Annotated in this window: 54 protein-coding genes (2 of these 54 cut by a window edge); 11 read left to right on the forward strand and 43 right to left on the reverse strand. The window is 58.6% G+C overall.

Features of this window, described 5'->3' with window-relative positions:
• From AACO21_RS07665 to motA, 21 genes are all read right to left on the reverse strand, one after another.
• Positions 1 to 211, reverse strand: partial view of an RNA polymerase sigma factor FliA gene (locus AACO21_RS07665; protein ID WP_346191925.1) — the start only. Its footprint begins 542 nt before the window's first position; 211 of the gene's 753 nt are visible here — the first part of the coding sequence; the start codon lies at positions 209 to 211; the stop codon falls past the left edge of the window.
• Entirely contained in the window at positions 211 to 1,098 is an 888-nt protein-coding gene (locus tag AACO21_RS07670; RefSeq protein WP_346191926.1) for a MinD/ParA family protein, read from the reverse strand. Before AACO21_RS07670 ends, AACO21_RS07665 begins: the two co-directional genes overlap by 1 nt.
• Positions 1,091 to 2,575 carry a flagellar biosynthesis protein FlhF gene (gene flhF / locus AACO21_RS07675; protein WP_346191927.1) on the reverse strand — a complete coding sequence of 495 codons (1,485 nt, stop codon included), beginning with the start codon at positions 2,573 to 2,575 and terminating at the stop codon, positions 1,091 to 1,093. The genes AACO21_RS07670 and flhF overlap by 8 nt, the downstream gene beginning before the upstream one ends.
• The gene (gene flhA, locus AACO21_RS07680; RefSeq protein ID WP_346191928.1) at positions 2,572 to 4,662 is read right to left on the reverse strand and encodes a flagellar biosynthesis protein FlhA; all 2,091 of its coding nucleotides are present in this window, start codon (positions 4,660 to 4,662) and stop codon (positions 2,572 to 2,574) included. The genes flhF and flhA overlap by 4 nt, the downstream gene beginning before the upstream one ends.
• The gene (flhB, locus tag AACO21_RS07685) at positions 4,662 to 5,795 is read right to left on the reverse strand and encodes a flagellar biosynthesis protein FlhB (RefSeq protein WP_346191929.1); all 1,134 of its coding nucleotides are present in this window, start codon (positions 5,793 to 5,795) and stop codon (positions 4,662 to 4,664) included. Before flhB ends, flhA begins: the two co-directional genes overlap by 1 nt.
• Before the next feature lie 179 nt (positions 5,796 to 5,974).
• Positions 5,975 to 7,846: a chemotaxis protein CheA gene (locus AACO21_RS07690; RefSeq protein WP_346191930.1), complete on the reverse strand. Its 1,872-nt coding sequence runs from the start codon at positions 7,844 to 7,846 to the stop codon at positions 5,975 to 5,977.
• Between the two features lie 10 nt (positions 7,847 to 7,856).
• Positions 7,857 to 8,693, reverse strand: a complete 837-nt coding sequence (gene cheZ / locus AACO21_RS07695; RefSeq protein ID WP_346191931.1) for a protein phosphatase CheZ — start codon at positions 8,691 to 8,693, stop codon at positions 7,857 to 7,859.
• A gap of 10 nt (positions 8,694 to 8,703) precedes the next feature.
• Positions 8,704 to 9,099: a chemotaxis response regulator CheY gene (gene cheY / locus AACO21_RS07700; protein ID WP_346191932.1), complete on the reverse strand. Its 396-nt coding sequence runs from the start codon at positions 9,097 to 9,099 to the stop codon at positions 8,704 to 8,706.
• A gap of 28 nt (positions 9,100 to 9,127) precedes the next feature.
• Positions 9,128 to 10,066, reverse strand: coding sequence for a chemotaxis protein (locus tag AACO21_RS07705; RefSeq protein WP_346191933.1), 939 nt, complete (start codon positions 10,064 to 10,066; stop codon positions 9,128 to 9,130).
• Positions 10,067 to 10,086: 20 nt separating this feature from the next.
• The gene (locus tag AACO21_RS07710) at positions 10,087 to 11,061 is read right to left on the reverse strand and encodes a chemotaxis protein (RefSeq protein ID WP_346191934.1); all 975 of its coding nucleotides are present in this window, start codon (positions 11,059 to 11,061) and stop codon (positions 10,087 to 10,089) included.
• 87 nt (positions 11,062 to 11,148) lie between these two features.
• The gene (locus tag AACO21_RS07715; RefSeq protein WP_346191935.1) at positions 11,149 to 11,454 is read right to left on the reverse strand and encodes an STAS domain-containing protein; all 306 of its coding nucleotides are present in this window, start codon (positions 11,452 to 11,454) and stop codon (positions 11,149 to 11,151) included.
• Positions 11,455 to 11,519: 65 nt separating this feature from the next.
• Entirely contained in the window at positions 11,520 to 12,581 is a 1,062-nt protein-coding gene (locus AACO21_RS07720) for a chemotaxis response regulator protein-glutamate methylesterase (protein WP_346191936.1), read from the reverse strand.
• A gap of 45 nt (positions 12,582 to 12,626) precedes the next feature.
• On the reverse strand, positions 12,627 to 13,232 hold the full coding sequence (gene cheD / locus AACO21_RS07725; RefSeq protein WP_346191937.1) for a chemoreceptor glutamine deamidase CheD: 606 nt from the start codon (positions 13,230 to 13,232) through the stop codon (positions 12,627 to 12,629).
• A gap of 18 nt (positions 13,233 to 13,250) precedes the next feature.
• Entirely contained in the window at positions 13,251 to 14,069 is an 819-nt protein-coding gene (locus AACO21_RS07730; protein WP_346192109.1) for a CheR family methyltransferase, read from the reverse strand.
• 79 nt (positions 14,070 to 14,148) lie between these two features.
• Positions 14,149 to 16,497 carry a methyl-accepting chemotaxis protein gene (locus AACO21_RS07735; RefSeq protein ID WP_346191938.1) on the reverse strand — a complete coding sequence of 783 codons (2,349 nt, stop codon included), beginning with the start codon at positions 16,495 to 16,497 and terminating at the stop codon, positions 14,149 to 14,151.
• 77 nt (positions 16,498 to 16,574) lie between these two features.
• Entirely contained in the window at positions 16,575 to 17,075 is a 501-nt protein-coding gene (locus AACO21_RS07740; protein ID WP_346191939.1) for a chemotaxis protein CheW, read from the reverse strand.
• 21 nt (positions 17,076 to 17,096) lie between these two features.
• Positions 17,097 to 19,427, reverse strand: coding sequence for a chemotaxis protein CheW (locus tag AACO21_RS07745; protein WP_346191940.1), 2,331 nt, complete (start codon positions 19,425 to 19,427; stop codon positions 17,097 to 17,099).
• 65 nt (positions 19,428 to 19,492) lie between these two features.
• Positions 19,493 to 19,858, reverse strand: coding sequence for a response regulator (locus tag AACO21_RS07750; RefSeq protein WP_346191941.1), 366 nt, complete (start codon positions 19,856 to 19,858; stop codon positions 19,493 to 19,495).
• Positions 19,859 to 19,876: 18 nt separating this feature from the next.
• Positions 19,877 to 21,100 carry a methyl-accepting chemotaxis protein gene (locus tag AACO21_RS07755; protein WP_346191942.1) on the reverse strand — a complete coding sequence of 408 codons (1,224 nt, stop codon included), beginning with the start codon at positions 21,098 to 21,100 and terminating at the stop codon, positions 19,877 to 19,879.
• 30 nt (positions 21,101 to 21,130) lie between these two features.
• Positions 21,131 to 22,072, reverse strand: a complete 942-nt coding sequence (gene motB / locus AACO21_RS07760; protein ID WP_346191943.1) for a flagellar motor protein MotB — start codon at positions 22,070 to 22,072, stop codon at positions 21,131 to 21,133.
• A 31-nt stretch (positions 22,073 to 22,103) separates the two neighbouring features.
• Entirely contained in the window at positions 22,104 to 22,961 is an 858-nt protein-coding gene (gene motA, locus AACO21_RS07765) for a flagellar motor stator protein MotA (RefSeq protein ID WP_346191944.1), read from the reverse strand.
• A 186-nt stretch (positions 22,962 to 23,147) separates the two neighbouring features.
• On the opposite strand from motA, the gene AACO21_RS07770 reads away from it, so the two are divergent.
• Complete coding sequence (locus tag AACO21_RS07770) at positions 23,148 to 23,693, forward strand: NUDIX hydrolase (RefSeq protein ID WP_346191945.1); 546 nt, start codon at positions 23,148 to 23,150, stop codon at positions 23,691 to 23,693.
• A gap of 9 nt (positions 23,694 to 23,702) precedes the next feature.
• Here the strand turns inward: AACO21_RS07770 and AACO21_RS07775 are convergent, their stop codons facing one another.
• The 11 genes from AACO21_RS07775 to AACO21_RS07825 all read right to left on the reverse strand — a co-directional run bounded on the left by AACO21_RS07775 (position 23,703) and on the right by AACO21_RS07825 (position 33,513).
• Complete coding sequence (locus AACO21_RS07775) at positions 23,703 to 24,254, reverse strand: hypothetical protein (RefSeq protein WP_346191946.1); 552 nt, start codon at positions 24,252 to 24,254, stop codon at positions 23,703 to 23,705.
• A 55-nt stretch (positions 24,255 to 24,309) separates the two neighbouring features.
• Positions 24,310 to 24,441, reverse strand: a complete 132-nt coding sequence (locus AACO21_RS07780) for a DUF3149 domain-containing protein (protein WP_346191947.1) — start codon at positions 24,439 to 24,441, stop codon at positions 24,310 to 24,312.
• A 49-nt stretch (positions 24,442 to 24,490) separates the two neighbouring features.
• Entirely contained in the window at positions 24,491 to 25,006 is a 516-nt protein-coding gene (locus AACO21_RS07785; protein WP_346191948.1) for a FixH family protein, read from the reverse strand.
• Between the two features lie 13 nt (positions 25,007 to 25,019).
• On the reverse strand, positions 25,020 to 26,420 hold the full coding sequence (ccoG, locus tag AACO21_RS07790; RefSeq protein WP_346191949.1) for a cytochrome c oxidase accessory protein CcoG: 1,401 nt from the start codon (positions 26,418 to 26,420) through the stop codon (positions 25,020 to 25,022).
• A 160-nt stretch (positions 26,421 to 26,580) separates the two neighbouring features.
• The gene (ccoP, locus tag AACO21_RS07795; protein ID WP_346191950.1) at positions 26,581 to 27,480 is read right to left on the reverse strand and encodes a cytochrome-c oxidase, cbb3-type subunit III; all 900 of its coding nucleotides are present in this window, start codon (positions 27,478 to 27,480) and stop codon (positions 26,581 to 26,583) included.
• Between the two features lie 15 nt (positions 27,481 to 27,495).
• A complete protein-coding gene (locus tag AACO21_RS07800) occupies positions 27,496 to 27,672 on the reverse strand; it encodes a cbb3-type cytochrome c oxidase subunit 3 (protein ID WP_346191951.1) in 177 nt (58 codons plus the stop codon).
• Between the two features lie 5 nt (positions 27,673 to 27,677).
• Positions 27,678 to 28,310 carry a cytochrome-c oxidase, cbb3-type subunit II gene (gene ccoO / locus AACO21_RS07805; protein ID WP_346192110.1) on the reverse strand — a complete coding sequence of 211 codons (633 nt, stop codon included), beginning with the start codon at positions 28,308 to 28,310 and terminating at the stop codon, positions 27,678 to 27,680.
• Positions 28,311 to 28,329: 19 nt separating this feature from the next.
• Positions 28,330 to 29,757: a cytochrome-c oxidase, cbb3-type subunit I gene (gene ccoN / locus AACO21_RS07810; RefSeq protein WP_346191952.1), complete on the reverse strand. Its 1,428-nt coding sequence runs from the start codon at positions 29,755 to 29,757 to the stop codon at positions 28,330 to 28,332.
• Between the two features lie 305 nt (positions 29,758 to 30,062).
• Positions 30,063 to 30,254 carry a cbb3-type cytochrome oxidase assembly protein CcoS gene (gene ccoS / locus AACO21_RS07815; RefSeq protein WP_346191953.1) on the reverse strand — a complete coding sequence of 64 codons (192 nt, stop codon included), beginning with the start codon at positions 30,252 to 30,254 and terminating at the stop codon, positions 30,063 to 30,065.
• On the reverse strand, positions 30,254 to 32,686 hold the full coding sequence (locus AACO21_RS07820; protein WP_346191954.1) for a heavy metal translocating P-type ATPase: 2,433 nt from the start codon (positions 32,684 to 32,686) through the stop codon (positions 30,254 to 30,256). The genes ccoS and AACO21_RS07820 overlap by 1 nt, the downstream gene beginning before the upstream one ends.
• Positions 32,687 to 32,745: 59 nt before the next feature.
• The gene (locus tag AACO21_RS07825; RefSeq protein WP_346191955.1) at positions 32,746 to 33,513 is read right to left on the reverse strand and encodes a 3-hydroxyacyl-CoA dehydrogenase; all 768 of its coding nucleotides are present in this window, start codon (positions 33,511 to 33,513) and stop codon (positions 32,746 to 32,748) included.
• Positions 33,514 to 33,736: 223 nt separating this feature from the next.
• On the opposite strand from AACO21_RS07825, the gene AACO21_RS07830 reads away from it, so the two are divergent.
• From AACO21_RS07830 to AACO21_RS07845, 4 genes are read left to right on the forward strand one after another with little or no spacing between them, the layout of a single operon-like run.
• Positions 33,737 to 34,336 (forward strand): FecR family protein, encoded by a 600-nt coding sequence (locus AACO21_RS07830; RefSeq protein ID WP_346191956.1) that lies wholly within the window; start codon positions 33,737 to 33,739, stop codon positions 34,334 to 34,336.
• A gap of 13 nt (positions 34,337 to 34,349) precedes the next feature.
• Positions 34,350 to 37,292: an EAL domain-containing protein gene (locus AACO21_RS07835; protein ID WP_346191957.1), complete on the forward strand. Its 2,943-nt coding sequence runs from the start codon at positions 34,350 to 34,352 to the stop codon at positions 37,290 to 37,292.
• Between the two features lie 2 nt (positions 37,293 to 37,294).
• Positions 37,295 to 38,857: a ShlB/FhaC/HecB family hemolysin secretion/activation protein gene (locus AACO21_RS07840; RefSeq protein WP_346191958.1), complete on the forward strand. Its 1,563-nt coding sequence runs from the start codon at positions 37,295 to 37,297 to the stop codon at positions 38,855 to 38,857.
• Between the two features lie 2 nt (positions 38,858 to 38,859).
• Entirely contained in the window at positions 38,860 to 40,758 is a 1,899-nt protein-coding gene (locus tag AACO21_RS07845) for a caspase family protein (RefSeq protein WP_346191959.1), read from the forward strand.
• Between the two features lie 258 nt (positions 40,759 to 41,016).
• Here the strand turns inward: AACO21_RS07845 and AACO21_RS07850 are convergent, their stop codons facing one another.
• Positions 41,017 to 42,219 carry an ammonium transporter gene (locus tag AACO21_RS07850; RefSeq protein ID WP_346191960.1) on the reverse strand — a complete coding sequence of 401 codons (1,203 nt, stop codon included), beginning with the start codon at positions 42,217 to 42,219 and terminating at the stop codon, positions 41,017 to 41,019.
• Between the two features lie 156 nt (positions 42,220 to 42,375).
• On the reverse strand, positions 42,376 to 43,635 hold the full coding sequence (locus tag AACO21_RS07855; RefSeq protein WP_346191961.1) for a murein transglycosylase A: 1,260 nt from the start codon (positions 43,633 to 43,635) through the stop codon (positions 42,376 to 42,378).
• 48 nt (positions 43,636 to 43,683) lie between these two features.
• On the opposite strand from AACO21_RS07855, the gene AACO21_RS07860 reads away from it, so the two are divergent.
• On the forward strand, positions 43,684 to 44,574 hold the full coding sequence (locus tag AACO21_RS07860; protein WP_346191962.1) for an ATP-binding protein: 891 nt from the start codon (positions 43,684 to 43,686) through the stop codon (positions 44,572 to 44,574).
• Positions 44,571 to 45,518, forward strand: coding sequence for a Nudix family hydrolase (locus AACO21_RS07865; protein WP_346191963.1), 948 nt, complete (start codon positions 44,571 to 44,573; stop codon positions 45,516 to 45,518). The genes AACO21_RS07860 and AACO21_RS07865 overlap by 4 nt, the downstream gene beginning before the upstream one ends.
• A 111-nt stretch (positions 45,519 to 45,629) precedes the next feature.
• On the opposite strand, the gene AACO21_RS07870 is transcribed toward AACO21_RS07865, so the two are convergent.
• The 5 genes from AACO21_RS07870 to AACO21_RS07890 are packed head-to-tail and all read right to left on the reverse strand — an operon-like array spanning position 45,630 to position 49,401.
• Positions 45,630 to 45,836, reverse strand: coding sequence for a DNA gyrase inhibitor YacG (locus tag AACO21_RS07870; RefSeq protein WP_346191964.1), 207 nt, complete (start codon positions 45,834 to 45,836; stop codon positions 45,630 to 45,632).
• A gap of 2 nt (positions 45,837 to 45,838) precedes the next feature.
• Positions 45,839 to 46,597 carry a cell division protein ZapD gene (zapD, locus tag AACO21_RS07875; RefSeq protein ID WP_346191965.1) on the reverse strand — a complete coding sequence of 253 codons (759 nt, stop codon included), beginning with the start codon at positions 46,595 to 46,597 and terminating at the stop codon, positions 45,839 to 45,841.
• Between the two features lie 60 nt (positions 46,598 to 46,657).
• Positions 46,658 to 47,281, reverse strand: coding sequence for a dephospho-CoA kinase (gene coaE, locus AACO21_RS07880; RefSeq protein ID WP_346191966.1), 624 nt, complete (start codon positions 47,279 to 47,281; stop codon positions 46,658 to 46,660).
• Positions 47,278 to 48,030 carry an SPOR domain-containing protein gene (locus tag AACO21_RS07885; protein ID WP_346191967.1) on the reverse strand — a complete coding sequence of 251 codons (753 nt, stop codon included), beginning with the start codon at positions 48,028 to 48,030 and terminating at the stop codon, positions 47,278 to 47,280. Before AACO21_RS07885 ends, coaE begins: the two co-directional genes overlap by 4 nt.
• A 6-nt stretch (positions 48,031 to 48,036) precedes the next feature.
• Complete coding sequence (locus AACO21_RS07890) at positions 48,037 to 49,401, reverse strand: TrpB-like pyridoxal phosphate-dependent enzyme (RefSeq protein WP_346191968.1); 1,365 nt, start codon at positions 49,399 to 49,401, stop codon at positions 48,037 to 48,039.
• Positions 49,402 to 49,541: 140 nt separating this feature from the next.
• On the opposite strand from AACO21_RS07890, the gene AACO21_RS07895 reads away from it, so the two are divergent.
• Both AACO21_RS07895 and AACO21_RS07900 read left to right on the forward strand, forming a co-directional pair.
• Positions 49,542 to 50,087 carry a DOMON-like domain-containing protein gene (locus tag AACO21_RS07895; protein ID WP_346191969.1) on the forward strand — a complete coding sequence of 182 codons (546 nt, stop codon included), beginning with the start codon at positions 49,542 to 49,544 and terminating at the stop codon, positions 50,085 to 50,087.
• 12 nt (positions 50,088 to 50,099) lie between these two features.
• The gene (locus AACO21_RS07900) at positions 50,100 to 51,323 is read left to right on the forward strand and encodes a DUF1343 domain-containing protein (protein WP_346191970.1); all 1,224 of its coding nucleotides are present in this window, start codon (positions 50,100 to 50,102) and stop codon (positions 51,321 to 51,323) included.
• Positions 51,324 to 51,334: 11 nt separating this feature from the next.
• On the opposite strand, the gene AACO21_RS07905 is transcribed toward AACO21_RS07900, so the two are convergent.
• The 4 genes from AACO21_RS07905 to ftsY are packed head-to-tail and all read right to left on the reverse strand — an operon-like array spanning position 51,335 to position 55,491.
• On the reverse strand, positions 51,335 to 52,933 hold the full coding sequence (locus AACO21_RS07905; RefSeq protein WP_346191971.1) for an NAD(P)-binding protein: 1,599 nt from the start codon (positions 52,931 to 52,933) through the stop codon (positions 51,335 to 51,337).
• Entirely contained in the window at positions 52,926 to 53,822 is an 897-nt protein-coding gene (gene ftsX, locus AACO21_RS07910) for a permease-like cell division protein FtsX (RefSeq protein ID WP_346191972.1), read from the reverse strand. Before ftsX ends, AACO21_RS07905 begins: the two co-directional genes overlap by 8 nt.
• A complete protein-coding gene (locus AACO21_RS07915; RefSeq protein ID WP_346191973.1) occupies positions 53,822 to 54,472 on the reverse strand; it encodes an ATP-binding cassette domain-containing protein in 651 nt (216 codons plus the stop codon). Before AACO21_RS07915 ends, ftsX begins: the two co-directional genes overlap by 1 nt.
• The gene (ftsY, locus tag AACO21_RS07920; RefSeq protein WP_346191974.1) at positions 54,469 to 55,491 is read right to left on the reverse strand and encodes a signal recognition particle-docking protein FtsY; all 1,023 of its coding nucleotides are present in this window, start codon (positions 55,489 to 55,491) and stop codon (positions 54,469 to 54,471) included. Before ftsY ends, AACO21_RS07915 begins: the two co-directional genes overlap by 4 nt.
• A 146-nt stretch (positions 55,492 to 55,637) precedes the next feature.
• Between ftsY and AACO21_RS07925 the strand changes: the two genes are divergently transcribed.
• Together AACO21_RS07925 and AACO21_RS07930 are read left to right on the forward strand one after the other, a co-directional pair.
• A complete protein-coding gene (locus AACO21_RS07925) occupies positions 55,638 to 56,996 on the forward strand; it encodes a pitrilysin family protein (RefSeq protein ID WP_346191975.1) in 1,359 nt (452 codons plus the stop codon).
• 11 nt (positions 56,997 to 57,007) lie between these two features.
• On the forward strand, positions 57,008 to 57,671 hold the 5' portion of the coding sequence (locus AACO21_RS07930) for a pitrilysin family protein (protein WP_346191976.1). Its footprint extends 650 nt past the window's final position; the window shows 664 of its 1,314 coding nt (coding positions 1-664); it begins with the start codon at positions 57,008 to 57,010; the stop codon falls past the right edge of the window.

The following is a 57,671-nucleotide window of genomic DNA, read 5'->3' on the forward strand; positions in this document are numbered from 1 at the left end:
GTTGAGATGCATAGGTCTCGAACTTGGCGCCGAACCCCTCTTCGAAACGATCAATTGCATCGAGCAAACCCAATACACCGTTCTGAACCAGATCCTCAAACTGGACGCTGGCCGGCAGTCGGGCCATCAAATGGTATGCGATGCGTTTAACCAGCGGGATGAAGCGCTGGACGAGTTGTTCACGGTCGGGCTGACCTGCCGCGTTGTACATTAGGCACGCAGTAAATTTGGAGTTATTCGTTGGCTCAAGTGTAGCAGTTGCTGGACGAATTGTTCGAGGCCAGCCCCTTCTCCTCCACCGTGAATCCAGCATGGCAAATCGGCTGCAACATCGCGGATTGCTGCGGCAGCAGGACTACCCGGCGCGTGAGCAAGCAGCGGCCGCCCCAGTTGAGAGGCTTGGCGCAATGCTTCATCGAGCACGACCGCCCCGGCAAATTCCAGCTGAGCGACCCCTCGCTGCGCACATACTCTGGCAATGTTGTCGTAGATCATGCGTCCCTCATGCAAGGAACGTACCTTATTTACCAAAATACGGAAATGACGTCGGGCATACGCATGACTGACTTTTTTGATCATTGCGTAAGCCTCGGTAATCGATGCGCTACTGCCCGAGAGCACAACCACGGTATCTTGGGAAACGAGCCCGAACGGCGAAAAGCCCTGCGGATGAGCCATGCTCGCATCGACGAGAATCAGGTCCATGGCTGGGCTCAGGCCCGCCATCGACTCCAGCAAAGCCTGTCGTTGCGACGCAGACAAACACCCGAGCTTGCTGGCAGCCCTTGCCGCCGGCAAAACACGCAGCCCATGCATGGGCTGGAGAATCACCTCGGCGAGCGAAGCGCGCCCCTCCAGCAAATCGAGCAAATCAAAACGCGGCATGAGTCCGAACGCCGAAGCGATATCATCGCGCGAGGAATTTTCGTCGATGATCATCACTTCGCGACCAAGGCGCGCCACAGCCACGCCGAGATTGGCCACGGTAACGCTGCGCCCCACACCTTCGCAGCCCGCCACAAACGTGACCACCTGCAAGGGCGGACCAGCGAACAGGCGGCGCAATCCGGCCGCCTGGTCGTAGTAAAAATCAGCCACGATGCCCGCCTGCGGCCACCATCCCGGCCGACGCCATCATCATGGCCGGCTCGGCGCCATCGAAACGATGCGCGGAGGTTTCCGGGGTCTCGCGGAAGGCACGGTGAACCAGGTAGGATCGATTCGGCAGATGCAAATCTTCGGGGACACGCTGACCATTCGAAACATAGTGCAGGCGCAGACGATGGCGCATGATGACATCGAGGGCCGTGGCCAGACTGGCCGCCTCATCGATCTTGGTCAGGACGCAACCGACAAGACCATGGCCGGAATACGCCTCGACCACATCATCCAGCGTATCGCCCCGCGAGGTTGCCGAGAGCAGCAGCAAGCGCTGGACGTCACACCCTTCGAGCATGTCTGTCAATTCGGGCACCAGCTTATCGCGCTGACTCATCCCCATCGTATCGACCAGCACCATGTGCTTGTGCTGCAGTTCGCGCAGCGTCTGACGCAGCTCCGCCGCATCCTTCACCAAATAAACCGACACGCCCAGAATGCGCCCGTAAATACGCAATTGCTCATGGGCGCCGATTCGGTAGCCATCGGTCGTCACCAGCGCCACTTTGCTGGGACCATGGCGGAGCACGCAGCGTGCCGCCAGTTTGGCCGTGGTGGTCGTCTTACCGACCCCTGTTGGCCCAACCAAGGCATAGACCCCACCCCGGTCGACGATATCGTCCTCGCCGCCGATCGTCAGCAAGCTGCGATCGACCGCACCCTTGACCCAAGCCATGGCCTGCACATCACCCATTTCCTGCGGCAGATCTTCCAGCACTTCGCGCGAGAAGCGCGGCGAAAACCCAGAGTCGAGCATTTGACGCATGACTTCCGTTTTCACCGGATGCTGGCGAGCCGTTTCACCCCAGGCAATCCCGGCCAGATGCTGCTCAACGATCCGACGCAGGGAGCGGATTTCATCCATGACCTCCTGCGGAATGACTTCTGCCTCCCCCCGGCGGTTGACCGTCGGCGCCATCGATGGCGGCATTTGCACAGAGGGCGGGGCAGACTGGGGCATGACAGGACGCGGCGGAACAGCGGTCGCCTCCTGCGGCGGCATCGGCGCTGCCGTACGACTCGACTCCAAATTGCGCAAGGCGCCGGTTCTTGGAATCCCCGCATTGACCGTCCCTGGCTGTCGCGTTACCTGACGCGGAGCCGGCGACGGGGCTGCAGGCGGCGCCTGGTCAAAGGTCGCGACACGCGCCCGGGCCGAATTCAAGGTCACACGATAGTCATCTTCCAGCGACGGCGCGACACCGCGCGCAGTCGTCGGGCGGTGGTGGACAACAGCCGGCTCCGGGGCGACCTGGGTCGGGACGATCATCGCCATATCACGGGCCGCGACGGCCATGATTTCAACCCCCCCCGGAATTCCCCGGTTCGACAGAATGATGGCGTCGTTCCCGAGGGTTTCCTTCACTTTCTTCAAGGCATCGCGAGCATTGGCGGCAATAAATTTTCTTACGTTCATGTCTTACCTCCGATGATCGAGGTCACCTTGATGATTCTGTTTTCCGGTACTTCGTTGTGCGACAAGACTTTGAGCTGGGGAACGGTCCGGCGCAAGAAGCGGGACAATAGCAGACGCAGGCTCCCCGGCACCAGCAAAACCGCCGGCAAACCCAAAGATTCCTGGCGCTGGGCCGCGGCAGCGGTTTCGCGCATCAAGGTATCGGCCAGACCCGGTTCAAAACTCGTATTTTCCCCCGTGCCCGAAACAGCCTGGCTGAGCAGGCGCTCCAGCGTCGGATCCAGGGACATCACCTGCATTTCGGCATTCCCCGGGAAAAGCTGCTGCACAATGGCGCGACCCAGTGCAGTACGCACCTGAACGGTCAAATCATCCGGATTCTGAGTACGCAGCGCGTGCTCACCAATCGTTTCAATAATGGTCCGCATATCGCGGATATGAACCCCCTCGTCAAGCAGGCTCTGCAGCACTTTCTGCAAGGTGCCCACTGGCACGACCTTCGGCACGAGGTCTTCGACCAGTTTGGGCATCTCCTTGCCCAGATGATCGACGAGTTGCTGCACCTCCTGACGGCCAAGCAATTCAGCCGCATGGGTGAGGATCAAATGATTCAAATGCGTGGCCACCACCGTCGATGCATCCACGACCGTGTAGCCATAGGCCTGCGCCTGCTCCCGCAACGAGGCATCCACCCAGACCGCTGGCAACCCGAAGGCCGGATCGGTCGTCGCCGTTCCCTGCACCGTACCCGCCACACGGCCAGGGTTAATCGCCAGAAACTGCCCGGTGAACGCTTCCCCTTGGCCCACCTCCACCCCTTTCAGCAGGATGCGGTAGGTGTTGGGCTTGAGTTCCAGGTTGTCCCGGATATGAACAGGGGAAACGAGAAAACCGATCTCCTGTGCAAACTTCTTCCGAATTCCGCGGATACGCCGCAGCAATTCACCATCCTGAGACTTGTCGACCAGCGGAATCAGTCGATAACCGACTTCCAAGCCCAAGACATCCAGGGGGGCCACATCATTCCAGGAGGCATCCTGAGACTCTTGCACAGGCGGCGGCGCCACGGGCACGGGGGTCTTCTCCGCTTTCTGCTGACGCTGATGCATCGTCCACGCGAGCCAACCCAGCGTGGACGCCAGGACCAGGAAGACCAGATTCGGCATCCCCGGAATCAGGCCAAGAAAACCGACAATTGCCCCGGTGAGCGCGATCACTTTCCAGTTGTCGAACATCTGCCCGACCACCTGCTGCCCCACATCCCGGTCATCAGAAACCCGGGTCACCACCATACCGGCCGCAATCGAGATAATCAGCCCGGGAATCTGGGCAACTAGGCCATCCCCGATAGTCAGCAGGGTGTAGTTCTTCGCCGCCAACCCAATTTCCATATTGTGCTGGGCCACCCCCACGATCAGGCCGCCCACGATGTTGATCAGCATGATCACGATCCCGGCGATCGCATCCCCGCGCACAAACTTCGAGGCACCGTCCATGGAACCAAAGAACTCTGCCTCACGGGCGATATCAGAACGACGACGGCGCGCGTCCTCTTCCCCGATCAGGCCGGCATTCAAATCCGCGTCAATCGCCATCTGCTTGCCTGGCATGGCATCCAGCGTGAACCGCGCCGACACTTCAGCCACACGCCCTGCGCCTTTCGTGATGACCGCAAAGTTGATCACAACCAAAATCAGAAAGACGACAATACCGACGGTGAAATTACCCCCGACCAGAAAGTGGCCAAACGCCTCAATCACCTTGCCCGCCGCATCGGGACCGGTATGGCCCTGCAGCATCACAATTCGGGTAGACGCCACGTTCAGCGACAGACGCAATAAGGTCGTGACGAGCAATACGGTCGGGAAAACCGAGAAATCGAGGGTTTTTTGGGTGTTGACCGCAACCAGCAACACCAAAATCGAGATCGCGATATTGAACGTGAAGAGCACATCCAGGACGAACGCCGGCAGCGGCAACACCATCATGGCCAGGATCATGAGGATGAGCACGGGCGCTGCGAGTTGCGTGATATTCAGACGGCCAAACAAGTTCTGCATGAGCGAAAGAGAAGAGGAGGTTGCCATTACGCCGCCTCCGGTACCAATTCAGGAGGAACCGGCAAGTCTACAGGTGGCATGGGATAGGTGCCACCCACTTGGCGCCAAGCCGCCAACTGATACACATAAGCAAGAACCTCCGCAACTGCGTTATACAGGGCGGAGGGGATTTCCTGGTCAATACTCGCGTGTTTATAGAGCGCTCGCGCTAAAGGCGGTGCCTCGAGCAACGGCACCGCATGCTCCGCACCGGTTGCCTTGATTTTCTGCGCCACCTCACCCACCCCTTTAGCCACCACTTTGGGTGCCCCCATGCCACTCTTGTAGCTGAGCGCGACTGCAAAGTGCGTCGGGTTGGTCACGATCACATCCGCCTGCGGAACAGCCGACATCATCCGGCGACGGGCGGCCTGCATCTGAAGGCTGCGGATGCGCCCCTTGACCTGCGGATCACCCATCATTTCCTTCATTTCCTGCTTGACCTCTTCCTTGCTCATCTTGAGACGATCAAAGTACTGCCACAACTGGAAAGGAACGTCTGCCGCCACCACCAAGATCAGGGTCACAACCAGCACCAAAAACGAATACGTGACCAACTCACCAGCATGCGCCAACCCGACTTCCAAAGACTGCGCCAACAAGCCCACCAACTCGTCACGCTCGCGCCAGATCAGGATGGCAGCCACCCCCCCAACCAAAATGGCCTTCAGCACAGCCTTCAGCAATTCCATCAGGCTGTTCCAGGAAAACAAACGACCAAAACCCGTCACCGGATTAATCCGATTCAGGTCAGGAACAATGGTCTTCGGTGCAAACACCCAAGCATTCAGAAAAAAGGGAGGCAGAACTGCAGCCAGCATCAGCAGGAAAAACAACGGAGAAAAAGTCAGAATCGCATCCGCCGAGATATCGGCCAGGCGCGGCAACATCAAGCCAGACTCACGCACCAAGGCCGGCTCAATGGAAAACGCCTTACGCGCAATGGCCAGGGCACGCTGCATGAACCACCCGCCCATCATCCAAAATGAGGCTGCCGCCACCAGCAAAATAAGGAAAGTGCCCAATTCACGAGAATGCGGCACCTGTCCCTGCTCACGGGCTTGCTCGATTCGCCTACCTGTAGGCTCTTCTGTTTTCTCGAGGTCGCTCTCTTCAGCCATGACCGCACTTCGGTATTAGTGCGGTCATTATAAAAAAAAACCAAAAAAATTAAATAGGTACACCACTTTTTTTAGAAGGTTCACGAGATGACAGAAACAAGCCCATGACAAATCAGTAAACCAAAAAAACAAAGAGGGGGCCGAAGCCCCCTCTTTGTATCGTTCACGAAACTGGCAAATCAGGCGAAATCAAGTGCCCGCAAGCCGGTCCCCGTGTCCACATGCTGACCCAGATCAGCCAAGAGCTCTTTCATATCCAGGATCAAGACGATCTGCCCGTTGGACAAGGTCGTCACACCTGCCACGCCGCGCGGACGGAAGTCTTCAAGAGACTTAATCACGGCATCATCACGACCAGCAAAACTATCCACCCCAAGGATGAAGCTCCGCTCAGCAGTCTGCATGAAAACACCATACTCGGGATATTTCTCCAAGGGCCATCCGAGGAGTCGAGCCAAGCTGATGACAGGCAATACATCGCCACGCACCACCAGTGTCTCCTTACCACCGACCTCCTGAATACGCCCCTGTTCGATCGGCAAGATTTCACGAACCAGAGACAGCGGCAATGCAAACGGCTGCTCGCCCAACAAGACCAGCAAGACCGGCAAAATCGCCAGGGTCAGTGGCAGGGAGATGATGAATACAGAGCCCTTGCCCTGCTCGGAGCGAATTTCGATCGAACCGTTGAGTTTCTGGATATTGGTCTTAACCACATCCATCCCTACGCCACGCCCCGAGACATCGGATATCTGAGACTTGGTAGAGAAGCCCGGCAGGAAAATCAGGTTCAAGCTCTGGCGCTCATCCAGCGTGTTGGCCTCTTCTTCAGAAATCAGGCCCTTCTCAACAGCCTTGGCACGGATACGCTCCGCACTCATACCACGGCCATCATCGGCAATGATGAGTACGATGTGATCGCCTTCTTGGCGCGCTTCCAGACGAACCAAACTCTTCGGCGCCTTACCGGCGGCCTGACGCTCCGCGGGCATTTCAACCCCATGGTCGACGGCGTTGCGGATCAGGTGAATCAACGGATCCGCCAAATCCTCAATCATGGTCTTATCGACCTCGGTCTCCTCACCGGCCAGAACGAGTTCGACATCCTTCCCTAACTGACGCGCCAAATCCCGCGCAATACGCGGATACTTCTGGAAAAGTCGCCCAATCGGCTGCATCCGGGTCTTCATCACCGAATTTTGCAGATCAGAGACCAAGAGATCGAGTTGGCTTACCGCCTGATCCAAGGCATGCAATGTCTCGGAGTCGTTTTTCCCCGCCAGGATATCGGCGCGCAAGCTCGTCAAGCGGTTTTTCGTCAGCCCGATTTCGCCGGACAAATTCAGCACCTGATCCAGGCGTGCCGTATCGACACGAATGGTATTTTCACGCGCACGATCATCCGTACGGCGGGCCGCGCCCGAAGACTGAACTGCCGGACGGTCTGTCGCACGCCGACCAAAAGGAGAGGGAGCCGCCGCCGCTGTAGCAGCAGGCACAGCCTCCGCGACAGGCGCGACATCCGCCTTGGCAATCACTTCGCCCTCAGCAGGCTGAACCCCGGTAACAGCAGCATGCAACGCGCCCCAATCGGGCTCGCCGGTGCCTGACGCAGGAACAGGCTCCGCCACAGGCGCCGCCGTTGCCGCAGCAGGCATTTCACCCGACAATGCCCCCTGGAGCGCCGCCAAAACGCCCGCATCGGCCGGTTGGGGCTGGACCATTTGGGCCAACTCACCAAACATATCGCGCACCCCTTTGGTGGCTGCCATGATGACATCCATCAACTCCGGGGTCAGTTCCAACTCGCCGTTACGCAGCCGATCAAACAGGTTTTCGGTCAAATGACACAAGGTGACAAGTTCGGTCGCATTCAGGAAACCTGCGCCTCCCTTCACCGTATGAAAGCCGCGGAAAATGTCATTCAGCAGCCCACGGTCATCCGGCATCTTCTCGAGATCGACCAGTTTGTTATCCACATCAGACAACAAATCATGTGCTTCCTGCAGAAAATCCTGCAGGAGGTCTTCCATACCAGCAAAATCGCTCATATCGATCTCCTTAGAACCCGAGGCTCTCAAGCAGGTCATCCACCTGACCTTGATTGACCACGACGTCGGTGCGCCCCTCGGCATTGACGACTGGGCCATTCATCAGGCTTTTGACCTCATCGGTCTGACGCTGAGGCGGCACCACCTCCAGCAATACCGCCATCAAGCCTGACTCCAGTTCCTGCGCCAGCGCAACGATCTTCTTGATGACTTGCCCGGTCAGGTCTTGAAAATCCTGCGCCATCATGATCTCAGTCAGCTGGGCATGAGTGGCCGCCGTCTTTTCTGGCAATTGCGTCCCGAGGAAAGAGCGTGTATCCACGGCCAGTTGTCTGAAATCCTGAGTGGTTAACTGATTCGCAAATGCAGCGTCCCAGCGTTTTGCCAGAGCCTGACCGTTGTTTGCGATATCGTCGACAATCGGCGACGCCACATCGGTCGCATTGAGAACCTTACATGCAGCCTGTTCCGTCAAATTGGCCACATAGGCCAAGCGATCCTTGGCGTCAGGCAAGACACTCACGGCCTGTTCAATAACCTTGTCATAACCAAGCTGCCCAAGGGTATCGTGCAAGGTGCGGGCCATATGGCCGATCCTGTTGAACACAGCCTCCTGCTGCGTCCACTCGCCCTGCTCCTCCGGCACATCCTGAACGGCGGCGCTCCCAGACTCCTGAATAACGGGCGCGGCAGCCGCCGAGACACTATCAAAAAGCGCTTGCAAATCATCACTATCCGACCCCGTATCCACGACAGGTTTGGCAGCGACAGGCGCCGGTTTGCTTACATCGGCCGCAATCGAATCAAAAAGGGCTTCGAGGTCCGAGGAATCATTGGTGGCGGTCATCTGAACCTCCTCAAGCAACGCCCATTTTTTCGAAAATCTTGTTTAACTTCTCGGAGAGTGTGCCTGCCGTAAACGGCTTGACGATATAGCCACTTGCACCAGCCTGGGCCGCTGCAATAATGTTTTCCTTCTTGGCCTCTGCCGTAATCATCAAAACAGGCAAGTGCTTCAAGTTCGGCGTCGCGCGGATCGTCTGTAACAGGGTGAGACCGTCCATATTGGGCATATTCCAATCAGTCACAACAAACTCGAAGCCCCCGCCCTGAAGCTTCTGAAGGGCGATTGCGCCATCCTCCGCTTCATCCACGTTCGTAAATCCCAACTCTTTCAGAAGATTACGGACAATTCGACGCATCGTGGAAAAATCGTCCACGACCAAAAACCGCATTTTCGGATCGGCAGCCATGCAATAAATACTCCAGAAAACTTGCCTGTTATCGTTCGATCAGGGGGCGCAGCGTATCCGCCAAGGCCTCTGCATCAAATTTTGCTACGTAAGCATCCACGCCAACGGTTTTACCCATTGCACGATTCGCTTCGGAGGACAACGAAGAATGCATCACCACGGGGACGCCATCAAAGCGCGGATCGGACTTGATGTTCTTGGTCAGCACATAGCCATCCATCTCAGGCATTTCAGCATCCACCAAGATCAAGCGTATCTCGTCGCGGATGTTGCGCCCGCTTTGCAAGGCATGCGCCGCAATTCCTTGCAAGCGCGTCCATGCTTCCATACCGTTGGTCGCATGTTTGTGACGCACACCCAACTTATCCAGCACCTCTGAAATCTTCCGTCGGGCCACGATGGAGTCATCGACAAAAAAGACGCTCGTATCGGGGTCGACCCGGGCCGGAGGAATATCGATGATCATGACTTCGCCAAAAGCGTTGGCGAGTATCTGCTCGACATCCAGAATGGACACCAAGCCCCCCCCCTCAAGTTCGATGACAGCCGTGATCAAACCTTGATTGGCAGAGAGGACGCTCTCGGGTGCTTTCACGCGCTCCCAGTCAACGCGAATAATGCGATCCACTTCGTGCACCAGAAAGCCCAGAGTACGCTTCGAATATTCTGCAACCATCATGGTTTTGCCAAGCCCGGGGACGCCGCCTTCCAGTTGAAGGAAAGGCGCCAGAGACAAAACGGGAATCACGTTTCCGCGAAGGGAAATCAGCCCTTCCACCCCACGCGGCATATTCGGCGTTTTGGTGATACGCGGCGTCCGCCCGACTTCACGCACCTTGAATACGTTAATCCCAAAAATTTCACGCGTTCCAAGGGTAAAGAGCAGAATCTCCATTTTATTGGAGCCGGCCAAGCGCGTTCTTGCATCCACGCTCTCAAGCAAATTTTTGTGTTCGACGAGTTCCATCACATATCCCCCCTGAACAATCAACCTACCTGAGCCAAGGCTGCAACTTCAGGCACCCCGAGACGACGTTTCAGGGTTTCAGAAAGACGCTGAGGCTCAAACTTCGGGACATATTCATCGACCCCAACGGACTCACCCAGCTTTTGGTTCGACATGCCGGACAGGGACGAATGCATGACAATGGGCACACCCGCAAACCTCGGATCCGACTTGATTTTCTTAGTCAGGATATAGCCATCCATCTCCGGCATTTCGATATCTGTCAGGACCAAATTGACGAAATGGGAGGCAGGCTTCCCCACCGAAGCCGCATAAGCGGCAATCTTTTCCATTTCGTCCCACATTTGACGCCCATTTACAGCAGAAACCCCCTTCACCCCCATGACGGCCAAGGTCTTTTCAATCTGCTTCCGCGCAACGCTGGAATCATCGCAATAAAACACCGTCAGATCAGGACGGTCCAGCGGCACCACACTGCGGTACATAATTTCCTGATCGATGGAGGTCGTTTCGGACAGAATTTTCTCGACGTCCATCATCATGACAAGCCGAGCGTCCTCCAGTTCGGTCACAGCCGTAACCAAGCCCCCCGTCTGAGCCAGCAGCATTTCAGGAGGAACACGCATTTTTGACCAGTCGAGACGCAGAATGGTATCAACACCCTCGACCAGGAAACCTTGGGTATGACCGTTGTACTCCGTCACAATCATGATTTCGCGCGGCGTATCGGCGGAAATCCCCGAGTACTTCGCCAGGTCAATAACGGGCACCAAGGCACCGCGCAAGCTGACCATACCTTCAACGGAGGAAGGCATATCAGGTGCGGCAGTAATTTTAGGCGTTCGCATCACTTCGCGAACTTTGAAAACGTTAATCCCGTAGGTTTCCCGGCGACCAGTACGCTGGTCCACGCCCAAGAAGAACAAGAGGATTTCAAGCTTGTTCGTTCCGGCCAACTTGGTCCGAGCATCAATATTTCTTAGTAGTTCTGACATGACATCCCCCCCGCACCCAGTGCGCCGGTCTTCTCTGAGTCTAGCAAGTCAGTTGAACGGACAACCGACAGCTTAAAGCTTACAGCTTTAGCAAATTTGGAACAATTTTCCGAAATTAGCAATATCCAGCACTTGCTTTACATTACCACGAACACCCGAAAGACTGATTTCTTTACCGACGCCACCCATTTTGTCGCGCAACATCAACAACATACCGAGTGCCGAACTATCCAGATAGTCCACGTTCGTAAAATCGACGACCACTGATTTGATCCCTGCTTCGGCCATCAGGGGCTCGTAGGCACCACGAAACTCACGATGCGTGTTGAAATCAAAACGGCCGGCCAACGTGATCAAGGCCTTGGCACCATCTTTCGTGACTGTAGCTTGCATGGGAATTCCTGATTGATAACTGAGCTTGTTGATTAGTGTAATACTTTAACTAGAAGGGGCAATAGCTAGCGTGTCGCCGCCTGCAGGACTTTCCGGGCCAAATCATCGAGTGGCGCTTGCTCTTCCACCCCCCCGATCAGAAAAGCTTCACGCGGCATGCCGTACACCACACATGTCGCCTCGTCCTGTCCAAATGTGCGCGCCCCAGCTTGCCGCATGCGCAACAAGCCTTGGGCGCCATCTTTGCCCATTCCGGTCAACAACACACCGATTGCATTCTTTCCAACGCAGCTGGCCGCGGAGTCGAACAACACATCCACGGCGGGGCGATGGCGGTTCACCGGGGGCGTTTGCAGTAACTCAGTCATAAATCCGGAAGCCCCCTTGCGAATCTGCATGTGCGAGTGGCCCGGCGCGATGTACACAGTCCCCGGCTCAACGCGCTCACCACCTTTGGATTCCAAGACTTTGGGCGCACACAATCCATCCAGACGGCGGGCAAAGGACGCGGTAAACGCCTCTGGCATATGCTGAACGATCAAGATCGGCGGGCAATCTGCAGGAATCCCGCAAAGAAACTCCTTGATTGCTTCGGTGCCCCCTGTAGACGCGCCAACAAATATGATTTTCCCGGACATAGCTCCTGACACCCTTCCAACCGAAGCGGGTTTTACCTGCACAAGCGAATCACTCCCACCTGGTTGCACCACAGGCTGCCGACGAATACGGGCACCACCTGCTGCTCTCAATTTTTCGATCAACTCTTCTGCATAATCTTCCATCGTCCGCCCCCCGACAGCCTGGGGCTTACCGATGAAGTCGACAGCACCGATTTCCAGCGCCTTGAGCGTCGTTTCCGAACCGGCCTGAGTGTAGGCAGAGACCATGACCACAGGCATCGGCCGCAATCGCATCAGGCGCGACAGAAACTCGATGCCGTCCATTTTGGGCATCTGCACATCCAGCGTTAACACGTCCGGATTCAAAACCTTGATCATCTCCCGGGCAGTCGGAGCGTCCGGTGCAGCCCCAACCACTTCAAGATCGGGTGCCAGCGACACCATTTCGGTCAACAAACTCCGCATCAGGGCAGAGTCATCGACAATCAGCACTTTGATTTTCTTCATTCTACGTACTCAGCCTCTGCGTGAATGTATCTTGCCCAGACAGCATCAAACGAAGAGCTCAACATCCCCTTCAACCTTGTCCACGCTAAGCCGATCCTTGTATGCCCGCTCACGACTGAACAAGGTGTCGTTGTGCACACGATGAAGCTTCTTGACCAAGACACGCCCCGAATCAGGAAAATAGTAAACTTTTCTCGGGTATGAATCGAGCAAGTCTTTTGCCACAACAGGTATTTTTTCTGTTTTCAGGTAATCCAGCACGAATTCGGCATTCCTCACCCCAACATTACTGCTCGAAAGGCTGGACAGGACGGCTCCGCCGCCAAAAACCTTGGCTTCCATGCGGTTACGTCGCGCGCCCATTTTCAACAAATGGTTGATCAACACTTCCATCGCATAGGTTCCGTAGCGCGCCGACGTACCAACCGTGTCACGCCCGCCCTCATCCGGCAGCATGAAATGGTTCATCCCCCCGATTCCAGAGTCCACGTCGCGAATACAGGCCGCCACACACGAGCCCAGAACCGTTACCAGCAACATGCCGCGATCGGATACGCAGTACTCTCCAGGCAGGATCTTCGCTGCCTCTGCCTGAAAATTCCGGTCATAGTAACGATTGGTTGCCAGGTGTTCGTCAAATGCGTGCTGCACTCATTATCCTCTCGCGACTCAGCGTGCTTTAGCCAAGGCATAGACTGTTTTGCCGAGGGACTTGAAGAGATCTGCAGCATGCAAAAAGCTCTCCGAGTGCCCGGCAAACATCAACCCATCCGGCTGCATCATGGGCGCAAAACGCGACAAAATCTTGTACTGCGTCGGTTTGTCAAAATAAATCATGACATTCCGGCAAAAGATGATGTCCAGAGGCCCTTTGACCGGCCAATTGGGTTCCAGCAAGTTAATACGCTGAAAGTCGATCATCCGCTTTAATTCAGGACGCACGGATACATACCCTTCCTGGGCACCGGTGCCGCGCAAAAAGAAACGACGCAGGCGCTCTGGAGAGAGTTTTTCTACGCGCTCAATTGGATACACCCCTTTGCGAGCAGTCTCAAGCACGTTGGTATCGAGATCTGAGGCAATGATCGAAACATTCGACACATTCGCGCCCAACGCTTCCTGAACGGTAATCGCGATTGAATACGGCTCTTCACCGGTCGAAGCAGCCGAACACCAAACACGAATCGGACGCGTCGTCCCGATTTTTTTCAGATGCTCGGCAAAAATCGGGAAATGATGGGGTTCTCTAAAAAATGAGGTCAGATTGGTCGTGAGCGAATTCACGAAACGCTCCCACTCATCCCCCCCATTCTTTTCCAAGGCATCCAGGTATTCCGCAAAGCTGCCTTTGCCCGTTGCCCGGAGACGTCGAGCCAAGCGGGAATAGACCATATCCTGTTTTACTGGCGACAGCGAAATGCCCGCATGCTGATAGATCAGCTTACGCACACGTTCGAAATCAGTGCTGGAAAACGAAAACTCGCGTATGCCCCCCTCTGACCTAGCGGGCGTACTCGGGGGGCGAGGGGCGACGGTCGACGCCCTGGGTTTGCCAAAATCGCTCATATCAGAACTCTTCCCACTCATCGTCCATGGCAGCAGGCAAAGCTGGCTTCTTGGCGGGGCTGCGCTTCAATTGTGGGCTCGCCGCTTCAGCGAAACCTCTCCCCGAAACAGCATGCTTCAGAACGGGGATATCTCCGCCATTCATTTTGAAAACAGCAACCACCGAAGTCAGATTATGCGCCTGCTCTTCCAGGCTTTCCGCAGCAGCTGCGGCCTCTTCCACCAAGGCAGCATTCTGCTGCGTCACCTCATCCATCTGACTCACTGCCAGGCTGACTTGTTCAATACCGGAACTTTGTTCACGGCTGGCATCCGAAATATCCCCCATGATCTTCGCCACCCGCTTGATGCTGGTGACGACTTCTTCCATGGTGTGCCCGGCCTGATCCACCAGGCGATTGCCGGTCTCGACCTTTTCGACGGAGTCGGAAATCAGGCCCTTGATTTCCTTGGCGGCAGCAGCACTCCGCTGCGCCAGATTGCGCACTTCGGTTGCGACGACGGCAAAACCACGCCCCTGCTCGCCGGCACGCGCAGCTTCAACCGCTGCATTCAAGGCCAGGATATTGGTCTGGAAGGCAATCCCATCAATCACACCGATAATGTCGGCAATACGGCTGCTCGACTGGTGAATGGCGCTCATGGTGTTCACGACTTGACCAACCACATTCCCACCCTTTTCAGCGACCTGCTGGGCCGCAGCAGCCAGATCATTCGCTTGACGGGCATTATCCGCATTCTGCTTCACCGTACTGGTGAGCTCTTCCATACTGGATGCGGTTTCCTCCAAACTGCTGGCCTGCTCTTCCGTACGGCTAGAGAGATCCTGGTTACCCGCTGCAATTTCCTTCGCCGCAGTATTGATGGCATCCGTCGCACCCCGGATTTGCTCAACAATCTCACACAAGCGGGTCACAGTCGTATTGGCATCATCCTTCAACTGGCCGAACGTTCCCTCGTAGTCAGCACTGATCGTCTTGGTCAGATCCCCCTCGGCAACGGCAGCCAACACCGTCACCACATCATCCAGACCCCGCTGCGCGGTATCCAGAAGGCAATTCAAATCCGTTGCCAAACGCAGGAAGAAGTCCTTCTTGCCATCCATCGCGACGCGATGGGTAAAGTCCCCGCGAGCGGCAGCCGCCACAATGCTGGCAACCTCTTCTTCAACCGCCACTTCAGCCGTACGATCCAACCACTCCACGGCATAACCCAAACGGACACCACGGTCGTTCAAGACAGGGGTCACGGCCAAAGAGAAGGTACGCCCCCCCACCTTGATTGCTGCCCGGTGGGTACCGGTCAAGCGCTGCAACATGCCGCGCTGATGTGACGGATTTTTATGGAAGATGTCGATATTCGCGCCCATCAGGGTCGCTGCCGAGAAATTCGGCAGATCCTTCTTCAGATCCGGCTCGGCAATCCGGAACATCTCATGGATTGCGCGGTTCATGTAGATGATGTTGAGGCCATCATCGGCAATCATGACGTTGGTCGCGACATTATCCAGGCCGATCTTGATCCGGAGATTTTCTTCTGCAACGCGATTGGCCTCCGCCACATCGCATCCCAACTTGATCTGCATGGACTGCATTGCCTGCAGCACCTTGCCGATTTCATCGTCACGATTGAAGTCAAACTTGTTGTAATACTGGCCCGCAGCGATCTTGCGGAAAGTGTCCGTCACCACTGACATCGGACGGGTAATGGCGCCAGCCACCCCCCGCAGGAGCACGAAACCAAGCAAGGCCATCACCACCGCTGCCAACAGGGCAAATTGGCCCAGCATCTCGCCGCCCAGTGCCAAGGCGATGAAGCCGACGGCCATCAGCAGGCCAATCCAGTTCAGTTTGGCGGAAATGGACGTATCGCGCAAAGACGCACCCATGCCCTCACCGCCGGCAACCAGGGCACCACGGACCACCTGCAGATTACCCTGACGCTTCTCGCGGAACTGCCGGTAGGCCGCATCCACCTGCGCGATCACCGCAGGATCGGCCTTGCGGCGTACGGACATGTAGCCCGTTACCTGACCGTTTTCCCAAATCGGTGTCGCATTCGCCTCAACCCAGTAGTAATCCCCGTTTTTGCAGCGATTCTTGACATATCCGGTCCAGGGGCGATTTTGCTTGAGGGTTTTCCAGAGATCATCAAACGCCTCAACCGGCATGTCCGGATGCCGGACGATGTTGTGCGGCTCCCCAATCAGTTCCGCTTCGGTAAAACCGCTGATTTCCAGGAAGTCACGGTTGATGTAGTTGATCCGACCCTTGAGATCGGTTTTGGAGACAATCAGCGTCTCCGGTGACAGCACCACTTCCCGATCAGTAACCGGCAGGTTGGTTCTCATGCATCCCTCCTCATTGACTCATTACGCATGGCTCAAGGGCCGTTATAGGTTGTTAGAACAGATCAGCGGCCGCAAGGCTAGGCGGTCGCACTCTCGATCAGTTCCATATCTGCACTGGTCATCAGTCGTTCGATATCGGTCACGATCATCATTCGGGAATCCATGCTGGCGAGGCCCAGAATGTATTTCGTATCGAAACTTCCGGAAAAATCAGGCGCCGGACGAATTTGAGCCGGCGTCAGAGAAATCACGTCCGATACGCTATCCACCACGATACCGATCACCCTGCCGGCCACATTGAGAATGATGACGACCGTAAAGGGGGTGTACTCAATGCTGCCCAGATTGAACTTGATCCGGAGATCGACGATCGGCACGATGATGCCGCGCAGGTTAATCACGCCCTTGATAAACGGCGGCGTATTTGCGATCAGGGTGGGCTGCTCGTAGCCGCGGATTTCCTGCACCTTGAGGATATCAATCGCGTACTCCTCGCTCCCTAACGTGAATGTCAGGTACTCACAAGCCACCGAATTTTCATCATCTGCAACGGCAGTTTTTTGCGTAGTCACATCCATTTAAATCTCCTTCGCTTTACCTTAGGCAGCTTTGCCCAGCGTGGATCGCGCCATGCCCGCAATTGCTGAGACATCTAGAATCAAGGCAACGTGACCATCCCCCATGATGGTCGCCCCGGAGACACCAGGAACCCGGCGATAGTTCGCCTCAAGGCTCTTAATCACGACCTGATGTTGCCCAAGCAAAGCATCCACGAACAAGGCGGCCTTAGTACCATCCGCATCCAGAACAACCATGATGCCTCGGGTCAATTCTGCACAGTCAGAAGCCAGGTTAAAGAGTTCGTGCAAGACGACCACAGGGAGGTATTCGCCGCGTACCTGAACGACACGCGCACGATTGGAGAGCGTTTTGATATCGCTCGCCTGCGGCTGCAAAGACTCCACCACATACGACAAGGGCAGAATATACGTCTGATTGCCAACGGCAACAGACATCCCATCAAGAATGGCGAGGGTCAGCGGCAGACGTACCGTCATGCGGGTCCCGACCCCTTGCATCGACTCAATATCAACGCGACCGCCCATCGACTGAATATTTCGGCGCACGACGTCCATACCGACGCCCCGTCCGGAAACATCCGTAATCTGATCCGCGGTGGAAAAGCCGGCTTCAAAAATGAGGTTGAATACCTCACTGTCCGTCATTTGGTCCGAGACAGGCAAACCACGCTCACGCGCCTTGGTCAGAATTTTCTGACGGTTCAGGCCCGCACCATCGTCCCCCACCTCGATCACGATATTGCCCCCCTGGTGATAGGCCTTGAGGGTAATTGTTCCGACCGGACTTTTGCCGGCAGCCACACGCTTCTCAGGGGACTCAATCCCATGATCCAGGCTATTGCGGATCAAGTGTGTCAGCGGATCGGCAATTCGCTCAATCAGGCTTTTATCGAGTTCGGTCGTTTCACCCGACGTTTTCAGTTCGACCTGCTTACCAAGCTTGCTCGACAAATCCCGCACCACACGGGGAAAGCGAGAGAAAACAAAAGAAATCGGCAACATCCGGATCGACATCACGGATTCCTGCAAATCCCGGGTATTCCGCTCCAACTGGACCAGGCCATTCACCAAGCTTTCCGGCGCATCCTCCTGCATCCGGGCAGCCGTTTGCAACAGCATTGCCTGAGTGATGACCAACTCACCCACCAGATTGATCAACTGATCGACCTTCTCCACACTGACCCGAATGGACGACTCAGCCCCGGCTGCACTGGTCGGAGCAGGCGCACGGCCCGCTTTCGCACCTTCTGACGAACTCGCTGCCTTGACGACAGGAGCTGCGGCAGTTTGGGGTGGCACGTCCTCGACTTTAGGCGGCGGTGCCACGGACGCCACAGCAGGTGTCGGCAAGGGCTCAAAGAAGCCGTAGCCATCGCCCTCCTCTACCTGCTTCTGTTCTTGTACAGGCGCGGCAGGGGCAGGGGCGGGCACTTCGGGCAAAGGCTCAAAGAAACCATACGAGCCATCGCCAGCATCAACGGTCAGGGTCGCCTCTGGCGCCGGCACTTCCGGCAGGGGCTCGAAGAAGCCGAATCCATCCCCCTCCAAAGACGCAGGAGCCGATGCAGCAAGCGGTTCGAAAAATCCGTATGCCGTCTCTTCCTGCTGCACGCCAGGTGCATCATCAAAGAGCCCGAATGCCGTTTCCTCGGACGCAGAGGGCGCCACTTCGCCGATGCGCCAAGCGCCGTTTTCAGCAACGAAATCGATCTGATCCGAGAAGCTCAGCATGTCGGCCGATGTTTCCAGACTCAGTCGCCAGAAACCCACCTCATCGTCACGCTCGGGGCGCGCCAGCAGTTCGAGTTTCCCAAGCGCCCGCAGATCATTCAGCAGATGTTGAATGCCCCCTGCCGCCACCGAGGCTGCCGTGGGCACAAATTGGATGTCGTAATGGTGTTGACCGCCGGAAAGGGCGCTTTCAGGTGCGCACGGCGACGCGTCAACATGATCTTCGGCAGGACCGTCCGACAAACGACGCAAGCGGCTACAGATTTGCTCGACGGCTTCCGGCGCCACCGCACCACGCCCCTGATGGGCCTCCAGCATATCCTTCAGGACATCACCGCAGGCCAGGAAGGCATCCACCATATCAGGCCGCAAGACCAGTTCGTTGCGGCGAATACGGTCGAGCAGATTCTCAAGAATATGCGTTGTTTCGGCCAGATCAGAGAACCCAAAGGTCCCCGCGCTTCCCTTGATGGAATGCGCTGCCCGGAAAATAGCATTCAATTGCTCAGCGTCCGGATGATCAACATCCAGCTCCAGCAACAATGCTTCCATCGTACCCAGATGCTCCGCAGACTCCTCGAAGAACACCTGGTAGAACTGACTCATGTCGATTGCCATGTCCCCCCCTGGCTCAGTTTCACGGTCGTAGGCCGTTGCGCTGCCCTGCCATCAGCAGACCGTGGTCAACCGATCACTTTACGGACAACTTCGATCAGCTTCTGGGGATCAAAGGGCTTCACCAGCCACCCGGTGGCGCCGGCTGCACGGCCTTGCGACTTCATTGCATCGGACGACTCCGTCGTCAGCATCAGAATCGGGGTCGACGCGTACTGCGGCATGCCGCGCAAACTCTTGATCAAGGTCAGCCCATCCATACGCGGCATGTTCTGGTCAGTCAGGACCAGATTGACGCTACGCGCTTTTGCCTTTTCCAGCCCGTCCATGCCATCAACGGCTTCAACCACTTCGTAACCGGCACTTTTCAGGGTGAAAGAGACCATCTGGCGGATGGACGCAGAATCATCAACAGCAAGAATGGTTTTCGGCATAGTGACCTCTTATAAAAATCAGAACAACTCAATGTCTCCACTGGCGTAGCCAGTTTGAGCGACAGGATTATTTTCGACCCCTTTTTTCAGGGCATCGAACTTCAAAGCCAATTGATCGACGTGCGTCTGCAATTCGTCGAGGATGCGCAGCGTTTCCTCCGGATGCTGGGTATCCAGCAGGGCAGACGCCATTTTTTCTTCATCGCTGACAACCTCATCCAGCAGATCAAGGCGGCGCCCGATATGCCCCAGCAACTGGGTCACCATATCCTGAAACTGCATGGAGACAATAATCTCACCGACAGACGCTTCGACCTGCGCCGCGATCTGGTTCAACTCACTGACGGTCTCACCTGTTTTCGCGTTGAGTGCCTCGATCCCGATCATGGTCGACTCAACATCACTCTTGGAGGTCAGCATGAAGGTCATATCCTGGGCGGCCATCTGAGTGATCGTCTGCTCCGTCGCATCGATACTGCTCTGCATCTTCACCAATGAATCACGAATTTGCAAACTGAAGTGGTTTGTTCGCCCGGAAAGATCACGCACCTCGTCCGCCACAACAGCGAAACCGCGCCCCGCCTCGCCGGCACGCGCGGCCTCAATCGCTGCATTCAGCGCCAGCAAATTGGTTTGCTTGGCAATTCCCTCAATTTCCCCCAGGCGCCCATTCACATCCCGCATCTGTGCGGAAATACGCTCGGTCAGCTCAACCAAACTCATCGCCAGTCGGGAATTCTCGACAACGCTATCCACAAACTTACGTAACGTATCCGAAGTCTTCGTTGCGAAAGCGGCAAAATCCACAACCTCGCCCTCGGTAGCGGAGGACGAGCCCGCAACGATTTGCAAACCCAGTTGCCGCTGGCGCTGGACATGCGCATTAGTGGTCTGAAAGCTGCCGATCAGTTTGCCAATTGCTTCGCCGAAGATGGTCTGGGTACGGATCACATCTTCCCGAATGACGGAGAGTTGCTGCGCAAACTCGGAGGAAATCCGTTTCAGCGCATCGCTACTATGGCGGATCAATTGCTGGTCAACCGCATGACGGGCACGGGCATCCGCCTCATGCCGCTCTGTCGGCACCAGCCAAAACGCAAAAGCGGCCCACCCCACCGCGAGCAACAACACGGCAGCAACGCTCCCCCCGATGCCGAGCGGAAATGCGCCGAGCACCAGCGCCCCGAGAATGAGCCCAGACCATGCAGCACCTGCAACCACGAGTTTAGTTTTGGCTTGCAAGCAACAGCTCCTCGTTCATGGCTCCCATTGTCAGCCCGCCGTCTTGGCGCCGTTCGGCAACTGGAAGCCCGGCAGCGCCTCCTCTCCACCCACTTCGGCCTCCGGACCTTCTTCCTGAAGGATGGCCGTTTCGGCTTTGCGGTTCAAGACCACAATACTGATCCGACGGTTCACGGAATTGAGCGGATCATTCTTGTCGAACAAAATGGTAGAGGACTGCCCCACCACGCGGAGCACCTTGCTTTCATCCATACCGCCATTGATCAATTCGCGGCGCGATGAGTTCGCGCGGTTTGCCGAAAGTTCCCAGTTCGAGAAACCGCGGTCTCCCCCGGCAAACTGCGCCGCATCGGTGTGCCCGGCCAAGCTGACCCGATTGGGAACCGAATTGAGCGCACGCCCGATCTGGCGGAGAATATCTCGGGTGTAAGGTTTCAGCTCAGCGCTGCTCGAATCAAACATGGGGCGATTCTGCTCATCGACGATCTGAATCCGCAAGCCTTCGCTCGTGATATCGAGCAGCATCTGCTTTTTGAACTGCGCCAGCTGAGGCGTCTCGGTGATCATCTTTTCAATCTGGGACTTCAGATTTTCAAGAGACTCCTGCTCTTTACGGCGAAACTCAGCATTGGTTTCCTTGGCAAAGTAGGTCTTCTTCTCGGTATCCACTTCGCCACGCTTGACTTGCCCTGACTGACGCGTCAAATCCTTGCCGCCCCCCTTCAGGACACTGGATGCGTCACCCGAGCCACTCCCGCCCTCACGCGCCACTTTCAACGGGTTTTGGAAAAACTCGGCAATCCCCTGCAAATCGCCCTTCGCAGTCGAACCCAAAAGCCACATCAGCAGAAAGAAGGCCATCATCGCCGTCACGAAGTCGGCGTAGGCAATTTTCCAAGCGCCACCGTGGGCGCCGCCTGCGACCACCTTCTTGCGCTTGATGACTATGGGGCGTGTCGAATCGTCACTCATCTACCGTGCCTTTACGCATCCGTTGCCTGGATCATTTCCCTTTGCGCGCCTTGAGTTCTTCCTCAAGTTCGCGGAAGGTGGGACGAACGGACGAGTCCAGTGTCTTGCGACCGAATTCGATGGCAACCTGCGGCGCATAGCCCAACATCGAGGCGAGCAATACCATCTTGATCATCTGGTAGATCTTCGACCCTTCATGCGCCTTCTGTTCCAGAAGGCTGGCGATCGGCGCCACGAAGCCGTAAGAGATCAGAATACCGAGGAAGGTCCCCACCAGCGCCCCCCCGATCATCTTCCCGAGGACAGCAGGCGGCTGCCCCACCGAGCCCATCACGTTCACCACCCCCATCACCGCCACCACGATACCGAAAGCAGGCGTTGCGTCGCCCACTTTCTGGACCACATGCGCAGGGCCTTCGACCTCATGATGGTGAGTTTCCAGTTCCACATCCATCAGGCTTTCGATTTCGACGGTATTCAGATTCCCGCCCACCATCATCCGCAGGTAATCCGTTGCAAACTCCATGATGTGGTGATCGTGAACCAGATCGGGGTACTTGCTGAAAATCGGGCTGGCCTCCGGGTTCTCGATGTCCCCTTCAATGGACATCAAACCTTCCTTACGGACCTTGGAGAGAATCTCGAACAACATCGCCAAGGCATCGATATAAAACGCCTTGGTGTATTTGGAGCCTTTCAGGACGCCGGGTACCGCAGCAACGGTGGCCTTGATGATCTTGATGTCGTTCCCGGCCAAAAAGCCGCCAATCGTCAGGCCGACAATAGCGACATATTCGGTCGGCACCCACAACGCGAGGAGGCTACCGTGAATGGCATACGTCCCCAGCGAAGACGCAAGAATGACCACATAACCGATAATCAGAAACATGCAGAGCCCCCACAGAGGCCGGTTTTCACGACCGGCCTGATACTTTTTGTTTGGTCCTCGGTATTGTAGCCATGAGCCTTGGCTAAGCGCAAAGAAGAAATGCCATTTTTAGCAGAATCTACGGGCCTTACGCACGATACCGAATGCTAGACTTGAACCCTATCATCACTCGACCAAGGATGTGTTGTGATCCGGTTTTGCAACCAGTGCGGTGCCCCAACCCAGTACGCCATCCCCGCCGGTGACAATCGGCCGCGGCACATCTGCCCTGCCTGCGGCCACATTCAGTATGAGAATCCACGCATGGTTGTCGGCTGCATCGCAACCTGGCATGAGCGCATCCTGCTCTGCAAGCGCGCCATTGAGCCTCGCCATGGCTTTTGGACCTTGCCGGCCGGATTCATGGAAAATGGCGAAAGTACCGCACAGGCCGCGCTCCGGGAAACCGAGGAGGAGGCCGGCGCACACATCCTTTCTCCCATCCCATTTCTCATGGTCAACCTGCCGCACATTGACCAGATTCATCTTTTTTACCGGGGAGAAATGGCAAGCAATACCTACGCAGCCGGAGAAGAGAGCCTGGACGTCCAACTCTTTGATGCACAGGACATCCCCTGGAACGACCTGGCCTTTGGCAGCGTGCGCCTTTGCCTGACTTTATATCTGCAGGAGCGGCAACAGGGCACGTTCGGCTTTCACGAGCACCAACTCCCCGTGACGCCCCACTACTGAGCAGGCAACTCAGCTTTCCCCGCTCGCATCCAAGTCCCCGAATTCGAGCGACAAGCGCCCTGCCCGCTCAATTGCCCGCGATCCTGACAGCACATCGGTAACGACCGCCAGCAGGCGCGCATGCGTATTCAGAGGCAGCGTGTCACCCTGCACGCTCACCCTCCCGCCCGCCTGCCACACAACATCGAGACGCACAGGAAAATTCATCAAAGAGAGCGGCGCACTTTCCGCCAGCGCTGCGGCCAAGCGCAAACGGATCTCGACAGCATCATGCTCCGGGAGAACCGTAATCGGGGAGGTCATTGTCGATTTTTGCCCTTCCCCGCCGGTCGACCGCCTGGAAGCCTGCCCGCGCCTGGCTGGCGCAACCGTATCCTGACGCATCTCTGTCTGCACGCTTGCCGCGTGACGCATCACTGGGGCCCCGCGCAGACGCGCAGCAAGCAGCTTTTTCTCCGGCAAGGCGGCGGGCGCACTCAGTTCCGCCAACACGGCGATCAAAGCACCGTGCAACGCAAGAGAAAGCGCCAGCGCGCGAGGAAGCAAACGATTCATGCGCATAAAAAAACCCCCGACACCAATCGCTGGGCGGGGGTTCTTACCGAGACAAGGCGATTTAACCGCCCGATTTCTCGTTCATCTTGCTGCTGTAGAGCTTGCCCATGACAACACCGATCACCAGCACGCCAACAATGACACCCAGGCTCATCAGCCCGATATCGCTACCAAACAACAGTTCCCAAGCCATAAGTTACCTCCCAGTAACGTAACAAAAAGAATCAGCGAAAAGAATCAGTTCACTCTTGCGTGGTCTTCGCCACCAAACGCAGGGGCTTGGCCGCATCCGCCATCCACTCAGCGTGCAAACGCCATTTCCCGGACGGGTCCTCCAGCGAAACCAGCCAACGACCACGAATGTCTGCATCCAGCTTGCCGCTATAAAGGCCCGGGCTCTCCCCCTTCATCTCGACGATCTGGTCCTGCCCCGCACGCGTCGGGTGTGCGATGCGCAGCGTCAACTTTTCAGGCAAGGCGGCAGCTTCTGGACCATTCAAAAAAAACAGGCGCAAATTGTGATCTGCACGCATCAAATCGGCTTGCAAGCCCATGGCCTGCGCCTGCTGATCACGCTGCAACTGCTGATTCACCGCCAAGCCCTGCTTGTAATAATCGTCCGTGACCAACCCGTCATTGCTGACCACGGCAAGCCAGACCGTCACAATCCCGGCCACCACCACCGTCGCGGGCCCGGCAATCAACAGCCAGGGCCAACGCTGCTTATACCAAGGCAAGACATCATTACGAACATTCATTGCAATTTCCTACTCAAGGCATCAAGAAAGATGCTTTTTCACGGACAGCGATTTTTTGATCCGCTTCGGCCCGAATATCAAAATAAATCGTGTTAGCCCCCGCCTTGCCCGATTCCGGCGGAACGCGCACGACAATGGTCACCTCGTGGTTTTCGGCGCTATCAACCGGCACCCATTTCTCCCCGACGATCTCGGCATCCGCCATACCCTCAACCGCCAGTGCATAGCGTTGAGGTGATTCGGTCGTATTCATGATCTTGAGGTTGTAGACATTCTCGATCCGACCATCGTCCGCCTCACGCGCCAGGATTGAGCGATCGCGAATGACATCCACCTTGAGGGGGACCCGTACCGCCAACGACCATGCTGTCGCCAGCATGATGCCCAACAGGATGACCGAGTACAAAATAATCCGCGGACGCAAGATATGCGCGATCACCTCGCGCGGCGAAAAATGCTTGGCCAGCGCATTTTCGGTCGTATAACGAATCAAGCCGCGCGGCTTGCCAATTTTATCCATCACAGGATCGCATGCATCGATGCAGGCGCCACAACCGATACACTCGTACTGGATTCCCTTGCGAATATCGATCCCGGTGGGGCATACGGCAACGCACAAGCCACAATCGACGCAATCGCCCAAGGCAGCCGCGTCAGTCCCCTTGCGCCGAGCACCCCGCGGCTCGCCCCGCTCCGGGTCATAAGTGATCACCAAGGTATCCGGATCGAACATCACCCCCTGAAAACGGGCATACGGACACATGTACTTGCAAACCTGTTCACGCAGAAACCCGGCCTGCATGTAGCAGAAGCCACCGTAGAACAAGGTCCAGAACATTTCCCAACCGGACAAGTCGAGCGGGAAGGCGGCCAACAATTCACTCACCGGCGTGAAATAGGCAACCAAGGTAAATCCGGTCCAGAAAGAAATGACCAGCCAGACCAGATGCTTGGCGAATTTCAAACCGAATTTACGCAGCGTCAGGGGCCCTTTATCCAATTTCATTCGGGCCGCGCGATCCCCTTCGATACGGTTTTCGACCCAAACAAAAATTTCGGTATAAACGGTCTGAGGACAGGCGTAACCACAGAATAAGCGCCCGGCAATCGCAGTGAACAGGAACAGGGCGTAAGCCGAAATAATCAGCAGAACAGCCAGATAAAATACATCCTGCGGCCAGAGGACCAAACCAAAGAGATAGAACTTGCGCTCAACAAGATGGAACAAAACCGCCTGACGATCGTTCCACTCAAGCCAGGGAACGCCAAAAAAGAGAACCTGCGTAAACCACACCAAGGCCCAGCGCCAGGTGTTCCACCACCCCTGAACCTCTCGGATGTAGATCTTCTTGTGCTTCTCGTAGAACGAAACCTGCGAGGAAGCTGCCTTGGATGTCTCTTGCTGGTTATCCATATATTTATACCGGTATCGAAATTACGCTACGCCCAATTCATCCTGAATCCGGATCACGCTTGATGCAACGTAATTTAGATACAGCGCACGATATTCCCGTACAACTGTAGACCAAAAAAACGGGGCGGCTACACACCGCCCCGTTTCTGGACAAACCAAATTACTTGGCGCCCTGCCCCAGGCTCAGGACGTAGGCTGCCAACAGGTGAACCTTGGCATCGCCCAGGAACTCCTTCCAGGCCGGCATCTTGTTCTGACGACCATTGGTGATCGTTTCAATGATCGTGGCTTCAGAGGAGCCATACAGCCAAACCTTGTCGGTCAGGTTCGGCGCACCCACAGCGTGCATGCCCTTACCTTCCGGACCATGACAGCCCAAGCAACCAGCCGAAGCGAATGCTTCCTTGCCCTTGGCTGCGCGAACGGAGTCATTCGGCAGACCGGAGAGCGAGCGAACGAAATTGGCCAGATCCTTGATGGTATCGCCACCCAGTTGGGCATGCGGCGGCATGACACCCATGCGACCGTTGGCAATGGTTTCCTTGATCTGATCCGGCTCACCGCCATACAGCCAGTCAGCATCGGTCAGATTCGGGAAGCCCTTGGCACCACGAGCATCCGCACCATGACACTGCATACAGTAGGTCAGGTACAGGCGCTTGCCCATTTCCATCGCTTGCTTGTCAGCAGCAACGGCCTTGAGATCCATGGCCATGTACTTGTCGAACAAGGGCTTCACGGCAGCATCCATCTTCTCGACTTCAGCCTTGTGCTGGCCGGCAGAAGTCCAGCCCAGCACGCCCTTGTTGTTACCCAGGCCCGGATAGAGCACCAGATAGACCAGCGCGAAGACGACCGTAATGATGAACATCCAGCTCCACCACTTCGGCATCGGGTTGTTGTATTCCTCAAGAGTTTCATCCCAGACGTGACCCATGGTCTTGCCCGGCGTGAAAGTCGCCTTGCCCTGAACGACCAAGAGGACTGCGCAAGCCAGAATACTGGCCAGCACGATCACAATGACGTACAGGTTCCAAAAATCGCTAACGAAATCGCTCATTTGCTTTCCTTTTTTTCAGCGCGGGTGCGACGACGATGGCGCCGCACCCTGATCATCATGCTCTGCGAACGGCAGGTTGGCAGCTTCATCAAACCCCTTCTTGCTGCCCTTGCTATAAGCCCAGGCAACAATCGCGAGGAAACAAAGCAAGCCGGCAACCGTCACGAGCGAACGCAGATCGTTGATGTCCATGGCTATTACTTGACGTTCTTCAGCGCCGTACCGAGACCCTGGAGATAGGCAACCAAGACATCAAGTTCAGTCTTGTCGCCAATCGTTTCCTTGGCCTTCTGGATTTCCTCATCGGAATAGGTCGGCAGGCCACGAACGTTGGCGTACGTGCGCATGACCTGCATCTTCTTCTCGATGTCGGCACCCACGGTATCCTTGGCCTTGTTCGCTGCAAGCCACGGGAAAGCCGGCATGTTGGACTCAGGCACCACATCACGCGGATTGATCAGGTGAGCACGCTGCCATTCGTCGGAGTAACGGCCACCAACGCGATGCAGATCCGGACCGGTACGCTTGGAACCCCACTGGAACGGGTGGTCATAGACATACTCACCCGCCACAGAGTAGTGGCCATAGCGCTCGGTTTCAGCACGGAACGGACGAATCATCTGCGAATGGCAGTTGTAGCAACCTTCACGGATGTAGATGTCACGACCGGCGAGACGGACGGCATCATACGGCTTGGTGCCTTCCACCGGCGTCGTCGTGGATTTCTGGAAGAAGAGCGGAACGATTTCCAGCAGACCACCCCAGATCACCACTGCCAGCGTCAGGATGACCAGGAGCGGAACGCTCTTTTCAATTTGTTCATGCTTGATCATTATTATTTCTCCCTAATCAGGCGTGATGACCAGCCGGAGCGATCACCGGCACATCTTCGGTCTTGCCGCCTGCCATGGTCTTGAACATGTTGTAGGCCATGATCAGCATACCGGACAGGAACAAGACGCCACCCAGCCAACGGATTGCCCAGAACGGGTAGGAACCCTTCACGGACTCGACGAAGCTGTAAGCCAGCGTACCGTCAGCATTAACTGCACGCCACATCAGACCCTGCATCACACCGGCAATCCACATGGAGGCGATATAGAGCACGGTACCAATCGTGGCGACCCAGAAGTGAACCGTCACCAGCTTGGTGCTGAACATTTCGGACTTACCGAAGAGGCGCGGCAGCAGGTAGTAGATGGAGCCGATCGACACCATGGCAACCCAGCCCAGCGCACCAGAGTGCACGTGACCAACGGTCCAGTCGGTGTAGTGAGACAGTGCGTTCACCGTCTTGATCGACATCATCGGGCCTTCGAAGGTGGACATACCGTAGAAGGACAGGGAGGTGATCAGGAACTTCAGAACCGGATCATCGCGCAGCTTATGCCAGGCACCCGACAGCGTCATGATGCCGTTGATCATGCCGCCCCAGGACGGAGCCAACAGGATCAGAGAGAAGATCATACCGACAGACTGAGTCCAATCCGGCAGCGCGGTGTAGTGCAGGTGGTGCGGACCCGCCCACATGTACGTGAAGATCAGCGCCCAGAAGTGAACAACCGAGAGACGATAGGAATAAACCGGACGGCCAGCCTGCTTCGGAACGAAGTAGTACATCATGCCCAGGAAGCCTGCCGTCAGGAAGAAGCCAACGGCGTTGTGGCCATACCACCACTGAATCATTGCATCCTGAACACCGGAGTAAGCGGAGTAGGACTTGGTCAGCGTCACCGGCAGGGCCATGCTGTTACCGAGATGCAGCAGTGCGACAGCGATGATGAACGCAGCAAAGAACCAGTTCGCCACGTAGATGTGGGAGACGGTGCGCTTCACCATCGTACCGATGAAGACAGCTGCGTAAGACACCCAGACCAAGGTGATCAGAATATCAATCGGCCATTCCAGTTCCGCATATTCCTTACCACTGGTAATACCCAGCGGCAGGGTCACGGCAGCCAGAACAATGATCAGTTGCCAGCCCCAGAAAGTGAAGGGGATCAGCGGACCACCCCAAAGACGGGTGTGGCAGGTACGCTGCACGACCCAGTACGACGTTGCAAACAGCGCGCAGCCACCAAACGCGAAAATAACCGCGTTGGTATGCAGCGGACGCAGGCGGCCAAAGTGCAGCCACGGACCAATGTTCAGCTCCGGCCAGACCAGCTGAGCTGCAATGATGACACCGACAAGCATGCCGACGATGCCCCAGATGACGGTCATGACGGCGAATTGCCGTACGACCTTATCGTTATATGTGGTTTGCGTTCCAGACATGAACCCACCTCTCGTTAATAAAAAAAACGATGTCCACCTCCCTGAACCCAAGGTGGCGCATAAAAACGGATGGTATTCTAAGTGGAAGCGGGGGTTTTGACCTAGATCAACCTACCAATTATCTAGATAAAAATATTGGCCAAAACCCAACTGCCACAAGCCTGTGGCGCGACATCCCCTGGCGTGCGGGCAAAAAAAAGGGTGCGTCGCAACGCACCCCAACCCCAACAGAGAAATGACGTGAAGCAATTGCTTCACAATGAGGCTATTCTGTTAAAAATGCCTTCAACCTGCGTTGACGCAGGTCAAACTTTTTCTTCCCCGGGGTCTTTTTTCACCGCATGCCCACCTGGCGCCTTGTCGTCATCCATCAGGATTTTGAAGCCCGGCCCCTCCAGATCGTCAAACTGACCGCTTCGGACCGACCACCAAAAGGCAAATGCAATCCCGAAGACGAGCAGGACAGAGACCGGTATCAACAAATAAACGCTTTCCATCAATCATTCTCCATGCGCTGAATTCTCAGCGAATTCAGCACCACAAGCAAAGAGCTCGCCGACATACCGATACCGGCCATCCACGGGGTGACATAACCCGCAATGGCCAGCGGCAGCGCGACAAAATTGTACGCAAACGACCACCAGAGATTCTGGCGGATGATGCGGAGGGTCATCCCCGCCCGCTGCAAACCTTGCGTCAGATGAACCAGATTTTCAGAGAGCAGTACGAAATCAGACTGAGCACGGGCCAACTGCGCGCCGCCGCCCATTGCCACAGAAACCTGAGCCTGAGCGAGAACCGGGGCATCATTCACCCCATCCCCGACCATCGCCACCACAGCCCCATTGGCCTGGAGCGCCTTCACACGCTCGTATTTACCTTGCGGCGAGACCGCCGCATGCACCACCTTAATACCCAAGCGGGCAGCCAAGGCAGCAGCGACCGGCTGCGCGTCACCGGTCAGCAAAACGACCTCACGCCCCATCGCATGCAAGGTTTTGATGAGTTCATCCGCTTCCGGGCGCACGGCGTCGCCGATTCTGAACAGCGCCAGGCATCGCTCACCATCGCCCAGCGCAACAACCGTGTCCGGCGCATCAAGCCAGGCCATCGCGGCCTCGCTCAAGCTCGCCCCCGGCGCCACAAAAGACAGACGCCCCAGCCGATACAAACGCCCTTCATAACACCCACCCACACCCATGCCTGCCACACTAACCATCTCATCGATGTCGGGCAGCCCCCCCTCCCAGGCTGCGCACAACGCTCTCGCGACAGGATGTTCCGAACGCTGCTCCAGCGCTGCCGCAAGCCGGCGACAATCCGCCTCGGACAAATCGGATAGCGGCAACACGCCCTTCAAATGCATCTGCCCGACGGTCAACGTCCCGGTCTTGTCAAAAACGAAATGCGTCGCGCGCGCCAGGGTCTCAATGGCATGCCCCCGCGTCACCAGCAGCCCGTCCTTGGCCAGGGCGCCCGCCGCCACCGTCAACGCGATGGGCGTTGCCAGCGACAACGCACAGGGGCAAGTCACCACCAGAACAGACACCATGATCCAGAGCGCCCGCGATGGATCGTAAAAATACCAGCCCAGCGCCACCAGCACGGCGACGATCAAGAGCGCTGCCACGAAGATACTGGCGATGCGATCCGCCACCTCGACAATCTTCGGCTTCTCGGTCGCAGCACGCTCCATCAGCCGGATGATGGCCGACAGGCGGGTTTCCTCGCCAACCCGTTCAATCCCCACCACCAACGGGCTTTCCGTATTCACGGCCCCACCGGTCACCCCATCGCCCTGACGCTTGGAAACGGGCCTGCTCTCCCCGGTGAGCAAGGCCTCATTCACGCTACTGACCCCGTCGAGCACCCGACCATCCGCGGGAATAATCTCCCCCGGCTTCACCAGGACATGATCCCCCAACCGCAGGTCAGAGACCAAAACCTGCTCAGTCCGAAGGCCGACCGGATAATCGGGCATTTTTTGGGCAAAAGCGGGCAACAGCTTGGCCAGGGCCTCGGTCACGCTCAAGGCCTTCTGGCGTGCCGTCATTTCCAGGAAACGCCCCCCCAGCAGAAAGAAGACAAACATGGTGACGGAGTCGAAATACACCTCTCCAGCCTGTACCCAGGTCGCCCAGCAACTGGCAATGAATGCAGCACCCACCCCCAGCGCCACCGGCACATCCATCCCGACACGACGCAACTTGATGTCACGCCACGCACTCCGGAAAAACGGGGCGGACGAATAGAAGATGACCGGCACGGTGAGCACCAGACTGGCCCAGCGCATCAAACTTTCGATGTCGGGGGTCATGTCCCCATTGGCGATGTAGACCGGGTAGGCATACATCATGACCTGCATCATCCCGAAGCCCGCGACCCACAAGCGCCAAAGCGCATCCCGGCGCTCCTTGCGGGAAATTTCCTCATTTTTGGCTGCATCGTAGGGATAGGCACGGTAGCCGATCGCAGCAACAGCGGCCAAAATATCCGACAACTTGATCTGGGCGTCATCCCAGCGCACACGCGCCCGCCGCGTCGCATAATTGATATCGACGGCGGACACCCCTTTCAGACGCGCCACATGCCGCTCGTTCAGCCAGATGCACGCAGCACAGGTGATCCCTTCCAGTAACAGGGAGGCCTCACGCTCGGTCTCACCCAACGCTTTGACGAAACTTTTCTGGAACTCTGCATGGTCGTAGAGCACCAGCTCCTCGAGCACGGCCGGCATGGCCTCACGCGGCGACTCCGGTAGCGCATCCCGGCTACGGTAATACTCTTCGAGGCCGTTCTCGACGATCGACTGAGCAACCGCCTGGCAACCATAACAGCACATGGCGCGCGACTCGCCTGCAACGACAACGGGGAGGTCAACCTCATCCGGGATGGGCTGACCACAGTGATAACAGGCGTGCTCGGACATGCAAATTAAAAAAGGCACCGAAGTGCCTTTTCGATCAATGGCAAACGCCAAAGTATAGTTTATTTGGTGCCCATGCGGATGGCACCATCCAGGCGAATCACTTCACCATTCAGGTAGCTGTTTTCGGCGATGTGACGCACCAGGGCAGCGTATTCCGCCGGCTTACCCATACGCGAGGGGAAGGGCACCATCTTGCCCAGGGAGTCCTGCACTTCCTGCGGCATACCCAGCAACATCGGGGTTTCCATAATGCCAGGCGCAATGGTCAGACAGCGGATGCCGCTGCGCGCCAACTCACGCGCCACCGGCAAGGTCAGGGCAACGATCCCGCCCTTGGATGCAGCATACGCAGCCTGCCCCAACTGGCCTTCAAAGGCAGCAACAGAGGCGGTATTCACGATCACGCCGCGCTCACCACCCTCATCCGGCTCGCCCTTCATCATGGCTTCGGCAGCCAGGCGGATCATGTTGAAAGAGCCCACCAGGTTGATGTTGATGACCTTGGCAAAACTCTCCAGGCGATGCGGGCCTTCCTTGCCAACCACTTTTTCTGCCGGCGCAACGCCGGCACAGTTCACCAGACCATGCAAGCCGCCAAAGGTGGAAACAGCCGTCTGCACGGCGTTGACCGCCGAAGACTCGCTGGTGACATCGGTTTCAACAAACACCGCACCGGCGCCCAACTCAGCCGCCAGCTTCTCACCCGCTTCACGGTTCAGGTCAGCCATCACGACCTTTGCACCGCCCTCACACAGCAGCTTGGCCGTGGCAGCACCCAGACCGGAGCCAGCACCGGTCACCAGAAAAACTTTATCTTTAATCTGCATTTCGCACGCTCTCCTTGTTTCATCATTTATCGTTTCATTTTCCAAACGGTAGCGTATGGAAAACGTATCACATCTTAACGCGAGGAATGGCGCTTGGGTAAGCCCCCTGCCAAGCTGCTTGATTTCTCGGAAATATTGCCCCCTCACGCAAGTACACCGATAATCAGGTGCGACTACATTTTTTTACAGGGGGAAAATGATGAAATGCTCGGCACAATTATTGATGGCAGCTTCCCTCAGCCTCGTTGCGCTGAGCGTTTCCGCTGCAACCGTCGGAGAGGTACAGGCTGTTCGCGGATCAGCCACTGCGACGCTGAACGGTCAGTCCTCTCCTCTTGTACCGGGCAGCAAGATTGAAAGCGGCAGCGAGATCCAAACAACCGCGCAAGGTCGCCTCAAAATTCGCTTCATCGATGGATCTGTCGTCATCCTGAGCGACGGATCGACATTGCGCGTTGCAGACTTCACGGTCGACGACAGCAATCGCCGCAAATCCGCGCGTTTTGAACTGGATATCGGCCTGATCAGCCAACGCGTTGCGCCCTCCGAAAACGGCAGCTGGAACGTTAAAACGCCGACCGTCGTCACCGCCGTTCGCGGCACCGAATACATCATTGAAGTCAAACCGGATACCGGTACAGACGTCTCAATCCAATCAGGCGCAGTCAGCGTCAACTCCCTGAAGAAAACCCGAGCCCTGCCCGTCATTCTGAAAACCACCAATGCCGGAACAAATTGTGATGCGGAAGGCACCTGCTCACCGGCCAAGGAATGGAAGGAAGAGCGACTGAAGGCAATCCAAGACCGCCTTGGTGGTTTCTGACAAGGAGCCGGCAATGAACTGGCGCTACGGGCTGATTGCCGCATGTGCAGCATGTCTGGCGATGCTCTTGTGGGCAGGACGCCAACAGGTGCCGCTTTTGTCCAATCTGGAGGGCCAACTCGTAGATGCTCAAGCCCGTTTCAGAGGGCCGCTCCCCCCCGGCACGCCCATCAGCATTCTGCTTATTGACGACAAGAGCCTGGAGGAAATCGGCACCATTCCGATTGATCGCAAGTTAATCGCACAATCCATTCACAAACTCAAAGCAGCCGGCGCACGCCTGATCGCCTTCGACATGCTCTTTGTCGAACACGCCCACCGGGCCCCGGAGGCAGATCGCGCCTTGGCAGAGGCAATTCAAACAGCGGGCAATGTCATTATTCCTTTCGCACTCTCGGCAGACGGCGAACGCGGCCCGCCAGCACCACTTCCCGATCGTATTGCCGATGAAGCATTTACCCATTTTCAGAATGATGAAGCGCGACGCTATATGGGGCTGATGCCCCAGCGGGCGCTCTTACCTCTGCCCGAGTTCGCACAACGCGCCCGCGGGCTAGGACATGTTTCTGCACTCCCGGATAGAGATGGCGGTTTGCGCTACGACTTCCCTGCGTTGTGGTACCAAGACGAACTTCTCCCCAGCATGGCCTTAAAAGTCGCCCAACTTGCGCGCGGCACCGCCATTGAAGCCAAACTCGGCAAAGAGATTCGCCTCGGCACAACAAATATCCCCCTGGACGCGGCATCCCGGCAATGGGTGAACTACTACGGTGCAAGCAATACATTCCACACAGCCTCATTCGCAGACCTATTGGCCGGCCGCCTCGACCCAAGCCTATTCAAGGACAAGATTGTGCTGATTGGTGACACCGCATTGGGCAATAGCGATCGTCATGCATCACCATTTGACCCTGCACTCCCCGGCGTGGAACGCATTGCCACCATCGTCGATAACATCCTCACCGAACGCTGGCTGAATCGTCCGGACTGGGCTCCGCTCGCAGAAATAGCAGCAATGATTCTCCTGCCCCTCTGTGCAGCCATGCTTGCCAACACCTTCTCCGGCCGCGTGGCACTTGGATGTTCCCTGCTGATTTTCGGTTTACTGACTGCACTGGCTCAGTGGGCGTTCAACCAACAAGGCATCGTTCTATCGCTGATCTTCCCTGTCATTGCCCTGGGCTTAGCCACCGTTGGCAGCATCGCCCATCGAGCCTGGAACGAAGAACGACAGCGCAGGACCGCGGAAAATGCACTGCGCGCCAGTGAGGCCCGCTACGCGCTGGCAGCAAAGGGAACCAACGATGGCCTTTGGGACTGGGATCTGGACAGTAACCGCATGTTCTTCTCGGAGCGCTGGAAACAACTGATGGGACTTGATCCGAGCGCGCCAATTGAACATATCGACGACTGGGTTTCATTGCTGGATCAGATGGAACGACAACGCTTCCAGGCTGAACTGGACGCTCATCTTCAAGGCCGTAGCGGCCATTTCCACCATATTTTCAGATTCAGCGCTGGCAACACACTACGCTGGATGCTGGCACGCGGCATCGCCGTTCGTGAGCCGGGCAAACCATCGCGAATGGCCGGATCTCTGACCGACATCACGGAACAAAAACAACTCGAAAAACAGATTGCCCATGATGCCTGGCATGACCGCCTCACCGGACTGCCCAACCGGGATTTGTTCAATGAGCGCCTGAAGCAGCGCTTTGGCAGCCCGAGCATCGCAGCAGAAGGCGTCGGCCTGGTCATGCTCGACATCGACAATTTTCGGAGCATCAATGAACAGTTTGGGCAGTTTGCTGGCAATGCGCTGCTCAACGAACTTTCCCGCCGCCTCAAAGAGACTGCCGACGAGCATATGCTGGTCGCCAGACTTGGCTCCGATCAATTCGCCATCGCCTATTTCGGCCCCGAAAACCCTGGTATTGCCGAAGGTATTCAGACCCTCTTTCAGACGCCATTCCATTTCAACGAAACGCCATATACCGCTCATGCTTCGATCGGATGGGCGCACTCCGCTCAGGGTATCGATAGCCCGGACGACCTTCAGAATGCAGCGAACCTGGCCTTGGTTCACAGCAAGACAGAAGGAGGCAGCAAATGCCGGCGCTTCGATCCCGCCGAACAAGCGCTGGAAAAGAGTCGCCGCTGGTTACACGAAAACATCGACAAAGCGCTTGCAGAAGGCAATCAGTTCAAGCTCTACTACCAACCGTTTGTAAGGCTTGCGGATCGCCGGCTGATTGGTTTTGAGGCATTGATCCGTTGGGAACATCCTGAAAAAGGCTTCATGTTCCCGAATGATTTCATTCCGTACGCAGAAGAAAGCGGGCAAATCAATGAAATTGGCCGCTGGACACTCTATCAGGCCGCTCGCGACCTGAAGTCATGGGAGAACCTCGGCTTTGAGGGAGAGGTTGCGGTCAACCTCTCAGGAAGGCAATTTAATGAGCAGGATCTGGTCGCCGAATGCCGCACCCTGTTAAATACGCTCGCGCCTATTCCCCCAAAACGTTTCAAGCTTGAGGTCACCGAAAGCATGGCCATGTCCAATCCGCAAAAAACGACGGACACGTTGATTGCGTTAGCTGACATGGGCTTCAAGATTTCGATCGATGACTTTGGCACTGGTTATTCCTCCCTCGCCTATCTGCATCGTTTTCCGTTCGACACGCTCAAAATTGACCGCTCGTTTGTGATTCGTCTGGACGCAGGACTCGAAGCGCGCGAAATTGTCCGCACCATCGCCGGCCTGGGAAAGTCACTGAACAAACAAATCCTTGCCGAAGGCGTCGAAGAGGAGTCTCAGGCCCACACACTGGAAACGCTAGGCGTCGACACCGGGCAGGGTTGGCTATTTGCAAAAGCCCTTTCATACGCCGACGCCACCACCGCCATCCGGACAGATCAAGCCCGGCAGCCTCCTTATACAAAGCCATCGCACTAGCCATGCCCGCCCATTTCCACCCGATCCACCATCTCTTGCTTGCCGGATGCACCCTGGCAGTCTGTGGTCTTTGCCATGCTGACAGCGCACCCCCGCAACTGGTCGGCAACACACTGATCGACACCGCTGATCTCCTCCATCTCGCGCCAAGCGACACACACCCAGCCTCACCCGAATCATGGGCAGACCTGGTACGCGAGAGATACAACGGGGCAGGCTATCCGGCAGTACAGGTTCGCCATACGACAAGCACCAATGGCTCCCCAATGCTACGCATCATTGAGGGACGGGTGGCAGAGGTACATATCCAGGGCAATCACCATCACGACGATGCAAACATCCGTACGCCACTCACCGAGATCGCGCTCGGTGAATCACCGAATGCACAGAGGCTGATCAAACAAATCGCCCTTTCGAATGAAAACCCCTCGAAACAAATCGGCGTCACGCTGGAAGCACTCCCTTACCCGGGTGAAGTAAAGGCCAAAATCGACATCACCGACCGGCGGCCTCAGCACTTTTCTGTTTCCTACGATAACGAGGGCAGCCACCTTCTGGGCAGAAATCGGATTTACCTCGGCTATCAACATGCCAACCTGTTTAACAGGGACCATATCGTGACAGCACTGATTGGCACGTCAACAGATCACCCGGAGCGGAATCGGATCGCCAGCCTAGGTTACAGACTCCCTCTGCCAAACTCGACGCTATCACTCGATCTACAGGCAAGCCATTCAGAATCCCGCACGGGCCAAACCAGCACACCAGAAGGCCTTGCGTCGCTGACAGGCCAAGGCACCACACTGGGCACCCGCCTGGTCCAGCAACTGGCCCCATTCGGCGAAACAAAGCAAAAAATACTCTACGGCATCGATTACAAATCATTCGATAACCAGTGCACCAGCAACAATACAGCGCTCAGCACTGATGCTTGCGGTAGCTTGGATAGCCGCCCGATCAGCCTCACTTACGTCAATCGGCGTACAACCGACACCATGGATACCCACCTTGTTGCAGCCTACCTGCACAATGTGGCCGGCGGTGCGCGAGGAGATCGGGCTTATTACGAGCGCCTGAACAAGACACTACATTGGCAAGCAGTCCGCCTGAGCGCTTCACTCGAAGCGGCGCTCACACATGGATGGAAAGGCAAGCTCACCTTGTCCGGACAATACAGCAATAACCACCTGATCCCCGGGGAGCAATTCGGGCTTGGCGGCAGCCTTAACCTGCGCGGCTATCAGGAGCGCTCTGTCACTGGCGACCGCGGCTATGCCAGCACGTTAGAACTACATACCCCCGCATTTGCGGCACCGTTGTTTGAACAACCCGTGCAAACCCACGCATTGATTTTCACGGATTATGGCAACGTCCATGATGATGGGCTTGGAACCCGTCAAACACTGTCCAGCATGGGGATCGGTGTTCGTGCCAACGTTCCTGACAAGGTGTCAATACGAATCGACCTAGGCCGCACATTACGCCCACTCGTCAGCAACATTCCCGGGGCCCAACGCCAAGCTGGCGACCATTTTGTGCACATCAAGGCAAGTTACGTTTTCTGATCATGAACAGTCGCTACCGCACACTCTCATTCTGCATCACCCTGTGCTTCATCGGCCAAACATACGCGCAAACGGATGAAGAAACGGCGCTCCTCCTAAAAAGAACGCACCCTCCATTGCGGATAGCCCAGGCTACAGCCCCCAACCCGCCACTGAACGCCAACAATCCAGCAGCACCTGCACTACCTACTTTTATGCAAGACCCTTGTCGCGGTGCAAGCGTACATTGTGGATGGTCGCGCACCGACCAAACAGTGGTAGACATTGGCGCGCAACCTGCCATCAAAGCACAGCTGACACTGGATGCCACACTCAAAGCAAACCTGATCTGGAACATCGATGACGAAGCGCCATCGAACGGGCGCGATCGTAGCAAGATTCGTGAAGCCAAAGCTGAAGCTGCGCAATTGATTCAGGCATTTGCCTCACTCGCCCGCACCACACAGCCAGAATCCCACACGCCAACGGCTGCCCACCAGTTCATCAAAACTGAGTATCCCGCCGCCAAACTGGAACAAGCCCGTCTGAATGCCTTGTTGGCCTGGCATAAAGCAGAGCGCTTAGAGGCAAGTTGGGAGGCGCGCTTTCATCATTCAAAAAACGCCCGTGATTTCGCCGATACGCGCTTGCAAAATATCAGGGCACAGGAAGCACTGACCCGCGCCAAGCTACGGTTGCTCAGCGAAAGAAATATCCCGACACTGGGTGAAGCCACTCAACTCCCCCAACTGGAGGGCAGTCTTTATCGCGCGAGCGAGGTGGCCAAACAACGGGATCGCGATCAGCAAAAGGCAACACAAGCGCGCGCCTCCACGAGGCGAGAAGAAACGAGAATCAATTTTGGCCTCTTGCAAGCCGCTCAATCTCAAAATACCCAAGCGCTTCTGGAAAACCAAGCGCTGCGTCATGAACTAAAGCGCGAAATTCTCCGCCCTGCACTGAACATTCTGACGCAATCACCCGATGCGGCCCGTCTACCGAGTTGCGGCAACCTTACCCAAGAATGCATCCCGGAGCACATCGTCCCGACACGCACTCGAGACATCAAGCGTGAAATGCGCGCCATAACCCCCGTTCGCTCACAGGACACGAAATCCGCCAACGCTCGAAAACTGGCAGATCAGATATTGAACAGCGAAGAAATCCAAGGCCCACCCAAGTTCGCTTATTTGCCGGAAATTCAGGTCAAACGCGCACTACTGATTGGCATCAACAACTACGCGGACCCTGATATTCCTGCCCTGGAATCGGCTCAACGTGATGTCAAAGCCATCGGAAACGAACTGACCACCAAGCTCGGTTATGTCGCTGAAACCATCACAGATGGATCACGGGCGGAGATCGTTGACGCAATGCTCAAGCTTGCAGCAAAACTCACGCCCTCCGATAGTGTCATCCTGTATTTTGCAGGGCACGGCTTTCTTGACGAAGACACGGGCAAGGGATACTGGATTCCGGCAGACGGCCGTGCAGACACACCGGAAAAATGGATTTCAAACGACGACATTACCCGCCTGCTCTCGCTATTGCCTGCCCGACAGATCATTCTTGTTTCAGACAGTTGCTACTCAGGCAGTTTGACGCGCGAATACAAAATCACTGAAACGACCGCTTCAACAGCCACCAAACAAACCCTCAGCAAACGCTCGGTCATCGTGATGTCCTCAGGCGGCGAGGAACCTGTTTCAGACGAAGGGAAAGACGGATTTTCCATCTTCGCCTGGAGCCTCCAGAAATCGATTCAGAAACTGGAGCGCCTTGCTCCGGGAAGCAATCTCTTCGAAGAGATCAAATCACGCGTTGTGGAGCTTTACCCCCAAACACCACAGTATGGTGCGTCAACGACAGCAGGACACGAACGTGGTGGCGATTACTTCTTCGAGAAGCGTAGCTATCGCTGACTTGTCCAGCGCCAGCTAACAAAAGCCCCGGCAAACCGGGGCTTTTTCGTTTAGTGCCACAGGAGAAAACTGAATAGTCCCGGCGGCAATTTGTGTGCGGCATGGCCTCTGAAGTCACAGGGCAGGAGTTCATTAAGCCGGATGCTTTTTAACGAGGCTGACTGAGAACGCGCCCGATAGGGACAATGTGAAAGGGGAGCACCACTGGCTCCCCTTTCACTGGTCTCCCGACAGACTTAATTGTTTCCTATCAAAACCTTACCAGTTCGGCTCGCGCTCCGGCGTTGCAGTAATTTTGTGAATGGAGAGATCCGCCCCTTCGTATTCTTCTTCCTGATCGAGGCGCAGGCCGAAAACTGCCTTCATCAGACCGTAGACCGCAAAGCCACCGACAAGCGCGACCACAATGGCCAGGGCTGTCATGATCAGTTGGGGCATGAAAGCGACCCCGCCGGCGCCACCCAGTGCCTTGCTGCCGAAAATACCTGCAGCAATACCCCCCCAGGCACCACAGAGGCCATGCAAGGGCCACACCCCCAGGACATCGTCAATTTTCCAGCGGTTCTGGGTCAGCGTGAACATCACGACAAACAGTCCGCCTGCAACGCCCCCCACAACCAGCGCCCCCATCGGATGCATCAGGTCGGAACCCGCACAAACGGCAACCAAGCCGGCGAGAGGACCGTTGTGCACGAAACCCGGGTCATTTTTGCCCAGGATCAGCGCCACCATCGTCCCACCCACCATTGCCATCAGGGAATTCAGCGCGACCAGGCCGGAAATCTTGTCCAGCGTCTGCGCACTCATGACATTGAAACCAAACCAACCGACGATCAGGATCCAGGAGCCCAGGGCCAGGAAGGGAATGGAGGAAGGCGGATGGGCAGAAATACGGCCATCCTTGCTGTAACGGCCATAACGTGCGCCCAGCAGGAGCACGGCCGGCAGGGCAATCCAGCCGCCCATGGCATGCACCACCACCGAGCCGGCGAAATCATGGAACTCTTCGCCAAAGGTGGCCTTCAGCCAAGCTTGAATCCCGAACGCCTGATTCCAGGCAATCCCCTCAAAGAACGGGTAAACAAACCCGACCAGCAGAAACGTCGCCATGAGCTGCGGGTGAAATTTCGCCCGCTCGGCAATCCCACCGGAGATGATGGCCGGAATGGCCGCAGCAAAGGTCAGGAGGAAAAAGAACTTGGTCAGCTCAAAGCCCCCCTTCTCCATCAGCGTCTCGACGCCACTGAAGAAATGGATGCCATAGGCCACGCCGTAGCCAATGAAGAAATACGCCAGAGTCGATACACCGAAGTCGGTCAAAATCTTGACCAAAGCATTCACCTGGTTTTTCTTGCGAACCGTCCCCACCTCGAGGAATGCAAAGCCCGCATGCATGGCCAACACCATAATGGCCCCAAGCAGGATGAACAGCACGTTGCTGCCAGTTTGGAAAGCGTCCATGAAACCTCCTGAAAGATAACTGGACGCATCTAAAGCAAGCACCATTCCAGTGCCGCAAAATCGCATCAAATCAGTGCACTAGCGTTTATCATAGCCACTCATGCGCACAGTATTGGTGCAATTATGCATTTTCAGCACGCTTGCGGTGCGGACGCCTTATTTCGGTGCGATACCCTGCGGCCACAGGAGCCAATACCGGCCGGACTGTTTCATCCGCCCAGCCTGCTCGCCCGCCTCGCGACCAAATCCCCAGAAAAAATCTGCGCGAACAGCGCCTTTGATGGCGCCACCGGTATCTTGCGCCAAAACCAGGCGTTGCAACGCCTGAACCGAATTCGGTCGCGTCGTGGCAAGGAAGACCGGCGCGCCCAAGGGAATGGCACGAGGATCAATCGCGATGCTGCGCTCCGCCGTCAGCGGCACCCCCAAGGCACCTTGCGGCCCGACCTTGCTATCAGGCAACTCCCGGAAGAAGACATAGCTAGGATTGGCGTTCAGCAACTCATTCAAACGCGCTGGGTTAGCACGTGCCCAGGCCTGAATCCCCTGCATGGAAGCGTCTTCGAGCTTCAATTCACCCCGCTCGATCAGAACCCGGCCGATCGATTGATAGGGATGACCATTCTGATCCGCGTAGTTCAGGCGCACCATGCTGCCATCCGGCAGACGCACCCGCCCCGAGCCTTGCACCTGCAGGAAGAAAAGCTCGACCGCATCATCGACATAGAGCAAGGTCTTGGCGGGCAGACGCTCGCCACGGGATTGAATCTCTGCACGCGACCAGTAGGGCACGACTTTGTTGCCCTCCAAGCGACCACGCACGCGCTTGTCCTTCAACTCAGGAAAGAGGGCCGACAGATCAATCGTCAGCAAGTCGTCCGGCACACCGCGCACGGGTTGTTCGAAGCCCTTTTGCGCATGCCGGCTCCCCCGCAACAGGGGCTCATAGTAACCGGTCACCATGCCCTCGGCCTTGCCATCGCCACTCAGCACGGCATAGGGCCGCAAATGCTTCTCGAAGAACTGTCGGGCAGCCGGGGCGTTCTCCGCCAAGGGCCCGGCCGTACGCGCCTGATCGCACACCGATTTCCAGGCCGCACCATGCGGGCGGGAAGCCATCCCCCGGCAGGAGGACAAAAATGCCGTCCAGGCCGCAGCGTGATCGTCATCCTGCCAACCGGGCAGATCGGCCCAGACCGCCGGGACATAGTGGCGCACGAACGGCTGAGGACTTGGCGGCACGCTGGGCGTGACTACCGGCGGCGGCGGGCAAACAGGACAAGCCGGACAGGTGGGGCAGGCCGCCCCCCCTTCTTTTTCAGGCGGCGGCGAGGTCGGCATGAGCGGCGCGCAAGCCGCGAGTACGGCCAGCAGCGCGGGCAGCAGCGGGCGGAGAACAGCGTGGAGTTTTTGCATTGCTTTCGTTAGAGTGCGGGGCTGACCAATTTGTCGCGAAGTATACCTGTGACTGCCCTCGATTCTCTGCGCCTTGAGCGCCTGCTCGGCCAAGCCGAAACCGTCCTGGCCCGCCTTGAAACAACGCTGCCACCGGCCCTGCCGGCACCTGACTGGTCTGCCGCCGTGGCATTTCGCTGGCGCAAGACCCAAGGCCGCGGCTGGCTGCAAGCTGTACGCCATCCGCACCCCATTCAGCTCGACGAACTGGAAACCATCGACGACCAGAAAGCCCGCATCGTCGCCAATACCCGCCAGTTTGTTCAGGGCGGCGGGGCCAACAACGTGCTGCTCACTGGCTCGCGCGGCTGCGGCAAATCCTCGCTGGTGAAGGCCGTGCTCAATGCCTTTTCTGCCGAGGGGCTGCGCCTGATTGAAGTCGACAAGAACGACCTGGTTGATCTGCCGGATATCGTCGACCTGCTCGACGGTCGACCGGAAAAATTCATCATTTTCTGCGACGATCTCTCGTTCGAAGCAGGCGAAACCGCCTACAAAGCCCTCAAAACGGTGCTCGATGGCTCCATTGCTGCGCCGCCGGACAATGTCCTGATTTACGCCACCTCGAACCGTCGCCATCTGATGCCCGAGTACTTTTCGGAAAATCTGGACACGCAACGCGTGGATGATGAAATTCATCCAGGCGAAGCGACGGAGGAAAAAATTTCCCTCTCCGAACGCTTCGGCCTGTGGATTTCCTTTTACCCCTTCAGCCAGGACGACTACCTGGCCGTGGTGCAACGCTGGCTGCGCGAATTTGGCGTCGAGGAAGACGTCATTGCCGCCAACGAGCGCGAAGCCCTCAACTGGGCACTCAGCCGGGGCTCCCGCTCGGGCCGGGTCGCCTGGCAATTTGCCCGCGACCTCGCGGGGCGCCTGCAAGCCGGAGCCTCGGCATGAGCGACCACATCGTCGAAGTAGCCGCGGCCGTCATGCTGCGCGCTGACGGCAAGGAGTTTCTCCTCGCCCAGCGCCCGGAGGGCAAAGTCTACGCCGGCTACTGGGAGTTTCCGGGCGGCAAGGTCGAACCGGGCGAGCACGTGAAAGCGGCCCTGATCCGGGAACTGAACGAAGAACTCGGCATCACCGTCACGGCCTGCTCGCCCTGGCTGACACGTCAGTTCACCTACCCGCACGCGACCGTGCGCCTGAATTTCTGGCGCGTGACGGCTTGGGAGGGCGAAATCGGCATCACCGCGCCCCTAGAACACAGCGCCGTCGACTGGATGGCCTGTGGCGAGGCGGCACGGGTATCGCCCATCTTGCCGGCGAACGACCCAATCCTGAAAGCCCTGTCTTTGCCGACGCAAATGGCCATCACCATGGGTGAAATCGAAGGGGTCGAGCGCCAGCTCGAGCGACTGGAAGCCGCGCTCGACAACGGATTGGGCCTGATCCAGATCCGCGACAAATCATGGCCCGATGCGCAACGGCTGTGGTTTGCCGAAACCGTCACCCGCCTCGCCCACGGACGCGGCGCCCTGGTGGTCGTCAACGACAGCCCGGAGATTGCCCGGCGCGTCGGGGCCGATGGCATCCACCTCTCTTCCGAGAGCCTGGCACGTTGCACGAGCCGGCCGGACTTTGCCTGGGTCGGTGCCTCCTGCCATAGCGCAGCGGAGATTCAGCAGGCGGGCGCACTGAACCTGGATTACGCCCTGCTCGGACCGGTCCTGCCGACGCCCACCCACCCGGAAGCCAGCGGCCTCGGCTGGGCTGAGTTTGGCCAGCGCCTGCAAGGCAACACCCTGCCGGTCTTTGCGCTCGGCGGCATGCAAGCCGGGCATCTTGCCACGGCACAGGCACACGGGGCCCACGGCATCGCCCTGATGCGGGGCTGGTAGCGAAAATCGGGTTTGCCCGACGGTCGACCGTCGGGCACGCCTCAAAACGGGAAGCATGCCGCCAGAGGAAAGCCGGGCGGCAAATCGTGCGCCCCGCCGGAGACTCAGGCCTCAGCGCTGCGGCGCATCCGGAAACTCAAGGCCGGGGGCGCCGGCCTCGTCATCGCTGACCTGTCCGGCAATGCGGTAATCCTCGTTGGCCCAGCAGCCGAGATCAATCTGCTTGCAGCGCTCGGAACAGAACGGACGCCATTTGTTTTCGGGAGCAAATACGGCATCCCCGCCGCACTGCGGGCAGCGCACGATACGTCCGGCCATGATCAGAGATTGCAGAAGGTAAGTTTGAAGCTGACATCGCGCTCGCAGATCTTGGCTTTGATCTCGCCGCTGGGCGGCTTGGTGAAGCGGATGTTCAGGAAATACTTGTTGGCGCTGACTTCCGGGATGGCCGGCTCGTCGTTATCCACCGCCACACGCACCATCTGCGCCGCCGAACCGCCCAGATTGAGCTGGAACTGACCATTGCCGGCCAGATGCGGCTTCGGCGCACCGCTCGAGCGCAACAGGCGCAGGACGATCGCTGCCGCGTCACGCAGCGGGTAAAGCGGCCGGCTCCAGCCATCAATGGCTTCACGACGGGCATCCACGGGACGATTCAGCCACCAGTAGTAGGACGGCAGGTCGAATTCACACACCCCGCCCGGCATCACGGCCCGACTCTTGATACTCATCAGCCAATCGTTGTCACGAAGGTACTGACCGATCTTGCCCGTCATGCTCAACAGGGCGGCCGACGATTGCTCGATCTCATACAAGGCGCCGGAAAGGGCTTCCTCGGAGATATCGGGGTTGTTACGGTAAGCGAGCAGGGTCTGGCGCTGACGCTCAAGCTCCTGGATCAGATCCAGCTTGAGATCGGCACGGCCGGCCACTTCCAGGATTTCGAACAGGGTGACCAGCGCAGTGTGGTGTTCCAGTTGCCCCTCGCTCTGGGCGAAATAGGCCGTTTTGTCGAAAAGATCCTCCAGGCGCAGCAATGTGCGGATGCGCTCGTTGAAAGGATATTCGTAGGTGATCACACGACCCCGGTAGGCAAAATGGGAAAATTGTCCTAATTCTGAGCCATTTGCAGGCAAATCTCAACAGTTTGCTTTAGCTTTTTCGGCCGATTGGCGTAGGTAATTTAAATGCAAGCGCTCGACCTGCTCGTAAAGTTTTGTCAGGCCGCCGTCATTCAAGACAACGTCATCCGCCGCCGCCAGACGATCCGCCCGTGTTGCCTGGGCCGCCATGATCGCACGCACCTGATCAGCAGCAAGGCCGTTACGGGCCATCACGCGCTCGATTTGCAGCGACTCGGGGCAGTCAACCACCACGATCCGGTCACAGCGCGCCCGATACGTGCCGGACTCGACCAGCAGGGGGACGGCCAGCACGACATAAGGCGTGGTCGCAGCCAAGCACCGCGCATCCGACAACTGCCGGATCATCGGATGAAGGATGGCCTCAAGCTGCTGGCGCGCGCCTGCATCGGCAAAGACCCGCTGGCGCATGGCAGCGCGGTCCAGCGCCCCCGTTGGCGTCAGCACCGCGGCACCAAATGCCGCCGCAATGGCGGGCATGGCAGCACCATCCGGCGCGGTCAGTTCATGTGCAATCGCATCGGTATCGACCAAACCGGCGCCTGCCGCCACAAACAAATCGGCTACGGTCGATTTACCGCTGCCGATGCCCCCGGTCAGCCCAACCACAAAACCACTCACGGGCACTCCGTGGGCTTGCGCTCGGCGGCAACGCGCCCCGCCACCGTGAGGAGGCCCTCGCGGGCGACAGCCGGTCCGCGCACCTCAATCTGCAGCGCACTGTCTTTGCCGGGCCGCTGCACGAGGCGGACGGTCTTGAACCCTTTTCCTTTGACCTCGGCCAACTGCTCCTGCGCCGCTTTTTCCGTCGAGAAAATACCGAGGGAGATGGCAAAACGATTCGGCCCCGCCTCCTGCACGATGAAGTAGTCGCTGATACCCGCCTTCTTCAATTCCTCGGCCCGCCGATCCGCCTCCGGGCGACTCGGCTGGGGCGGCAGATGCACCCACCACCCCCCATCGCCCGGCAGGACCTTGCGCGTGACCTTCACGCTTTTCAGGCGGGCCTCGATCTGAGCAACCAGGCGATTGCCATCTGCCAGGGGCACCCGCTCCCAGTACAGGCAGAACGGGGCTGGCTCCGGCGCTGCGGCAGGAACGCCGGAGGCTGCCGCAGCAGCAGCGCCGACAGACGAGCCCGCTGCCTCAGGCTCGGCCTCCGGCTCGGACGGCTTCACCACGTCGGCGCCAGAAGCGACCGACGCCTTGCCTTGGGGTGCCTCACCGCGGGAAACGACCCGGATTTTGTCCGGGGCGACCTGCTGGGCGGCCCGATTGGCGTCCGGATTGTCCGGATGCCCAAACAGCCCGGCGCTGAAGGCATAAAACAGGATGTTGGCCAGTACGAGGAGGAAAACGAGCAGTTGCACGATGGATCAGCCCACCTTCGGGAGATGCTTGAGCGACTCGGCGATCGCCTCCTGCGGGTACTCGTAGTCCTCCAGCTGGCCGGAGAAGAATTTGTCGTAGGACGCCATGTCGAAGTGACCGTGGCCGGTCAGGCAGAACAGGATGGTCTTGGCTTCGCCGGTCGCCTTGCAGCGCAAGGCTTCGTCGATCGCTGCACGAATGGCGTGACAGGATTCCGGTGCCGGGATGATGCCTTCAGCGCGGGCAAACTGGACGCCGGCTTCGAAAGTCGCCACCTGCGGCACGGCCACCGCTTCCAGCAGCTTTTCGTGGAAAAGCTGGGAGACCAGCGGCGAGTCACCGTGATAGCGCAGACCACCGGCGTGGATGCCCGGTGGCATGAAGTCGTGGCCGAGGGTGTACATCTTCATGATCGGCGTGTAACCGGAGGCATCGCCGTAATCGTAGGTATATGCGCCCTTGGTCAGCGTCGGGCAGGAGGTCGGCTCGACCGCCACGCAACGCAGGTTGGCCGCGCGCTTGTCGCCCGCCGCTTTGTCGGCCAGGAAGGGGAAAGCGATGCCGCCAAAGCTCGAACCGCCACCGCAGGGCCCGAAGATCACGTCCGGGTAGAGGCCGATTTTCTCGAACTGCTTCTTGGCTTCCAGACCAATCACGGTCTGATGCAGCAGCACGTGGTTGAGCACGGAACCCAGGGTGTAACAGGTACCGGGATCGGCCGCAGCCTCTTCGACCGCTTCGGAAATGGCCAGACCGAGCGAGCCCTGGCAATCCGGATCGGCAGCCAGCGCGGCGCGACCGGCATTGGTCAGATTGGTCGGGCTGGCGAAGACTTCAGCCCCCCAGGTCTGCATCATCGAACGGCGGAAGGGCTTCTGGCCGTAGCTGACCTTCACCATATACACACGTACCGGCAGACCGAACATCTGGCCCGCGTAGGAAATCGACGAACCCCATTGGCCCGCCCCCGTCTCCGTGGTCAGACGCTTGGTGCCCGCGAGTTTGTTGTAATAGGCCTGCGGCACGGCGGAGTTCGGCTTGTGCGAACCGGCCGGGGAGACCCCTTCGTACTTGAAGAAAATCTTGGCCGGGGTGCCGAGCGCCTGTTCGAGGCGCAGGGCACGGCAGAGCGGGGCCGGACGCCACTGCGCGTAAATCTGGCGAACCGGCTCGGGAATTTCGATCCAGCGCTGCGCCGACATCTCCTGCTCAAGAATCGGGCCGGGAAAAATCGCCCCCATCGCTTCCGGCGGAACCGGGTTGCCATCCGGCCCGAGCGGCGGTGCCGGCGGGTTGGGCATGTCGGCCACGACATTGTACCAGTGGGTCGGAATTTCTTCTTGTTCGAGGTTGATGCGCAGCGGTGTCATGTTGTTTTCTCTCTCCCAGCGGGTCCTGCCCCGCAAAGCAGGTAAATTAACCCAAAACGAAGTGCCGACCAAGGGCGAAGCAGGTAAAGTAGCGCCTGTTTTTGCGCCCTGCCAGCATGCTGGCCGCTCAATCGTTCGTCATGCCCCCCCTTTCCCATCCGCTCACATCCCACCCCGGCACCCCGGCCCAAACCGGCCATCAGGTGGTTGTCACGACTGCCTGGCTCGCCAACGGCAACCTGCGCCTGGGCTTTTGCCTCGCCAACGTCGCGCAGTTGCGCTGGCCCGATCCCGCCCCCGCACGCCATACCGATGGCTTGTGGCAACACACCTGCTGCGAGGCGTTCATTGCCCCCCAAAACGGGACGAACTACCGGGAATTCAATTTTTCGCCCTCCGGCGCATGGGCCGTCTATGACTTCACGGCCTACCGCGAAGGCGGCGCTGCGGCCATGCCCGCCGAGGGCCCGACGATTACCCAAAGCCCCCTGCCCGACGGTCAACACCTGCTGCAGGCCGATATTCCCGCGCATCTGCTGCCCAGCGGGACGCCGCTCCAGGTGGGCCTGACCACCGTCCTCGAACACGCTGACGGCAGCAAATCCTACTGGGCCCTGCGCCACGCCGGCCCGCAACCCGATTTCCACTTGCGCGACAGTTTCTGTCTGAACCTGGCGCGCCCCTGACCCTGACGGACCATGACGATAACCGCTCCCCGCTTTGGCATTGACCGCCTGCTTGCCGACCCTGCCCTGCGCGCGCCGCTTGGCGGCCGCCGCGTCGCCCTGCTGGCCCACCCGGCCTCGGTCACGGCGGACCTCACGCACAGCCTCGATGCCCTGGCCGCCCTGCCGGACCTCACACTCACCGCTGCCTTCGGGCCGCAGCACGGGATCAAGGGCGACAAGCAGGACAACATGGTCGAATCGCCCGATTTTGTCGATCCGCAATTCGGCATCCCGGTGTTCAGCCTGTACGGCGAGGTACGCCGCCCGACCGACGCGATGATGGCGAGCTTCGATGTGCTGCTGGTGGACCTGCAGGATCTCGGCTGCCGCATCTACACCTTCATCACCACGCTGCGCTACGTCCTCGAAGCCGCCGCGCAGCACGGTAAATCGGTCTGGGTACTCGACCGGCCCAACCCGGCGGGGCGCCCGGTCGAGGGCCTGACCCTGCGCGCCGGCTGGGAGAGCTTTGTCGGCGCCGGCCCGATGCCGATGCGCCATGGCCTGACCATGGGCGAACTCGGGCGCTGGTTCATCGACCAGCTGGGCCTCACCGTCGACTACCACGTCATCACGATGGACGGCTGGTGCCCCGAGTCCGCACCGGGCTTCGGCTGGCCGCTCCTTGAACGCAGCTGGGTCAATCCCAGCCCGAACGCGCCCAACCTCGGGATGGCGCGGGCCTATGCCGGGACCGTCATGCTGGAAGGCACGACACTGTCGGAGGGTCGGGGGACAACCCGGCCGCTGGAGTTCCTGTTCGGCGCGCCGGATATCGATGCCCGCGCCGTGCTCGCCGAGATGCGCGCCCTGGCGCCTCACTGGTTTGCCGGCTGCCGGGTGCGCGAGTGCTGGTTCGAGCCGACCTTCCACAAATTCCACGGTCGACTCTGTCACGCCCTGCAAATCCATTGCGAAGGTCCGGGTTACGACCATGCCGCCTTCAAGCCCTGGCGCCTGCAGGCCCTCGCCTTCAAGGCCATCCGGCGTCTCTACCCGGATTACCCGATCTGGCGCGACTTCGGCTACGAATACGAATTCGACCGCCTGGCCATCGATCTGATCAACGGTTCTCCCCTGCTGCGCGAGTGGGTGGACGATCCGGCCAGCACCCCGGCCGATCTGGATCGGCTGGCCGGTGCAGATGAAGCCGCCTGGCTTGCGGCCCGCGCGCCCTATCTTCTCTATCCGTAAAACCCCACGGTTCAGCCGTGCAGACGCCGCCGAACCGTATCGGCTGCCCGCACGCCCCGATCCTGCGCTTCCTCAAACAAGGAGAAGCCGGAGAGATCGGCGTGTGCCAGGCTGAGATGCGGATGGGCAAAGGCCAGGGCGCGAGCACGTCGACCGCCGAACAGGCTGCCCGGCGTCGGACGGGCCATGGCGTGACCATGACGGAATATATCCACGCGCGTCGTTTTCTGCCGGATATCGGGTAAAACCCGCGCCAGTTCGCTCAAGGCCTGCTCGGCCCACGCGGCCCTCGGCTGGTCGCGCAAGGCGCGCCGGGCCGCCGCCGGATCAAGCTCGGAGAAAGCGCGATACCAGGTCAGCACCGTGCCACCCGGGTGACGGCGCAATGCCTGATGCTGGGCATCGACATAGCCGAGGCCGGCGCTGTCGAACAGCACGTTGTCCCAGGCCGGCGACGCACCATGCCGCTCGATCGGCCGCGCCGACAGATGCAGGTTGGCGACCAGCCAGGGGGCATAGGACAGCCCCTCGACCATCCCGGGCAAGCCTGCCGGTGCATTGACCCAGACCTTGGGCAGGATGAAGTGCGGGGCCGCCCAAATGACCTGACGTGCTTCGATACGCAGGGTTTTGCCGTCGTGCAGCACGTCGACCGTCAGGCCCTGCTTGCGGCTCTCCAGGCGCCAGACGAAGGCATCGGTGAGCAAGCGCTCACTGGTAGATTTGAGCAAGGCACGCATGAGCCAGGCATTCCCATCAGGCGCAGTGATGACCGTATCCGGCGAAGCATTGGCCGCCTCTCCGTCACGACAGGCAAAGTAGTGCAGGCCGGCCCAGGCCGAGGTCCGGGCGTAGTCGGTGCCATAGTCATCGCGGCAGGCGTAATTGGCCAACCAGTGCAGGGAGGGGGCCGTGTAGCCCTCGGCCAGCAGCCAGTCGCGAAAAGACGGACGATCCAGCGCAAGCCAGGCCGGATCGCGGCTGGCCGTCGCCATCGGCAACGCGAACACCCGCCGGCCATCCCGGCCACGCTGCGTTTTCAGCGTCTGCATGTGCGCCTGGAAGCGATGTTGCTGATCGCGCTCGGCGGCATCGATGCCACGCTGCGGGAGCAAGCCCTCTTCCCAGAGACCGTGGCGAAACAGGCGCTCCTGCGGCGTGGCACAGAGGAAACGTTCGTCATAGCGGGGTTTCAGGGCATCGGCAGGCCCTTGCAGCACGCCGGTTTCGGCCAGCAGTTCGCGGACATGCTGCGCACCGGGGCCAGGCAAGGGCAGGTAATGCGCCCCCCACGGGAAAGCGGAGAGGGGTGACTGGCCGCCCCGGCTGTTGCCGCCCGGCTCGCGCTCCATTTCCAGCACCAGAAAATCGTCGACCGCCAGACGACTGAGGCGCCAGGCCGCCGACAAGCCGGAAATACCGGCGCCCACGATCAGCACGTTCACCCGGCGTGTTTCGGCGACGGGCGGGAAGTCCCCGACGGTCAACCGGTGGCCACGGGCCAAATCCGGACCAAGCAGTTCGCCCGGCGGCAAGGGCGGATCATTCGAGGCGCAGCCGGCCAGGGCCAAGGCCCCCAGGCTGCGCAGGAATGTCCGTCGATCAGTCAAATTGCGTGAGGGACAGGCTGACCGACAACTGCGCGCCCAGCCAGCCGAGGAACCCCCCGGCACCGCTCAAGGCCAGCACATGCATCGGCCCCGGCAAGCCCAGCGAAAAGCTGGCACCGTAGAGCTCGGCGAGTTCGCTGACCGGCCCGGCCAGCAGCTTCAGCGCCAGCAGCACCAGCCCGGCGGCCAGCAGACCGCCAAAGGCCCCCTGCAACGCCCCGTAGTAGTAGAAGGGACGACGGATGAAGGCATCGGTGGCGCCGATCAGACGGGCCACTTCGATTTCTGCGGCATGCGCCACCACCTGCAGGCGGATGGTGTTGAAGGTCACGGCCACCAGACCGGCGGCAAACAGGCCGGCCAGCATCCACAAGGCCAGCTTGCCCAAGCGCAGGAAGGCGTCAAAGCGCTTGACCCAGGCCGAGTCGAGCTGGACATGCGCCACCTTGGGCCAGGTCGCCAGTTCCTTTTTCATGATTTCCAGCGCCGCCGGCTCCGTATTCGCCGGCTCGATGATGAAGGCGTCGGGCAAGGGATTCTTGGGCAGGCTGGCCACGATCTCGGCCATGCCCTCACTCTTCTGCAGGCGCTTCAAGGCATCCTCGCGTGCCACGAAGGTGACGCGCGCCGTGCTCACCTGCTTGAGGCGGCTTTCGATCTCGGCCACGTCCTTGCGGCTCGCCGCCACATCCATGAAAACGCTGATCTGCTGCACACCGGCCACGCTCTGGCCGACATCGCGCAGGTTATCCAGCAGGACGAAGCCAAAACCCGGCAGGGTCAGGGCGATGCCGATGGCGAACAAGGAGAGCAGCGTATTCAGGGGCGTCGCCCACAAGCGACGGAAGGCGGCCGCCAAAGCCGCCTGATGCTGGGTCAGCCAGGCCATCACAGCACCCTCCCGTGATCGAGACACAGCACATTGGGCTGGTAACGTTCGATCCAGTTCTGATCATGGGTCGCCACCACCACCGTCACGCCGACGCGATGGAAATCGGCGAAGATTTCGAGGATTTCGGTCGCCGAGGCCGTATCCAGGTTACCCGTCGGCTCATCGGCAATCAGCACGGTCGGCCGGTTAACCACGGCACGGGCAATCGCGAGGCGCTGCTGTTCGCCGCCGGAAAGGGCAATCGGCCGGGCTTTTTCACGCGCCAGCAGGCCCACCTTGTCGAGCGCAGCCTGCGCGCGGCGAATCGCTTCGCGGCGCGGCAGGCCGGCGATTTCCAGCGGCAGCATCACGTTGTCCAGGGCGCTGCGGTCAAACAGCAGTTTCTGGTCCTGGAAAACGAGGCCGAGATGGCGGCGCACATACGGCAAGGCACTGCGGCGCAAGGCGGAGAGGTTCTGGCCATTGACGACGAGGCTGCCCGAGGTGGGACGCTCGACCGACGCCATCAGCTTGACCAGCGTGGTCTTGCCGGCACCGGAATGGCCGGTGATGAAAACCATCTGCCCGGCCGAAATTTCGAAACTGACATCGGACAGGGCCTCATGGCCGCCCGGATAACGCTTGCAGAGATTGCTGGCGACGATCATTGGTCGAACAGGGCATCCACGAAATCACGCGCCGAGAAGGGGCGCAGGTCATCGATCTGCTCACCGACGCCGATGAAGCGGATCGGCTTCGGGCACTGGCGGGCAATCGCGGCTACCACGCCGCCCTTGGCGGAACCGTCGAGCTTGGTGACGACCAGGCCGGTGACGTTGATCGCCTTGTCGAAGGCCTTGACCTGTTGCAGCGCGTTCTGGCCGATGTTGGCGTCAAGCACGAGCAGGGTTTCGTGCGGACCGGTCGGGTCCACCTTCTGGATCACGCGGCGCACCTTGGCGATTTCTTCCATCAGGTGCAACTGGGTCGGCAGACGCCCCGCCGTGTCGGCCAGCACGATGTCGATGCCGCGCGCCTTGGCTGCGGAAATGGCATCGAAGATCACCGCCGCCGGATCGCCCGACTCCTGGGCAATCACGGTCACGTTGTTGCGCTCGCCCCAGGTCTGTAACTGCTCGCGGGCCGCCGCACGGAAAGTATCGCCGGCGGCGAGCAGCACGCTCTTGCCCTGGCTCTGGAAATACTTGGCCAGCTTGCCGATCGACGTCGTCTTGCCGGCGCCATTGACGCCCGCGATCATGATCACGAAGGGCGAATGCCCGGACACATCGAGCGGCTGTTCGAGCGGCTGCAGCACGGCATGGAGCGCGTCAGACAGGGCTTTCTGGATGGCTTCCGGCGTTTCCAGCTTGTCGCGCTTGGCCGCTTTCTTGAGTTCATCCAGCAGATGGGTGGTCGCCTCGATGCCGACATCGGAGGTCAGGAGCAGGGTTTCCAGTTCTTCGAGCAGCTCGTCGTCGACCTTGCCGCGCGAGAACAGGGACTTCAGCTTGCCGCCCAGCTGGGCACGGGTCTTGGCCAGGCCGGCGAACAGACGCTCGCGCCAGGATTGCTTGGCCGGGGCAGCCTCGGCTGCGGGGGCCGGAGAAGTGGTCGGAGAAGCGGCCGGAACAGCCGTCGACTCGGGCGTCGGCTGCGGGGTGGATTTTTTCAGGAAACTGAACATGGGAAGGGTGGTCTCAGGCCTTGCTGACAGGCGGGCGGGGAGTCGCTAAGATGCCGCTCTTGCCGCCCCCGGTTGGATGCATCGAATCAGCCGCGAATTCTAGCAGAAAGCCCTCTTTCTACGTGCCGCACACCGACCTTTTTCCTATGCGACTCAAATACCTGCTCACCGTTTTAGTGGCCGCCGGCCTGTCGACCGCCGCGCTCGCCAATCCCTACGAAACCACGTTGAAAAACGGGCTCAAGGTCATCGTCAAGGAAGACCGCCGCGCCCCGACTGCCGTCCAGATGGTCTGGTACCGCATCGGCAGCATCGATGAGGTCGATGGCCGCTCCGGCGTCGCCCATGTCCTGGAGCACATGATGTTCAAGGGCACGCCGAATGTCGGCCCGGGCGAATTCAACAAGCGTGTCGCGGCGGCAGGCGGGCGTGACAATGCCTTCACCAGCCGCGACTACACGGCCTACTTCCAGCAGATCCCGAAGGAAAAGCTGCCGGAGATGATGCAGCTGGAAGCCGACCGCATGCGCCACCTGACGGTCGACGCCAAGGAGTTCGAGCAGGAAATCAAGGTCGTCATGGAAGAGCGCCGCATGCGCACCGACGACAACCCGCAGGCCAAGCTCTTCGAGCAGATGAATGCCGTCGCCTTCCAGGCCCACCCGTACCGCCGCCCGATCATCGGCTGGATGAACGACCTGGAAACGATGACCGCCGCCGATGCCAAGGCCTGGTACGACACCTGGTACGTGCCCAACAACGCCTACGTGGTGATCACCGGCGATGTCGATCACAAAACCGTCTTCGCCCTCGCCGAGGAGCATTACGGCGGCCTCGAAGCCCGCCCCTTGCCGGTCCGCAAGCCGCAGATCGAACCGCGCCAGGAAGGCATCCGCCGCGTGACGGTGAAAGCGCCGGCCGAATTGCCGACCCTGATCATGGGCTGGAAAGCCCCCATCCTGCGCGACGTTGAGCAAGACAGCGAGCCCTACGCGCTGGAAATGCTGGCCGCCGTGCTCGATGGTCACGATGCGGCCCGCTTCAACAAAAAGCTGGTGCGCGAAGACAAGGTCGCCCTCGGCGTCGACTTCGGCTACGACGGCACGGCACGCGGCCCCGGCATGATCTACGTTTCCGGCACGCCGGCCGAAGGCAAGACGGTCGCCGACCTCGAAGCCGCCGTCCGGGCCGAACTGGCCCGCGTCCAGCAGAACGGCATCAGCGAGACCGAGCTCAAGCGCGCCCGCGCCCAACTGCTGGCCCGAGAGGTCTACAAGCTCGATTCGATGTTCGGCCAGGCCATGGAAATCGGCCAGATCGAATCGGTCGGCCTGCCCCACACCGCCCTCGACCGCATGCTGAAAAAACTGCAGCAGGTCACGGCTGCGGAAATCCAGGTCGTTGCCCGCAAATACTTCACCGACGACGCGTTGACCGTCGGCGTCCTTGATCCGCAACCGCTGGACGGCAAACCGCGCCGCCCGGCCGTCGCCACCCGCCACTGATGAAAAACGCCATGAAACGACTGTTGACCGCAGCCCTCACCCCGCTTTTCACCGCCTTGCTGGCGCTCTGCCTGAGCCAGGCCGCCCAGGCCGGCGTCAAGATCGAACACTGGACCACGAGCGGCGGCGCCCGCGTCCAGTTTGTCGAAAGCAAGGTCCTGCCGATGCTCGACGTGCAGGTCGACTTTGGCGCCGGCTCGATGTTCGACCCGGACGGCAAAGCCGGCCTGGCCGCACTGACCCGTGCCGTGCTTGACCTCGGCGCCGGCGCCCGCGACGAAAGCCAGATCGCCGAACAACTCGCCGACCTCGGTGCCACGCTCGGCGGCGGCGCCGATACCGACCGCGCCAGCGTCGCCCTGCGCACGCTCTCGGACAAGGCCAAACGTGACATCGCCCTGAGCATCCTGCGCGACGTCCTGCATCAGCCGCGCTTCGATGCCGCCATCTTCGAGCGCGAAAAGGCCCGCACCATCGCCGCCCTGAAAGACGCCCTGACCCGCCCCGACGCCATCGCCGGCAAGGCCTTCTGGGCAGCCCTCTACCCGGCGCACCCCTACGGCAAGCAGGCGACGCCGGAAAGCGTCGCAGCACTCAGCCGCGACGACCTGGCTGCCTTCTATCGCGCCCATTACACCGTCGGCAACGCCAGCATTACCCTGGTGGGCGACCTCT

It is taken from the genome of Dechloromonas sp. ZS-1 (assembly GCF_039649255.1).
Lineage (GTDB): Bacteria > Pseudomonadota > Gammaproteobacteria > Burkholderiales > Rhodocyclaceae > Azonexus.

Excerpts from the sequence above, each read along its gene's own strand:
- flhF (WP_346191927.1), bottom strand. The coding sequence starts at position 2,575 with ATGAACGTAAGAAAATTTATTGCCGCCAATGCTCGCGATGCCTTGAAG.
- flhA (WP_346191928.1), bottom strand. The coding sequence starts at position 4,662 with ATGGCAACCTCCTCTTCTCTTTCGCTCATGCAGAACTTGTTTGGCCGT.
- flhB (WP_346191929.1), bottom strand. The coding sequence starts at position 5,795 with ATGGCTGAAGAGAGCGACCTCGAGAAAACAGAAGAGCCTACAGGTAGG.
- AACO21_RS07690 (WP_346191930.1), bottom strand. The coding sequence starts at position 7,846 with ATGAGCGATTTTGCTGGTATGGAAGACCTCCTGCAGGATTTTCTGCAG.
- cheZ (WP_346191931.1), bottom strand. The coding sequence starts at position 8,693 with ATGACCGCCACCAATGATTCCTCGGACCTCGAAGCCCTTTTTGATTCG.
- cheY (WP_346191932.1), bottom strand. The coding sequence starts at position 9,099 with ATGGCTGCCGATCCGAAAATGCGGTTTTTGGTCGTGGACGATTTTTCC.
- AACO21_RS07705 (WP_346191933.1), bottom strand. The coding sequence starts at position 10,066 with ATGGAACTCGTCGAACACAAAAATTTGCTTGAGAGCGTGGATGCAAGA.
- AACO21_RS07710 (WP_346191934.1), bottom strand. The coding sequence starts at position 11,061 with ATGTCAGAACTACTAAGAAATATTGATGCTCGGACCAAGTTGGCCGGA.
- AACO21_RS07715 (WP_346191935.1), bottom strand. The coding sequence starts at position 11,454 with ATGCAAGCTACAGTCACGAAAGATGGTGCCAAGGCCTTGATCACGTTG.
- AACO21_RS07720 (WP_346191936.1), bottom strand. The coding sequence starts at position 12,581 with ATGAAGAAAATCAAAGTGCTGATTGTCGATGACTCTGCCCTGATGCGG.
- AACO21_RS07735 (WP_346191938.1), bottom strand. The coding sequence starts at position 16,497 with ATGAGAACCAACCTGCCGGTTACTGATCGGGAAGTGGTGCTGTCACCG.
- AACO21_RS07740 (WP_346191939.1), bottom strand. The coding sequence starts at position 17,075 with ATGGATGTGACTACGCAAAAAACTGCCGTTGCAGATGATGAAAATTCG.
- AACO21_RS07745 (WP_346191940.1), bottom strand. The coding sequence starts at position 19,427 with ATGGCAATCGACATGAGTCAGTTCTACCAGGTGTTCTTCGAGGAGTCT.
- AACO21_RS07750 (WP_346191941.1), bottom strand. The coding sequence starts at position 19,858 with ATGCCGAAAACCATTCTTGCTGTTGATGATTCTGCGTCCATCCGCCAG.
- motB (WP_346191943.1), bottom strand. The coding sequence starts at position 22,072 with ATGAGTGACGATTCGACACGCCCCATAGTCATCAAGCGCAAGAAGGTG.
- motA (WP_346191944.1), bottom strand. The coding sequence starts at position 22,961 with ATGTTTCTGATTATCGGTTATGTGGTCATTCTTGCGTCTTCGCTGGGG.
- AACO21_RS07775 (WP_346191946.1), bottom strand. The coding sequence starts at position 24,254 with ATGCGCATGAATCGTTTGCTTCCTCGCGCGCTGGCGCTTTCTCTTGCG.
- AACO21_RS07780 (WP_346191947.1), bottom strand. The coding sequence starts at position 24,441 with ATGGCTTGGGAACTGTTGTTTGGTAGCGATATCGGGCTGATGAGCCTG.
- AACO21_RS07785 (WP_346191948.1), bottom strand. The coding sequence starts at position 25,006 with ATGAATGTTCGTAATGATGTCTTGCCTTGGTATAAGCAGCGTTGGCCC.
- ccoG (WP_346191949.1), bottom strand. The coding sequence starts at position 26,420 with ATGGATAACCAGCAAGAGACATCCAAGGCAGCTTCCTCGCAGGTTTCG.
- ccoP (WP_346191950.1), bottom strand. The coding sequence starts at position 27,480 with ATGAGCGATTTCGTTAGCGATTTTTGGAACCTGTACGTCATTGTGATC.
- AACO21_RS07800 (WP_346191951.1), bottom strand. The coding sequence starts at position 27,672 with ATGGACATCAACGATCTGCGTTCGCTCGTGACGGTTGCCGGCTTGCTT.
- ccoN (WP_346191952.1), bottom strand. The coding sequence starts at position 29,757 with ATGTCTGGAACGCAAACCACATATAACGATAAGGTCGTACGGCAATTC.
- ccoS (WP_346191953.1), bottom strand. The coding sequence starts at position 30,254 with ATGGAAAGCGTTTATTTGTTGATACCGGTCTCTGTCCTGCTCGTCTTC.
- AACO21_RS07820 (WP_346191954.1), bottom strand. The coding sequence starts at position 32,686 with ATGTCCGAGCACGCCTGTTATCACTGTGGTCAGCCCATCCCGGATGAG.
- AACO21_RS07825 (WP_346191955.1), bottom strand. The coding sequence starts at position 33,513 with ATGCAGATTAAAGATAAAGTTTTTCTGGTGACCGGTGCTGGCTCCGGT.
- AACO21_RS07830 (WP_346191956.1), top strand. The coding sequence starts at position 33,737 with ATGGCAGCTTCCCTCAGCCTCGTTGCGCTGAGCGTTTCCGCTGCAACC.
- AACO21_RS07835 (WP_346191957.1), top strand. The coding sequence starts at position 34,350 with ATGAACTGGCGCTACGGGCTGATTGCCGCATGTGCAGCATGTCTGGCG.
- AACO21_RS07840 (WP_346191958.1), top strand. The coding sequence starts at position 37,295 with ATGCCCGCCCATTTCCACCCGATCCACCATCTCTTGCTTGCCGGATGC.
- AACO21_RS07845 (WP_346191959.1), top strand. The coding sequence starts at position 38,860 with ATGAACAGTCGCTACCGCACACTCTCATTCTGCATCACCCTGTGCTTC.
- AACO21_RS07850 (WP_346191960.1), bottom strand. The coding sequence starts at position 42,219 with ATGGACGCTTTCCAAACTGGCAGCAACGTGCTGTTCATCCTGCTTGGG.
- AACO21_RS07855 (WP_346191961.1), bottom strand. The coding sequence starts at position 43,635 with ATGCAAAAACTCCACGCTGTTCTCCGCCCGCTGCTGCCCGCGCTGCTG.
- AACO21_RS07865 (WP_346191963.1), top strand. The coding sequence starts at position 44,571 with ATGAGCGACCACATCGTCGAAGTAGCCGCGGCCGTCATGCTGCGCGCT.
- AACO21_RS07870 (WP_346191964.1), bottom strand. The coding sequence starts at position 45,836 with ATGGCCGGACGTATCGTGCGCTGCCCGCAGTGCGGCGGGGATGCCGTA.
- AACO21_RS07890 (WP_346191968.1), bottom strand. The coding sequence starts at position 49,401 with ATGACACCGCTGCGCATCAACCTCGAACAAGAAGAAATTCCGACCCAC.
- AACO21_RS07895 (WP_346191969.1), top strand. The coding sequence starts at position 49,542 with ATGCCCCCCCTTTCCCATCCGCTCACATCCCACCCCGGCACCCCGGCC.
- AACO21_RS07900 (WP_346191970.1), top strand. The coding sequence starts at position 50,100 with ATGACGATAACCGCTCCCCGCTTTGGCATTGACCGCCTGCTTGCCGAC.
- ftsX (WP_346191972.1), bottom strand. The coding sequence starts at position 53,822 with ATGGCCTGGCTGACCCAGCATCAGGCGGCTTTGGCGGCCGCCTTCCGT.
- AACO21_RS07915 (WP_346191973.1), bottom strand. The coding sequence starts at position 54,472 with ATGATCGTCGCCAGCAATCTCTGCAAGCGTTATCCGGGCGGCCATGAG.
- ftsY (WP_346191974.1), bottom strand. The coding sequence starts at position 55,491 with ATGTTCAGTTTCCTGAAAAAATCCACCCCGCAGCCGACGCCCGAGTCG.
- AACO21_RS07925 (WP_346191975.1), top strand. The coding sequence starts at position 55,638 with ATGCGACTCAAATACCTGCTCACCGTTTTAGTGGCCGCCGGCCTGTCG.